Raw genomic sequence first — 57,671 nt, 5'->3', positions numbered from 1 at the left:
ACTGCATTCCTTCGTAAGCTTGGCGAACTCTGTGAGATTGATGTGGAAGGCTTTATTGAAAAAGAAAAGCACACCACACTCAAGCCAGCATGGGATTTATGGCGCTCTGTGACTCAAGACTTCTTTGGTACAGCCAGTTTTGCCATCGTTGCTAACGAAACCTATACCCGTGGTGTGCGCAATTTCTTGGAAGATGAGATGGGTCTTCCTTGTAACTTTGCCGTCTCTAGATTGCCAGGCAATAAAACGAATAACGTCGAAGTGAGAGATCTGGTGCAGAAGAAAACACCATTAGTTATGTTTGGTAGCTATAACGAGCGGATGTACGGAAGCGAAGTGAATGCACGTTTCTCTTATATTCCCGCATCCTTTCCTGGCGCAATTATTCGTCGGCACACCGGCACTCCGTTTATGGGTTATTCCGGAGCGGTCTATCTGATTCAAGAAGTATGTAACTCATTATTTGATGCGCTCTTTCACATCCTGCCCTTGGGTACAGAGATGGATAAGGTGGATCCAACCCCAGCAAGATTGCAAGGGCAGATTGCTTCTATTCCGTGGGAAGAGGAAGCCCAAGCATTAATGAACAAATTAATTAGTAATCAGCCTGTGCTGACGCAAATTTCAGCTGCAAAAAGAATCCGTGACGAATCTGAGTTTGAGGCTCGCAAACAGAACATTGAAAGAGTGACAGTCGATTGTGTTCAAAAGTCAACGCTATCCCAAATGAGTGGAGAGACAGTATGACTTTTGATAAAAGAAATTGCCTTATGAAAAGGCTAAACGTATATGGCGTAGTAAAGCTGTATCCCCAAATCTACAGGGGTGATGTAGAAAAGACCGAAAGGTCAGTCTCAAGGAGTAGTCATCATGAGTGAAAACAGATCTATATCTGGGCTTACCGATGCAGAAGCTCAAGAATTCCATGCATTTTATGTGCAAGGTTTGCTTGGTTTTACTGCTATCGCAGTCGTCGCGCACATACTTGTATGGGCATGGCGTCCATGGTTCTTTTGATGCAGCAGTAAGTACATAGTAAATAGATTCAACTAAAAGGAGTGTTTTATATGAAGACCAGTACGGATTTAATAAATAAGAATCATCTTCCCGACACGGTGTCGTTCAAGGTTATTTTTCTAATTAGCTATGTAGTGATCTTTATGGCGGCTCTCTTTTTGGTTGTATTGCCTGCCTCCCAGAAAGCGTGGTTATTTTCTGGATCTGATGGGGGATCATTCTTCAAATCAGTGGAGTCAGGTGTTTACGGTTTTATGTCTTACTTAAATTAGGAGAAATATTATGTGGAGAATTTGGAAGTTATACGACCCACTACGTGCAATGGTTGCCCAAGGAGTTTTTCTCTTTGCTTTGGCAGCGATGATTCATCTCATTTTATTGAGCACTGTTCAATACAAATGGTTGGATGGCATGAGTCAAGAGCAGTACAAAGCAGCAATTTCTGCAGCGAAGAAGTAAGTAGATGTACAAACCGTAGACGAATTTCTAGAGATAGTGATTCGTCTACGCAATATTAATTAATTATGAGAAAAATCTCATAGTGCAAGGAGCGCTAAATGGCCATGCTCAACTTTGAAAAGAAATACCGCGTACGCGGCGGAACGCTTATCGGTGGAGATCTATTTGATTTCTGGGTAGGCCCGTTTTACGTGGGATTTTTTGGTGTCACTACAGTCTTCTTTACGTTTCTCGGGACTGCAATGATTTTCTGGGGAACCTCTCAGGTAGGGGTCTTTAATCCCTGGCAAATCAATATTGCTCCGCCCGATCTGAAGTATGGTCTCGGGCCAGCCCCCATGATGGAGGGCGGACTTTGGCAGATCATTACAATTTGTGCCTTAGGCGCATTCGGATCATGGGCTTTGCGCGAAGTAGAAATTTCGAGAAAACTCGGCATGGGTCTTCATGTGCCACTGGCTTTTAGCATGGCAATTTTTGCGTACTTTACTTTAGTGGTCATTCGCCCGGTTCTGATGGGTGCATGGGGACATGGATTCCCGTATGGAATATTGAGTCACCTAGATTGGGTATCCAATACGGGTTATCAGTACCTACACTTTCATTACAACCCGGCTCACATGATTGCGGTGACCTTATTTTTTACCACAACGCTAGCGCTTGCTCTACACGGTGCCCTAGTTTTGTCTTCTACCAATCCTGCTGCCGGTCAGACTGTAAGAACCCCAGAGCACGAAGACACCTTCTTCAGAGACATTATTGGTTATTCAGTGGGAACCTTAGGAATTCACCGTCTCGGTTTATTCCTGGCATTAGCAGCTGTATTTTGGAGTGCAGTTTGTATCGTAATCAGCGGGCCTTTCTGGACAAAAGGATGGCCTGAGTGGTGGACGTGGTGGTTGAATTTGCCTATCTGGGGGTAGTTTTCAGCTGAATTAAATATGCGGAGAGCATCATGGAATATCAAAACTTATTTACTCAAACTCAAGTAACTGGACCTGCTAGTCATGGCGTGCCCATTAACGCATACGACATGCGTGAGCGAACTCGCTCAATTGGTATTAGCCATTTACTGGGTCGTCTAGGCAATGCTCAGATCGGACCAGTTTATCTGGGACGGCTTGGTGTCGCGTCACTCATGTTCGGCATGACAGCATTTTTCATCATCGGTATGAATATGTTGGCCCAAGTAGGGTGGAATCCACTTCAGTTTGTCAAAAAACTGTTCTGGCTTTCTCTGGATGCCCCTGCACCAAAATATGGCCTTAGCTTTCCGCCTTTAAATGAGGGTGGCTGGTGGCTTATTGTGGGCCTCTTTTCCACAATCTCCATTATGTTGTGGTGGTTTAGAACCTTCCGCCGAGCTCAAGCGCTTGGTATGGGAAATCATGTCCCTTGGGCATTTGCTTCCGCAATCTGGTTATTTTTAGTGCTCGGTCTCATTCGACCTGTATTAATGGGTAGCTGGAGTGAAGCGGTGCCATTCGGTATTTTTTCTCACTTGGACTGGACAGCTGCATTCTCGATTCGCTACGGAAATTTGTTTTATAACCCGTTCCACATGCTCTCCATCGTATTTCTATATGGCTCTGTACTACTCTTCGCCATGCACGGAGCAACCATTCTTGCGGTGAGCCGGTTTGGTGGCGAGCGAGAAATAGAACAAATTGTTGATCGTGGTACAGCTTCAGAGCGGGCCGCACTGTTTTGGAGATGGACTATGGGCTTCAATGCAACCATGGAATCCATTCACCGTTGGGCCTGGTGGTTTGCAATACTGACGCCGCTGACTGGTGGTATTGGCATCCTATTAACTGGAACAGTAGTTGATAACTGGTATTTATGGGGTGTGAAGCACGATATAGCACCTGCTTATCCAGCAATATATGGAACGGTGGCGGATCCGGCTCTTTCAGCGCCCGTTGCTCCAGTTGCTATGGGGGAGAAAAAATGAAGAACCTACGTCATAAATTAACAGTGGTATTGGGAATTCTGAGTGTCTTGATGCTGACCGCATGTGAGCGGCCGCCAATAGACTCAAAGCAAATGGGCTTCCGAGGAACTGGTATGGCCCAGATTAATAATCCAAGAACGGATGCTCAACTGGCAAAGCTGAACGAAATGCCAGCGGGAATTCCGGCATCGGCTGATGGACCTAAGGCTGGAGCTGTCTATAAGAACGTGAAGGTGCTGAATAACTTGAGTGCTGCTCAGTTCAGTGCTTTCATGGTGTCTATGACCGCTTGGGTTTCTCCAAAGGAAGGTTGCGCTTACTGCCATAACGTTCAAAACTTTGCTGATGATTCTTTGTATACCAAGACCGTCGCTAGAAAAATGATCTTGATGAATCAAGAGATTAATGGCACTTGGAGTAATCACGTTAAAACCACTGGAGTGACTTGCTATACCTGTCACCGTGGTAATAACATCCCACAAAACGTTTGGTTTAACCCTGAAGAAAAGCGTGGCGGCAATATGCTCGGCAATGCTAATGGGCAAAATGATCCTTCAAGCAATGTTGGGTATAGCTCCTTACCTAATCAACCATTTGGGACGTACTTTGTTGCAAATTCCGGCCCAGCCCGGGTGATTGGTGATACAGCACTTCCGACTGGTAATAAAGCTTCCATTCAAGCGACGGAGAGTGTGTATGGCGTCATGACCCATATGTCTACTTCGCTGAATGTGAACTGTACTTACTGTCACAACTCAAATAATTTCGGCAGTTGGGAGCAGAGTACTCCACAGCGTGTACAGGCATGGCACGGTATTCAGATGTTGAAGGACGTCAATACCAATTTCATTAGTTCCATAACGGATGTATTCCCAGCAAATCGTTTAGGGCCTACTGGCGATGTTGCTAAAGCCAATTGCGCAACATGTCACCAGGGAGTAAATAAGCCTTTATTAGGAAAAAGCATGCTGCAAGATTATCCCTATCTTGTACCTGCTAAAACTAAGCCGAACGATAGTATTCATAGCGCTAAAAACTGATGTAGACCCCCTCTTGTTCATCGGGAGCAAGAGGGGGATTTCACTAAAGGAAGTGTGATGGACCAAAAGGTCGATCTATTTAAGATTCCGGATCAAATCACAAGCTTCAATGATGGTGATCATGCTGAGCGTGTTTTAGTCATTGGCTCAGGATTTGGAGGTCTAGCTTCCGCCATTCGCATGGCAAAAAAAGGATATCAAGTACAAGTATTAGAGAGACTTGAAAGTCCCGGGGGTAGGGCATACGTTCATAAAAAAAATGGCTTTACCTTTGATGCTGGCCCGACCATCATTACCGCCCCATTTCTATTAGAAGAGTTGTGGGAGATGTGCGGTAAAAAAATGGCTGATGATGTTGATCTGCGCGCCATGGATCCCTTCTACCAAATACGATTTGCTGATGGACGAATCTTTAATTACACAGGTGATTTGGAGCAAATGAAGCGGGAAGTCAGTAAATTTAATCCTAAGGATTTACCGGGTTATTTACGCTTTCTGGAAGATGCCAAATACCGTTATAAGTTAGGGTTTGAAGAGTTAGGCGATGTCGCCTTTGATAGTTTGGCTGATCTTGCAAAGGCATTTCCCAGTCTGATCAAAATGCGGGCATGGGAAACTCTCTACAGCCTAGTAGCCAAGCATATGAAAGATCCTCAACTGCGAGAGGTCATGAGCTTTCATCCACTGCTGATTGGCGGAAATCCATTTTCAGTAACTGCTGTTTATGCCTTAATTAATTCTCTAGAGAGTAAATGGGGAGTGCATTCTGCGATGGGAGGCACTGGCGCTATTGTCAAGGGATTGGTGGGCTTGCTCGAAGGTCTTGGGGTTTCTATTCGTTATAACAGCACGGTCAAGAAAATCAATATCGTCGATCGCAAGGTCACCGGGGTCACCTTGGAAAGTGGGGAAGTGATCTACGCTGATAAGGTGGTGTCAAACGCAGATACTGCCTGGACTTATAAAAATCTGATTGATCCGCAGCATAGAAAAATTTGGACAGATAGAAAAATAAACAATGGAAAGTATTCCATGAGTTTATTTGTTTGGTATTTTGGAACTAAGAAACAGTATCCACAAATCCCTCATCATATGATGTTGCTTGGTAAGCGCTATAAAGAATTGCTAGAGGACATTTTTAAACGTCATCACTTGGCAAAAGATTTCAGCCTTTATCTGCATCGTCCAACTGCTACTGACCCCAGCTTGGCGCCAGAGGGCTGTGACACATTTTATGTTTTATCTCCTGTGCCCCATTTAGATAGTGGAACGGATTGGAAAAAAGAGGCTGAGCCCTATAGGCAGGCTATTGCAAAAATGTTAGAAGAGACGGTATTACCTGGCTTAGAGGAAAACCTCATGGAGTCCTTTGTGATGACTCCGGAAGATTTCAAAGACAGGCTCTTGTCTTTTAAGGGTGCAGCATTTGGATTGGAGCCTCTCCTAACCCAAAGCGCTTGGTTTAGGCCACACAATCGCAGTGAAGATATTGAAGGTCTTTATATGGTTGGGGCAAGCACCCATCCTGGTGCTGGCATACCTGGAGTACTGTCGTCAGCCAAAGCCCTAGATTCATTAATCGAGCCTGTTAAGGTTGTAGATAGCCGTGCACGATAGAGCGATTACCGCTGAATTTGGTTTTCAGCAAGATCTGCAGACTTGCGAAAGTCTGATGAAGGAGGGCTCTAAGTCGTTCTTTTCTGCCTCACGTATATTGCCCAGCAAAATACGGGATTCTGCAATTGCCCTTTATGCATTCTGCCGTCTATTAGATGACATGGTAGATGATCCTGATGCGCCAGATGATGTCATCAAGCAAATTGAGTATCGACTCGATTGTATTTATGCGCAGACTCCTGCTGATATCCCTGCAGATAGAGCACTTGCTTTAGTCGTTGAACGATTCTTGATTCCTAGGGAGCTGTTAGATGCTCTTGTTGAGGGGTTTAGGTGGGATCGCCATGGCAGGCAATACGACACGATAGAGGAACTCTGTGATTATTCAGCAAGAGTGGCCTCTACCGTAGGTGTCATGATGACTTTAATTATGGGAGTCAGAGATCGTACGGTTTTAGAGAGAGCATGCGAGCTCGGACTAGCAATGCAGTTAAGTAATATCGCCAGAGATGTTGGTGAGGATGCAAAAAATCAACGACTCTATTTGCCAAAGCAGTGGCTTGAGGAGGAGGGTATTGATCCGGATCAGTGGTTAATCAATCCCCAATTTAGTCCCGCATTGTCCAGAGTGGTTAAAAGACTCATTACTTACGCAGATCATCTTTACAGCCGTTCTTCCTTTGGATTTTCTGGCTTACCGCGTAACTGCAGGTCAGCAATTGCCGCTGCTAGCTTTATTTACTCAGAAATCAGTCGCCAGGTAGAACGACAAGCCTATGATTCGGTCTCTCGACGTGCCGTAGTCTCTAAAAAGAGAAAGCTACTCCTACTCGTGAAGGCATTTAGAACTGCAATCTTTACTGTTAAGCCGGACCGCAGCTTTAGTCAGATTGCTTCTATTCAGTTTTTAGTTGATGTCGTCAGGCCAGAAGAGCCCTATGCTCATTACACTGGAAGCGTTGAGGAAAGATTAATTTGGGTTGTAGGACTACTTGAAAAAGTAGAACTCCGAAAAACAGCAAGCTTTTACGCTAAGGCTCAGCAACAAGCCTAAAACTCTATTAAGTTAAAAAATCATTGTTGGGTTTCTAGGCATTCTCCAGGGCAACATGAGTTGCACAATATTGGACTTTAAACGATTGACGTTGAGAGTCTCATGCATCGAAATGACCCCTTCCCCAAGTAGGTGAGATTGGATTCGGGAGCGTGCATAAAACGGAGTATCTTCGTATGTATTTAACAGCTCAACCGTGCCAGTTTTTTCTGAGCGCATATTTCTTTTGATGCCCCAACCAGTTTTTCGTAGAGAGACTCTCTCTGGAGCTGCAAAGGGTTCAACTGTGCCATCGACATTAAATTTAGAGGCAATGATGCGCTCGGCACCATTGCTTTGGCGGACATCATAAATAACGGCTGTACTGCCATCCTTAAGATGTGCTCTGGACCAGTCCCATTCGCTAAACGATTGGCTAACTGCCTCATCACCTTCATTCGAATCAAAATAGGCGCTTCCTTTCCAATGCAAATTGGGCTTGGTAAAGGATACTTCAACCCTTGCTGATGGGGAGATCGGCCCCCAGCGATGCTTTTCCTGATCATCTAAGGCGATAACATGGTTAAAGAGTTGATCTGGATAAACCTTGATAGTGCCCTCTACCTTATTTCCTAGTAAAGGGACACGCTCTTTAATCTCGATGGTTAAAACATCATTCTCCCAATGTAAATGACTAGGGCCAATCGTGAAAGTATGTTCTGTTCTATTGATCGCGTTCTGAGCCCGCTCAGTCATAGTCCAGTATTTTGAATTTGGTGTGTAAAGCGCAACATTGATAGCGCAGTAGTCATTTGCATTGGCAGGTTGCTTTTTATTGGCCCAAGCGTAATAGGGTGAGAACACGCTGCCAACAAAAGCAATGATGCTAAAGCCATAAAGACCATCGTCACTCAGACCATCGACATACCACCAGAGATAATTGCCTGGATCTACCGCTTGGTCAAACCGAGGTGTTCCATTAGGGTTGCGGCCACCAATCGACCGGACATAGCTGCCATAGGAACTCCCGGACCCGGATGAGTGCTTCCCCCCGTGAGTAGTAGATTGCTGATTTGAGATTGAGAGCCGAGCCTCTGGAACGAGCTCATCCATCCATGAGTTGCTTGACCATAAAGAGCTCCTCCGCGACCCGGAAAGAGTTTGGCGAATTCTTGAGGGCTCGTTCGAGTCACTTCCAGATTTTGAAGCTGCAGACCATATTGGCTCATAAGTGAAAATATTTTTTGCTCGCATCGATCTACTTCCTTTACGTCATAGGATGAAGTACCACCTTTTGCTGGCGCATTTACCAGACACAGCAGTCGTTCATGTGAGTTGCTCTCAATCGCATGACCTGTTCTATCTTGAGCACATATATACACCGTTGGATTTTCTGGAATTTTTCCCTTAGTAAAAATATCCGAAAATTCATCGCGGTAAGGTTGATTAAAGAAAACGTTATGTCTGACTAAGGGGAAGCCGGATGCTTTAACTTGCATTGACCAAGTGACTGCAGATAGGGAGTTTACCTGTTGAAGATTTTTAGGAATCGCTTCACTGGCTGGCTCACCCAGTAAGCCGTGCTTTAAGGCGTTAATGTCGCCATTGAAAATCAGGTAATCACATTCAAGATATTCGCCTGAGGTGAGTAACGCACCTTTTACTTTATCTCCGGCGATATCCAGAGACTGGACTTCCGAGTTGTATCTAAAGTTGCATTGTTTCTTTTGGGCTAAGCGTGCAATGACTTCGGGGATCTTAATCATTCCGCCCTTGATAGACCAAACACCTTCCATTTCTACTTGGGCAATCAACATCAGGGTTGCTGGAGCCAAATAGGGTGATGAGCCACAGTAGGTCGCATAACGTCCAAATAGCTGGTGTAGACGAGGATCAGGAAAGTAGCGGTCCAATGCTGACCATAAGCTACTAAAAGGGCCGATGTCCCATAGCACTTTACTTTTTGCTAGCCCTAAAGAAGACATCATTCCCATCATGCTAGGGCGAGGGGACTCAATAAAGGGCGTTTTAAGTGCTTGATATACTTTTTTTGCTGTTTTGCAAAACTCTAAAAACTGTTTTGCTTGTTGTGGCCCGCTAAATTGACCGATAGCGTCAGCGCTTTTTTGACTATCGGCGTAGAGGTCTAGATAGGTATCGCCCCAACTATGCCTCGCAAGAATATCTAATGCTTCAAGTTCGAATTCTGAATCAAAATGTTCACCGCAATTTGCAAAGAGCTCATCAAAGATCCATTTCATCGTAAAGACTGTGGGGCCAGAATCAATAAAAGAATTACCCGCTTGTACTTGGCGAATCTTTCCGCCCGGCCCTGCATTCTTTTCGATTACCGTGACATCCAGGCCTTGATGGGATAACCCCAAAGCAGCGCTAAGACCGCCAATGCCTGCTCCAACAATGAGAACTTTAGGCGATTTCAACATACTTACCTTGCCATACACCTTGAGCTGAATTGACTACAAAGCGCGTAAACATGGATTCTGAAAAATAGTCTTTACCGTATGCAGCTTTAATGGCTGCGAGATGAGCCCCTTCCTGCGCATAACGATCTAGAGACTGCTCATCGTTCCAGATAGTAAAGGTTGCCTGGCGAAGGTAGGGTGCCTCACCAAGTCCAGCCGTCAGTATTTTTCCAGATGCCTGATTAATGGAGACTTCAGCAGGCTTTGCCTTGCTCCAAAACTGCATCGCTTTAGTAGGTCTGATTGAAGCTCGAGTCAGAGATGCAATGGGACCTCTTATCGGTTTTGCTGCCAAGTCTTGCATTGGAAATGAAGACCACGAACCACGGCTAGAGTAGGCTTGGAGTGTAGCGGTAAACATTTCGCTGGAGTGATCTTTGTATGCACGCAAGATAGCAGCATGTTTTAAGAAAGCGGCTGCATTTTCAGGCTCATCAAATACACAAAAGAAGCCTTGTTTTGTGAGGCTGGGTTTTGTACTAAATCCCCCGTTAAATCCAGAGCCTAGCACTTTGCAAAATTGCAGGCCTTGCAGCCCAGCGAAGGGGTATTTACCCAGAACATAGCGTGATAGCCCCCATCCACTGGAACCAGCAGCAATATTGATTAAAGCTAATACTGCTGTCTGATTAGTCATGAGAAATTAGGCATCAATATCTTCGGCAGCATTACCATCAACAATGCCAAAACGCCTCATTTTGATATAAAGACCTTGTCGAGATAAGCCAAGTAATTCTGCTGCTGATGCTCTGTTAGACATAGTGAGTTCTAAGGCGGCCAAAATACATAACTTTTCAATAATGTCGGTAGTCTCTGTAACGATTTGCTTCAAAGGAACTTTGCCAACCAATTGGGTGAGTTCTTTCGCATTCTTTCCTAAGTTCTCAGATTTAGCGCTAGGTTGCTGTACAGATTTCGAGATCAGATGAATACTGATGCCAACCGCTGAAAGTTTTCCACTAATAAAGCTGACTGCTGAAATTTGAGCCTCTCTAGGTGAGCTGCCATCATCAGCTGTAATTGTTGTTGAATAGTCTTTAATTGAGCCGTATTCACGGACGGTACCGAGAATAATTTTTAAATCAATGCCTGCTCTACCAAGCCATACCTCTAAAGACTTGCCGAGAATATTTTCTTTTTGGGCAGATTGAGACATGGAAACAAAGGTGCTGTTGGCAGTCAAAATGATACCGCTAGTACTACAAACAATAAAACCATCTTGAAAGTCTTCAATGGCTTGTGTGAGTAAAGTGGTTTGCTCATTCAGATTATTAATCTGGGTACTCTTTGATCTTGGCTTGATAGATACAAGGCAAATATTTTGATTGCCTTCGCGTAACAAGACGCTCGAGATTTCTACATTCTCTTTGAGATTCTCCAGTGTTGATTGGATTGGAGATTGCAAAATTCCAGATTTTGATTCTGCTAAGTAAGTTTGAATAGCCTCATAATCTTTTACAGGAAATAAATTGGTAAATAGTTTTCCCTGAATCTTCTTTAGATCACCTACTAAAAAACCCGCAGATTTATTCACCTCAAGAATCTTTAACGTTTGACTATCTACTATTAAATAGGCCTGATCAATATTATTAAAGAGTTGAACGTAACGATTTTGTATTGCATGAAGATTGGCATAGTCACGCTCAATTTCTTGTTGCGACTCTACAAGCTTTTGCTGCAATACAGAGATGCTGCTGAGATCTTTGCCAATGGCAACTAGCTTATTTTCTTTTGGAAAAAAAATCGTACTAAATTGAATTGGTAAGGAGGGGGATCCTTCAATCCATTGATTTACCTGACGCCACTTTTGCTCGGACTCATCCTCGCTTGTTTTCAGTAGTGCGTTGACTTTAGGCTGACTATCAATGGCAACAGTATCGAGCCAATTTTTCCCAATCAAAGACTGTGTATTGGTGGCTATTGGCTTTGATCCGTTTAATACATTCTCTATTAAGCCTGAGCTATTCATCACAAGAACAAGATCAACTGAAAGCGACAGCATGGCAGCTGCTTGATTCACATCTAAGGCATTGATTGCTTCGGGATCTAGATTGAAGATTTTGGTCACTATGTTCTTATCGATTTTCTAATAATTATTTTTATATTTGGCTGAGAACAAGCTCTAATCTTTCGACAGATTCTTCAGGGGTAAATGCTTTTATATCTGCCTGAATATGAGTAAATTTTTCAGGCGCCTTATTATAAAGCGGACCCCCAATCAGAACCTTGATTTTTGGGTTCTTGGATTTTTCCCTCAAGACGCTAATGGTATTTGGTAGCTGCTCTAATTGCTCGTTGCAAGATATTGAAATAGCAATAGCATCATGGTTGTTCGATTCAAGCTCTCGACTGATGGATCTCAGGCTGTTATTTTCTGGGCGATAAACACGCCAACCAGAATGAATAAAATAATTTGAAAGTATGAGTGTGCCTAAAGAGTGCTGCGATTCTGGAAAAACTGAGATCAGAATCGAATGATCACCACGTTTTTCTAGTTGAGTTACTTGAAAAAGATAGTCAAGTTTATGTATCACTCGCTCTAGCTTATTGGTCCCAATCGACACCTCAGCAAAACTCAGGGTGTCATCTTCCCATTGTTTACCTAGCCTTCTGGCAATAGTTGGTATGAGATCTAACACGATGTAATTGATCGATACTCCATGAGTCTTGAGTACTGTGATTGCCAACTCAAAGGCTCCATCTTCAGTAGAGAGTAGTAATTGGGTGATCCGATCAATCTCTTCATCACCTAATACTTCCCCTTGTTGACTTAGGGTGGGCGCTGGAGCCTCAATCCAACCATCTTCGTTGGAGGCTTTAGGCTTATTTGCCCCCTCAACTTTGCGTTCAATTTCCTCAACTAAGCGGGGTAGTTGAGTGCTGAACACTTCCATGATGAGTTCTTTTTTAAAAGATGGGTTCACCAAATGGCCCTTGATCTAAAGTATTGTATTGTTTGCAAACATATGTAAAATAATTATTACACTAGAGATCCAATAATGGCAATTATTTTCCATTAATAAGGGTAAATACTAGTATAAATTAGGGAAAGTACCAGTATTAGTAAGTTCTAATAAGCGTAAAGTTTTGTTTACACATAGCCAAATACATAACGCCCAAAAATGAAGATCAATAAGCCTCTATACAGTCAGGAACAACGCGCAAAACGCGATGCAACTGTGTGGACCCTGGTTCAGGGGATTTTGGCGCCTGTTCAATTTTTAGTCTGCCTCATTAGCCTGTATTTGGTCTTGCAATACCTCATTTCTGGCCACCACTATGAATTAGCCACCATCTCAGTAGTGGTTAAAACCTTCTTCTTGTATCTGATCATGCTTACTGGAAGTATTTGGGAGAAAGTTGTTTTCGGAAAGTACTTATTTGCCGATAGTTTCTTCTGGGAAGACGTATTTAGTATGTTGGTCATTTCCCTACATACGATTTATCTCTACTTCCTCATAGCTGGTGGCATGAGCGATCGTAGTCTGATGTATCTCGCTCTCGCAGCGTATGCATCCTATTTTATTAATGCAGGCCAGTTTATTTACAAGCTTCGGATGGCTCGCCTGCAGTTTAACGATCAGGTTACAGCATGAACGCTATCGTCGATCTGCCAAAAGAAGCTCAGTCCCATGTTGGGAAAAATATTCCAATCTACAAAGAGCGTGGTCAAAGGGAAGTATTTTGCGGGCTCACGGGGATTATTTGGCTGCACCGAAAAATTCAGGATGCTTTCTTCTTGGTAGTTGGTTCAAGAACCTGTGCGCATTTAATTCAGTCAGCTGCTGGAGTCATGATTTTTGCAGAGCCAAGGTTTGCGACGGCGATTATTGATGATCGTGATCTTGCTGGAATTGCGGATGCGCACGATGAGCTAGATCGGGTTGTAAAGGCCTTACTGACAAGACGTCCCGACATCAAGATGCTATTTTTAGTGGGTTCTTGCCCGTCAGAAGTGATTAAATTGGATCTGTCTCGTGCCGCGCAAAGATTGAATAAAGAGATGATCAATCAATGCCGCATATTGAGTTACTCGGGTAGTGGGATTGAGACAACCTTTACTCAAGGCGAGGATGCCTGCTTGGCATCCTTAATATCTGACACACCAAAACAAGCTCCTGAAGCCGAGCAAAATTTACTCATCGTTGGTTGCTTGCCAGATATCGTTGAAGATCAATTTCAACGCATTTTTAATGAGTTGGGAATTACGAATGTATCGTTCTTCCCGCCAAAGAGTTCAAAGCAAGTAGTTGAGATCAACAGCAATACTCAATACCTACTTGCCCAGCCCTTCTTAGCTGAAACTGCCAGACTCATTGAGGAGCGGGGCGCAAAGAGACTATCTGCACCATTCCCATTTGGAGTTGAAGGTACTACCGCATGGCTTAAAGCTGCAGCCAAGGCTTGGAATATTGATGATGGCAAATTTGATCAAGTAACCCAAGTCAGAATTGATCGGGCTAAAAAGAGTCTCGCACGTTACCTGCCAGCTTTGGAAAATAAAAGTATTTCTTTCTTCCCAGATTCACAGCTAGAAATTCCTTTAGCGCGCTTCTTGTCCAAAGAATGTGGCATGAAAGTTCTGGAGATAGGCACACCTTATATTCATAAGCAACATTTGGAATGTGAGTTTGATTTACTGCCAGAAAATATTCGCATCGTTGAAGGTCAAGATGTCGAGAAGCAATTAGATCGCTGTCGAAGTGATAAGCCCGACATCGTAGTTTGTGGACTTGGCTTAGCCAATCCCCTTGAATCTGAGGGCATTACGACTAAGTGGTCAATTGAGTTGGTATTTAGCCCCGTGCATGGATATGAGCAGGCTGCTGATTTAGCAGAACTGTTTGCACGACCATTAAATCGCAGTCTAAAACTAGCGGCATAAAGAGCTCATATGCAACTGACACTCTGGACATATGAAGGCCCACCACACATTGGTGCAATGCGCATTGCTACCTCGATGACCGATTTGCATTATGTCTTGCATTCGCCACAGGGTGATACATACGCTGATCTCTTGTTTACGATGATTGGTCGCGCTAAAACCCGTCCTCCAGTCACCTATACGACATTTCAGGCAAGAGACTTAGGCGGGGATACAGCGCAGTTATTCCAGGATTCTGTCAATTCTGCATATGAACGTTTCCAGCCTAAGGCGATGATCGTAGGCGCTTCCTGTACTGCAGAATTAATTCAGGACGATCCAGGTGGCTTGGCAAGAGCACTCACTTTACCGATTCCTGTGATTGCACTCGAACTTCCTTCGTATCAGAAAAAAGAAAACTGGGGCGCTTCAGAAACTTTTTATCATATTGCTCGTGGATTAGTGGCATTCGATAAATCCATTAGTGCCCAGCAGTATCAAGAGATGCGGGCAACTAATGCAAAACAAGATCAAAAGCCTAGTTGCAATATTCTCGGACCCACTGCCTTAGGATTTAGAAATCGCGACGACATTCAAGAAATTAAGTCTCTATTAGAGGCGATGGGCATTGAGGTGAAAGTAGTTGCACCTCTGAATGCTTCGGTTGCAGATATCACCCAATTACCTCAGGCAGACTTTAATGTCATGCTGTATCCAGAAATTGCTCAGCTGACTTGTACATGGCTGCAGAAGACATTTGGACAGCCTTTCACAAAGACAATTCCGATTGGTACGAAAGCTACGAGAGCCTTTGTTCAAGAAGTCGCCGCATTAGCGAATATCAATCCGGAGTCTTTTTTACAGTCTCAAGATGAACGGGCTCATTGGTACGCAAAATCGGTCGATTCTACTTATCTAACCGATAAGCGTGTATTTATATTTGGCGATGCAAGTCATGTCATTGCTGCTGCCAAAGTCGCATCAGAAGAAATTGGCTTTAAGGTAGTTGGCTTAGGAACTTACAGCCGCGAATTTGCCCGCGAAGTCCGTGAAGCTGCAAAGCTCTATGAAGTAGAAGCTTTAATTACCGATGACTATTTAGAAGTTGAGGAAAAAGTTGCTGAGCTCACCCCAGACTTAGTTTTGGGTACACAAATGGAACGCCATATCGCTAAACGATTAGGCATTCCTTGTGCTGTGATTTCTGCGCCAGTCCATGTTCAGGACTTTCCAGCACGCTACTCACCACAGATGGGATTTGAGGGTGCTAATGTATTGTTTGACACCTGGATTCATCCACTCATGATGGGTCTTGAAGAGCACCTGATTATGATGTTCCGCGATGATTTTGAATTTAGTGCTAAGGCAGCACCTTCTCATCTAGGTCATTCATCAGCTGTTAAAGAGAATCTACACTCATCAGAGCCACAATCAATCGCTCCAGTAGTCAGCCACACACAGGTAAATGCTGAAATATTTAGCGGTACAGAGCCAGCGAATTTATGGGATGCAGAAGCAGAAAAAGAATTGGGAAAGATTCCATTCTTTGTTAGAGGCAAAGCACGACGCAATACCGAGAAGTTCGCAGTTGAGCATGGCATTAGCCATATCACTATTGAAACGCTCTACGATGCAAAGGCTCACTATGGCAGATAAGAAAATCCCCATGAGAGTCTCCATCATTACGATGGACACGCACTTGAGTAGTGCGACAGAGAGAGCTCGTTATGCCCTCAAGAAAAAGCTACCTAGTCTTGAGCTCAGCATTCATGCTGCTTCTGCTTGGACCGTAGATGCTAAAGCTCTAGAAAACTGCATTACCGACATTGAGTCAGCAGACATTCTGATTGTGACAATGCTCTTTATGGAAGATCACTATAAGCCAGTGATTGAGGCCTTAAAAGCTCGGCGCAATCAATGTGATGCCATGATTTGCGCAATGTCGGCAGGTGAAGTAGTTTCTCTTACCCGTATGGGTGGGTTTGATATGGGCAAGCCAGCAACTGGCTTGATGGCCTTATTAAAGCGTTTGCGTGGGAATAAAGAGAAAGCCCAAACTGGTGGTGCAGCGCAAATGCGAATGCTGCGTCGCCTACCAAAAATTCTTCGATTTATTCCAGGCAATGCACAAGATGTCAGAGCCTATTTCTTAACTCTGCAATATTGGTTGGGTGGCTCCGAAGAGAATCTCTTCCATATGGTGACTAACTTAGTCAATCGCTATGCCGCTGGTGAGAGAGAAGTTTTAAAGACTAAAGAAAAGCTAGTTGAGCCAGTCATCTACCCCGATAACGGTATTTATCACCCACGGCTCAAAGGCCGTATGAGTGAGTCTATTAACGATTTGCCTAAATTGGTTTCTGATAAGAAATCCAAAGGTCGCGTTGGATTACTGTTGCTCAGATCCTATATTTTGGCTGGCAATACTTTGCATTACGATTCGGTCATTGCTGCAATTGAGGCGCAAGGACTGCAAGTTCTCCCTATATTTGCAGTAGGTTTGGATGCAAGACCAGCTATCGACCAATTCTTTTACCAAAATGGTGAGAAAGTAGTTGATGCGGTTGTATCGCTTACCGGATTTTCCTTGGTTGGTGGTCCTGCCTATAACGATGCAAAAGCAGCTGAAGAGGTGCTCGCTTCTTTAGATGTGCCTTACCTCGCAGCACAACCTTTAGAGTTTCAGACCCTCAATGATTGGGGTAGCTCTGACCGAGGACTGTTGCCAGTAGAAAACACGCTCATGATTGCCATACCAGAGCTTGATGGTGCGATTGTTCCGATGGTATTTGGTGGTAGAGCAGGTGATGTAGGTGTGCAATGCAAGGGTTGCCATAAGGGCTGCGTATTTGAAGCCAGCATTAATCGTCATGACATGCATACCTGTATAGAGCGTACTGCAATGCTAGCGGCACGCGTATCTAAATTAATTGCCTTGCGCAAAGCTGAGCGTGCAGATCGCAAAGTAGCCCTGGTGATGTTTAACTTCCCGCCAAATGCCGGAAGAGTTGGTACGGCTGCCCATTTAAGTGTTTTTGAATCCGTATTTAATACCTTAAAAAGCCTCAAAGCAGAGGGTTATAGCGTTGATGTTCCTGCATCCATCGATGAATTCCGGGACATGATTCTGATTGGTAATTCAAAAGAGCATGGCACAGATGCCAATGTGCATACTCTCATTAGTGCTGCGGATCACATTCGTCGTGAACCTTGGTTAAAAGAGATTGAAGCGCAGTGGGGCCCAGCACCTGGAAATCTACTGAGTAATGGCTCATCACTATTTGTATTAGGTAAACAGTTTGGAAATGTATTTGTAGCGCTTCAGCCTGGGTTTGGTTACGAGGGCGATCCCATGCGCTTGTTGTATGAGAAAGGCTTTGCACCAACTCATGCCTTCTCTGCCTTTTATCGTTACATTCGTGAAGATTTTGCAGCTTCAGCAGTATTGCATTTTGGTACTCATGGTGCCCTCGAATTTATGCCAGGCAAGCAATCGGGAATGTCTGGCGCATGCTGGCCAGATCGCCTGATTAATGATTTACCAAATCTCTATATTTATGCCTCAAATAATCCATCAGAAGGTGCGATTGCTAAACGCCGTGCTGGCGCAACCTTAATTAGTTATCTGACACCACCGGTTTCACAAGCAGGCCTATATCAGGGCTTGCTGGAGTTTAAGGAAGCGGTTGAGCATTGGCGGAAGCTGGTTCCAAATGAAGCAGCGCAATCTTGGAGCGAAACTGAGCAAGAGTTACTTAACTCAATGCAAGCACAAGCAGTCGAACTTGAATTTTCTTCGCCAGAACCTCTATGGAAGAATTTAAGTTCAAGTGAAGTCAACCAGATTGTGATGCATTTGAGTGAGCAGATTTTGGAGTTAGAGTACACGCTCATTCCTTATGGCCTTCATGTTCTCGGTAGTCCGTTAAGCATGGAGCAGAGCTTAGATATGTTGGTGAGCTTTTTATCTGTTCAAGAGGGTGAACTCAAAAACTTTGAACGAGCTAGTATTGAAAAGCTGATCAATAGCGACAGTTTGGAGCAGTTTGTTAAAGCCCAAAAAATGAATCTAACTCCCACGCTCCGTGCCGAGTTAGAAGAATTGCTTGCGGTATACAGCGAGTTACAGGCTGATAGCGAAATGCAGGGAGTAATGAAGGCCTTAGAGGGGCGCTATATTCGTCCTGCACCTGGAGGCGATGTTCTTCGCAACCCACAGGTGCTGCCAACTGGTCGGAATATTCACGGTTTCGACCCTTTCCGTATCCCGAGTAAATTTGCAATGAAAGATGGCCTAGCTCAAGCGAATATGCTCTTAGAGCGTTATAAAGCCGACGGTAATCCGTTGCCAGAATCCATCGCCATGGTGTTGTGGGGTACAGATAACTTAAAAACAGAAGGTGGACCAATTGCGCAGATTTTGGCGCTGATGGGTGCGCTGCCGCGTTTTGATAGCTTTGGTAGATTAGCTGGCGCTCAACTAGTTTCTTTAGAAGAGTTGGGCAGACCCAGAATTGATGTCATGGTGTCGATTTCTGGGATCTTCAGAGATCTGATGCCCTTGCAAATCCGCATACTTGCAGAGGCAGCCTACTTAGCAGCTAGCGCGGATGAGCCGCTTGATCAAAACTTTATTAAAAAACATACCCTAGCTTATCAAGCTCAAAATGGCTGCGATCTTGAGACTGCTGCATTGCGGGTCTTTGGTAATGCCGAGAGCGCCTATGGTGCCAATGTCAATATGATGATTGATAACGGCTTATGGAAAGATGAAAACGAGTTAGCTGAAACCTATACTCGTCGTAAAAGCTTTGCATACGGAAGAACTGGCGTCCCCATGCTACAAAGCGAGCTTCTGAACAATATCCTGGCGGATGTTGAGCTCACTTATCAAAATCTGGACTCCATTGAACTTGGTGTCACAACCATCGATACTTATTTCGATACTTTAGGTGGTGTTAGCAGGGCCGTCAGAAGAGCCAAGGGTGGAAAAGCGGCGCCCGTGTATATCGGCGATCAAACTCGCGGTACTGCCGTAGTCAGAACTCTCAATGAGCAGGTATCACTAGAAACCCGTTCACGCATGCTCAATCCAAAGTGGTACGAAGGCATGCTCAAGCATGGTTACGAGGGCGTTCGCCAGCTAGAGAGTCACTTAACTAATACTGTTGGCTGGTCTGCTACGACCGGTCAAGTAGAGCCCTGGGTTTATCAACATCTAACACAAACATTCATATTAGACCCAGAGATGCGGGAGCGATTGATGAAGCTCAATCCAGCTTCATCAGCAAAAGTTGCAAGTCGACTATTGGAAGCATCAGAAAGAAATTATTGGAAGCCAGAGCCATCAGTATTAGAGACCTTGCGTCGCGTTGCTAATGACTTTGAAGATCGACTTGAAGGCGTTTATGAGGGAGTACCTATTTAATGAATACAGTTAGTGTGCCAGTTTCTTCGATTAACACTCGAAGTAAGCCAACCGATGGCGAGGGGAGCTTACAGGTTCACCTGGACCCCAATGAAAAAATTGGGAATGCCAAAGTATTCGCAATTTATGGCAAAGGAGGGATTGGTAAGAGTACAACCTCTTCTAATCTGTCTGCAGCGTTTTCACTACTGGGTAAGCGAGTCATTCAGATCGGTTGCGATCCAAAGCATGACTCTACCTTTACGCTGACTAAAAAACTAGTCCCTACCGTAATTGACATTCTAGAGTCAGTAGATTTTCACTCGGAAGAACTCAGGGTAGAAGACTTTGTCTACGAAGGCTTTAACGGTGTGATGTGTGTAGAAGCTGGTGGCCCTCCTGCAGGAACTGGGTGCGGTGGCTACGTTGTTGGTCAAACTGTCAAGCTCTTGAAAGAGCATCACTTACTTGAAGATACCGACATCGTTATTTTTGACGTCTTGGGTGACGTGGTATGTGGAGGCTTTGCAGCTCCATTGCAGCATGCTGATAGGGCCTTAATTGTTGCGGCAAATGATTTTGATTCTATTTTTGCCATGAACCGGATTGTTCAGGCTATCAGCGCTAAAGCCAAAAACTATAACGTGCGTTTAGGTGGCGTGATTGCTAATCGAAGCGCGGATACAGACCAGATTGATAAATTCAATACGCGGGTCGGTTTAAAAACAATGGCGCACTTTCCGGATCTCGATGCGATTCGTAAAAGCCGTCTCAAAAAATGTACTGTTTTTGAAATGGAATCGACCCCAGAGATTGAAAAGGTCAAAGACGAATATATGCGTTTAGCTGCCAGCCTACTTTTAGATGACGATCCTATCCTTACAGAGTCGCTCAAAGACCGTGAAATATTTGACTTACTTGGATTTGACTAATTATGAGCGCTATTTCTTATTTAAATAGACGTAGTAAGTTGCAGGACTATTTTGATCGGACTGCAAATGATGCTTGGGCAAAATTAACTTCTGATGCTCCGGTTAGTGGAATTAGAGCAACAGTCAGAGCAGGGCGCGATCAAATGCGCTCAAATCTGATTGCTCGCCTACCAGAGTCATTAGCTGGAAGGCGAATTTTGGATGCGGGCTGCGGCACTGGTGCTTTGGCTCTTGAGTTAGCCCAAAAAGGAGCGAGTGTTGTTGCGATTGATTTATCACCCAATCTAATTGAATTGGCTAAAGAAAGAATTGCTCCTGCCGATCGTCAAAATATTGACTTCAGGTCCGGCGATATGCTCGATGACAGCTTAGGTGAATTTGATTACGTTGTTGGTATGGATTCCATGATCCATTACTGCGCTGCTGATATGTTGGTTGTATTAGAGAAGCTAGCGCCCCGGGTTTCTAAAAAGATTGTATTTACTTTTGCACCAAGTACCTTGCCTTTGGAAGTGATGATTCGTGTTGGCCGTCTGTTTCCGAGAAAAGATCGGGCGCCGTTCATCGAGCCCATTAGTCAAGTGAAGTTAAGTAAGTTGATTAATCAATCACCCTGGTTTGTGGATTGGAAAATTCCCCACACCCAATTAGTTTCTAGTGGTTTTTATAAGTCACAACTCATGGAGATTGAAAAAGTATCATGATCAATTTGTCAAAGATGGCTAAGACATGGACGAGGATTGATCCTCGCTTTCTGCCTTTTGCTGACGTGGCGACCCCAGATTTACCTCTGAGCCGCCTCTTAAGACTATCTTTGTTTCAAGTTTCGGTAGGTATGGCTACTGCCTTATTGGTTGGCACCTTAAACCGAGTCATGATTGTTGAGTTACACATGGATGCTTGGATGGTAGCCTTAATGGTTGCCCTCCCACTCATCTTTGCTCCATTTAGGGCCTTGATTGGCCATAAGTCAGATACCCATCGATCCATATTGGGCTGGAGAAGAGTTCCTTATATTTGGATCGGGACTTGGTTGCAGTTTGGTGGCTTGGCCATCATGCCTTTTGCGCTCATCATTCTGTCTGGAGATACCCATTGGCCAGCTTGGTTTAGCTACCTTGGCAGTGCATTAGCATTTTTACTAGTCGGCGCGGGTATGCAAACTACTCAAACTGCTGGCTTAGCTCTCGCAACAGATTTAGCAGACGCAAAGAATCGTCCCCGTGTTGTAGCAATGATGTATGTCATGTTGCTATTCGGCATGGTCTTAAGTGGCGTGATGTTCAGCGTCTTCTTGGACCCATTTAGCCCGATTCAGCTAATTAAGGTGATTCAGGGAGTTGCACTCATTACCTTATTACTCAATTTATTTGCCTTGTGGAAGCAAGAAGCAAGGCAGCCTAAAAATACTGCGCCATCTATTGTTCAGCCCAAATTCTCACAAAGTTGGAGCGAGTTCATTAAGGCGCCACAGGTTCGTCGTTTTCTGATCATGCTGGGACTTGGTACCACTGCCTTTAGCATGCAAGACATTATCTTGGAGCCCTATGGTGGAGAAATACTCTTATTAGATGTATCTGCTACTAGCTTTTTAACTGCGCTGATTGCCTGCGGATCTTTACTGGCATTTACCTTATCAGCGCGCTGGCTAAGCAAGGGTTATAACGCCTACAGAATTGCTGCATCTGGTCTCCTGCTTGGGCTGATTGCCTTCTCCATGGTGATATTTTCAGAGCCATTAGGTTCACCCAATCTCTTTAGATTAGGTGCACTTCTGATCGGATTTGGTGGAGGATTATTTGCAGTGAGTACGCTCACTATTGCCATGAGTATGGATCAGGAGAATAAAACTGGGATGGTCATTGGTGCGTGGGGAGCGGTAACAGCAACCTGCTCTGGAATTGGTATGTCACTGGGAGGAGTTATTCGTGATCTCGTCTCCGATTTAGCGATGGGCGGAGTGATCGGCACCACATTAATGAATCCCGCTACAGGGTATAGCTTTGTTTATCACATTGAGATTTATTTGTTGTTTATTACTTTGATTGCGTTGGGTCCACTAGTAGCCAAAAAGCGAAACCTGGATATTTCAAAAATGAGTAAGTTTGGCCTAGCGGATTTTCCAAGCTAGTTTATTAAAGAGGGAGAGAAAAATGGGTACTGGTGCAATTACACAATATATAGATGTCGCTCAATTAGCGTTTTATCTATTTCTACTTTTTTTTGTTGGTCTAGTGATATACCTAACATTAGAAGGGAAGAGAGAGGGTTTCCCACTTGAAACCGAACGCTTTGGCAAGGTTCGACGCGAGGGTGGCATTTTAGGTATGCCAAAGACGAAAAAATATGTCACTGAATTCGGCAAAACTTATTACGCCCCCTTAGAAACTCCGCCGGATACAGAGCAGCTTTCAGCAGAGCCAATTCATCCGTGGAATGGCGCTCCTATTGCCCCAATTGGCAATCCATTATTGGCAGGAGTAGGGCCAGGCTCTTATGCACCCCGTGCTGATCATGTTGATTACGATCTAGAGGGTCACGCACGCATTCGTCCGCTGAGGAAGTTAAACGATTTTGCAATTGCAAAGCAAGACACTAATCCGATTGGCCTGAGCGTTATCGGTGCTGATGGTAATAAAGCAGGCGTTGTGAAAGACGTCTGGGTTGACCATATGGAAATGCTGATTCGTTATCTAGAGGTTGATGCAAAGGGTACGACAGTCTTATTGCCAATCAATTTCTCACGTATTGGCAAGCAAGACATTCAAGTGAAATCAATCCTTGCGGATCAGTTTGCAGCTGTGCCAAAAACAAAAAATCCAGAGGAAATTACCTTGCTGGAAGAAGATAAGATCATGGCCTACTATGGTGCCGGCACTCTGTATGCAACACCTGAACGCCAAGAGCCACTATTATGAGCCTGAACATTCCTAGTAGTCCAGAGCATGAGTTTGAGCCAGAGCTGGGACTTCCAGAAAAGTTACCTGCGGGTGAGCGTATTTTGTGGCAGGGCTCACCTGATGTAAAGGCGATGCTTCTGCGAGTGTTTCATTTCAGAGGGCTATTGATTTATTTTGGCTTGATTTTGCTCTATCAGATTGTTACAGGTGTTACTGATGGTGAAGCCTTCAGTGCGATATTTTTCTCCTCCTTGAGGATTGCGATTTTTTCAGCCATTGGCTTATCTCTTGTTGCCTTGCTTGCTTATCTCATGGCATCCACTGCGGTCTACACCATTACTAATAAGCGCGTAGTGATGCGGATTGGGATTGTGTTGAATATGACTTTCAATTTCCCCCTCAAGATGATTGAGTCGGCTGATTGCGGTGTCACTAAGCAGGGTACGGGAGATATTTCTCTGAAGTTAGGTAAAGAAACAAAAATTGCGATATTTCATTTATGGCCGCATTCAAGACCATCTCACTGGGCCAGCCCTCAGCCTACTCTCCGGTGCATTAAAAATTGTTCCGAAGTAGCCAAAATTTTGGTTGATGCTTGGGCTACCCAGAATAATGTCATTGCTCGATCAGTTCAAGCTGCTCAACGCAATCCAGCCATGATGAATACGCCTTACTCAGGGGTAGAAGCAGCATGATTTTGCGTATGAATACTATCCGCATCCAAAACTATATTGCACTATTCGTAGTCATCGTTTTGGTGGGGGTAGTTTTCGTGGTTGCCAATGTCGTTCAGTCAGGTAAGTCGGAAATTCAGGTAGATGCCAGTGTGATCGCGAAAAAAACACTGTTTTTTAGGGATCTCCCTGATGGATCGGTAGGTGTTATATCGGCTTCAAGTGGGAAAATGATTGCACAAGTCGAAGGTCAGGCTGGTTTTGTACGGGGCATTTTGCGGGCTTTGGCTCGTGAACGTCGCATTCAGCAAATTACTAGCGATGATGCATTTGAATTAATGAGTCGATCTGATGGTAGGTTGACTTTAGTAGATCTAGCAACGGGCAATCGGATTGATTTGGAATCATTTGGTCGAGATAACGCAGCGCAATTTGCTGCATTTTTAAATAGCGCGGGGCAATAATGTCTAAACAGCTGGTCAAATGTTCTGTAGATATGTCCAATACTTCAGAGTACCTATACGCCCATGTGGATCTTGACGGCATTCAAGTCGGTCCAGGAGATCAGGTGCTAGTCCATGATCCGATTACAGAAATCCCGTTTGGTGAGGTCTTGAGTTACCAAAGAACGGCAACAGTTTCTAAGGCTGGCTGGTTATCGCGTTTTTGGGTATATCTCACCGCAAGACTTGAAATTACCTTGTTATACGAAGTGAGCTTTTCCACGACTCGATTCAGTCAAGCAAAAAAATATCCAAGAGTGCGCGCAGTAGTGCACACCCAACCCCTTATTGTGACCAAAGGTATTGAAGTATGAGCGCTAATGCCCCCACCATGGAAGCGGTTCGCCCCATTAATGAATCAACCGATCGCGCGCTAGAAAGTACGATCTTAAGTCCTCGCTTCTACACCACTGATTTTGATGAGATGGATCGTTTTGATATCAGCTCAGTAAAACCTGAGTGGGATAAGCTCATGCAAGAATTTGAGTCAGATATTAATCAGACTCACTTTCAGCGTCCCGACGATATGTCTAAAGACTACTCCCACTTGCCAGAGGGCCTGTACCAAGAGTTTTTAGATTTCTTAATCAGTTCAATTACTTCAGAGTTCTCAGGTTGTGTTCTCTATTCTGAGATTAAAAAGTCGATTAAGAATCCCGACTTAAAAGACTTGTTCTCTTACATGGCTCGTGATGAGAGTAGGCATGCCGGTTTTATTAATCAATGGCTCAAAGATTTTGGTATTGGAGTTGATCTAGGATTTTTAGCTAGGACTAAAAAATATACTTTCTTTAAGCCAAAGTTTATTTTTTATGCAACTTACTTATCTGAAAAAATTGGCTACGCACGCTACATCACGATTTATCGAATTATTCAAAATAAACCTGAATTGCGCTTTCATCCTATTTTTCTCTGGTTTGAGAAATGGTGTAATGATGAATTCCGTCATGGCGAAGCCTTTGCCTTATTAATGCGCTCCACTCCGAAGTTGCTCAATGGCGGCAATCGACTGTGGATTCGTTTCTTCTTATTGGCGGTATACGCAACGATGTATGTGCGCGACCATTCCAGACCTGAGTTTCATAAAGCACTTGGGGTATCACCAACAGACTATGACCGTAAGGTATTAGAAATTACTTCTGACATTACTAAGCAGGTTTTCCCTTTCACTATCAATCTGGATGACCCTCGGATGTGGGAAGGCTTTGAAAATCTCAGAAAGATATCCGATGAAGTGGATCGCCTAAAGCAGGTTGGGGGTGTTTTATCATTTATGAAGCGAGGCGCTCTTGCAATTGCAGCAACTGCTACCTTCCTGCGCATCTACACCTTGCCAGTAGTTCCAAATGAATTACCGAGCGATATTCGCATGGCACCCGTTTGGTAATTCAATATGTATTTCTGGATAAGCCCGCTGATATTCACCATCTTTATATGGTGGTTTAGTACAGGGCTTATTCTGAAGGTGCATAGCCTTCCAAAGCGCTTTTTTAAATCTATATTTGTAGCCTCGGTTGGAGTTTTATTACTAGCCTTTTGGGGTTTATCTATCTCCAGTCAGCAGGCAACGATCGCTGGTGCTTATTGTTCATTTACTTGCGCAATCATTATTTGGGGTTGGCAAGAGCTGGCCTTTCTCTTGGGCTACATCACTGGATCACGGCGCTCAGAATGTCCTAGCGGACTAAGTCCCATGACAAGAGCTTGGTACGCATTTCAGACAATTAATTATCACGAGCTGGCATTACTCAGCTTGGGAGCGATTCTATTTTTCATTAACTTAGATTCCGTGAATCAAACCGGATTTTGGACCTTTATCATTCTATGGGGTATGCGCCAAAGCACGAAGATCAATATCTTCTTGGGCGTCCTTAATTTTAATGAATCGTTCTTGCCGCAACACTTGCAGTACTTGGTGACCTATTTCAGACGCAGGGCAATGAATTGTCTAATGCCATTTTCTATCTTAGTTTCTGTGATGATATTGATTCCGATTTGGTCTAGTGCTGGAGTGGATTCTTCTCCCTTTGATAGGGCCTCATATGCTTTGCTAGGAACCCTACTGGCTCTTGGTTTATTAGAGCATCTCTTTTTAATTCTGCCGTTTCCAAGTGAGCTGCTTTGGAAGTGGGGTTACAAAAAAAATCACTAATTTGATTCGAATATGCCTTCAACTAAAACTATTTTCTTAGCTCAACCCCGCGGTTTTTGTGCCGGAGTTGAAAGGGCTATTCTGATAGTTGAGGAGGCTCTCAGAATTTATGGTGCTCCCATATATGTTCGACATGAAATCATTCACAATGCCTATGTTGTTAAAGATTTCGAATCTCGTGGCGTAGTCTTCATTAACCAATTGGAGCATGTTCCTCAGGGCGCCATTCTGATTTTTAGTGCACATGGAGTTTCGCAGGCTGTCAGAATGGAAGCGAATAATCGTCAATTCAAGGTATTTGATGCCACCTGTCCTTTGGTTGCTAAGGTGCATGCCGAAGTAGTCCGCTTAAAAGAGCGTGGATATCAAATCATCATGATTGGACATCGTGGTCACCCAGAGGTTGAGGGTACGATGGGCCAGATAGATTCTTCAATCTATTTGATTGAGTGCGTGCAAGATGTCGCCCAGCTTCACTTTGAAGAAGATGAGCTGATAGCTTACGTCACTCAAACGACTTTATCGGTTGATGAAACGCAAGAAATCACCAATGCATTAGTGGAAAAGTTCCCCAATATTCATGCACCAAAACGCCAGGATATTTGCTATGCCACTCAGAATCGTCAGGATGCAGTCAAAGCAATGGTTCCCCAAGTCGATTTAGTGGTAGTAGTAGGTAGTCCAAACAGCTCTAACTCAAAGCGTCTTCAAGAGTTGGCTGAAAGCATGAATGTGCCCGCCTATTTAGTGGATGACCCCTCGCAACTTCAAAGGCAGTGGTTTGACGGGGTTCGTAATATTGGGGTAACAGCAGGGGCCTCCGCCCCAGAGGCATTAACAGCCCAAATCGTTGAGGCTATTGGCCTATTTTCTAGTGGAACTGTTTCACCACTCCAGGGAATTGAAGAAACGGTGAATTTTTCCCTCCCCAAAGAGCTTCTCAGGGCAGCCTAAACCCCTCTTTTTTCTCCTAAGTGCTGTTCTATAAGGGTTTTCACTTGTAAAAACAGGCGATAAAAGTGTCAAATTTAATTGACACTTTTAAATGTCAATGACAAAATCATTTACATGAATCTGCCTGATCCTAAAGCAATTTTGACGCTTTTAAAGCCTATCACTTGGTTTCCGCCAATGTGGGCTTTTGCTTGTGGATCCATCACTGGCAGTGAAAAAATTGCTGACAATTTACCCATTTTTCTTGTTGGATTAGCTCTCACTGGTCCGCTGGTTTGCGCTTCAAGCCAGGCAGTCAATGATTGGTTTGATCGACACGTCGATGCGATTAATGAACCTATGCGTCCAATACCTTCAGGTCGGATACCTGGTCGTTGGGGTTTATACATTGCGATTATTTGGTCTTTAATTTCGATCTGGGTTGGAACTTATCTAGGTCCGATTGGATTCGCAGCAACCTTATTAGCTTTAGTGCTGGCATGGCTCTACAGCATGCCGCCAATCCGCTTTAAAAATAATGGCTGGTTTGGAAATCTAGCCTGCGGGATTAGCTACGAAGGTTTGGCGTGGGTTACTGGCGCTACCTTAATCTCAGGTGGCGTAATGCCAAGCAAACCATCACTCATACTTGCCGGCCTTTACAGCGCAAGTGCTCACGGCATTATGACTCTAAACGACTTTAAGGCGATTGAGGGTGATCGGCAAATGGGAGTGCGCTCCTTACCCGTACAACTCGGAGCTAAAAGAGCAGCGCAAGTTGCAGCAGCATTCATGTTGATACCGCAGGTAGTTGTACTGTGCCTGCTCTTAGCTTGGAATAAAGAAATGTACGCCTTAGTCATTGGTCTACTGATCGTAGCCCAAGTTATTTTATTAAAAGATTTTTTAAAGCGACCTATAGAAAAAGCGCTTTTCTATAGTGGCTTTGGAGTGCCTATATTGGTCGCTGGAATGATGGTTTCTGCTTTTGCAGTGACGGGGATGGATAACTCATGAGTATCGCAATCAGTCGACCACTATTAAATCTCTCGACATTCGGGTGGCTAAGTATCGTTCGCATTGGACTTGTACAGGCTTGTATTGGCGCTATTGTGGTGATGACGACATCCACCTTGAATCGAATCATGGTGGTCGAGTTAGCCTTGCCAGCGAGTCTCCCTGGCTTTTTAGTAGCGATTCATTATTTTGTACAAGTCATTCGCCCCAGAATGGGTTTTGAGTCCGATAGTGGAGCTAAGAAAACACCTTGGATATTGGGCGGAATTACTTTATTAGCTATTGGTGGGTTTGGTGCTGCTATCGCGACAACGTTAATGGGAGTGCATCTTCTCTTAGGCATTGCCTCAGCCATTGTTGCTTTCTTCTTTATTGGTGTTGGTGTCAGTATGAGTGGTACATCTTTGCTGGCACTGCTAGCGAAGGGTGTCAGTGATGAGCGCAGGGCAGCTGCCGCTACGACTGTATGGCTCATGATGATTTTTGGTTTTGCAATGACAAGCGGGATTGCCGGAAAATTTTTAGATCCCTATGAGCCACAAAAAGTGATCTTGATATCCGGAATCATCTCTCTGTCGGCTATGACACTTTCTTTTGCAGCTCTATTCAAGTTAGAGAGTCATGACCTGCAAAACAGTAGAACTCATGCAGATAAAAAAGTCCCATTTAAAAAAGCTCTGAGCGATATCTTGGCTGATCCGGATACCAAAAGATTTACGATTTTTATCTTTTTGTCGATGCTGGCATTTAGTGCTCAAGATTTAATTCTAGAGCCATTTGCAGGAATGATTTTTAAATACACATTGGGCGAGACAACCAGCCTATCAGGCATTCAGCATGCTGGTGTCTTGACCGGAATGTTATTGGTTGCCATATGTGGATCGAGCAGCTTGCGCAAATATTTTGGCTCACTACGCTCATGGATGATTTATGGCTGTCTTGCATCCGCATTAGCGATGTTTGGATTAGTTCTAGCTGGCTTATTAGAAGGTGATTGGCCATTAAAGCCGAACGTATTTTTGCTGGGCTTAGCAAATGGCGCATTCTCAATTGCGGCGATTGCCTCCATGATGAGGCTAGCGGTGGTGGGCGGAGCAGGCAAAGAGGGTGTACGAATTGGGCTTTGGGGCGGTGCGCAAGCCATTGCCTTTGGCATGGGTGGACTTATTGGGGCAGGGGCTAGTGATTTAGCCAGATCCATTTTTAACAATCCTGCTTATGCATACTCCAGCGTCTTTTTTATCGAAGCATTGTTGTTTGTCGTTTCAGCATATATGGCCTCTCTAGTTGAGAGAAAAAATAGCACTACGAGTCAAGCGAGGTAAAGCGAATGGGAACAGAATTTATTTATGATGCGGTTGTGATTGGTGGCGGTCCAGCAGGAGCTACTGCAGCCCAAACACTGGCTAAAAAAGGTAAGCAAGTTTTATTGCTGGATAAGCGAGGCAGGGTGAAGCCCTGCGGTGGCGCCATTCCTCCGCGCTTGATTAAAGACTTTGAGATTCCGGATGAGCTATTGGTTGCCAAGGCAAAATCAGCGCGCATGGTTTCACCGGTCGGAAAAACGGTTGATATTCCGATTGAGAATGGTTTTGTTGGGATGGTTGATCGAGCTCAATTTGATGAATGGTTACGCGTGCGCGCGGTTGCTGCTGGAGCAACTCGAGAAGATGGCCTGTTTGAAACTCTGACACGTGAGGGTCCACTCGCCAGAATTCACTATCGAACAAGAGGTGCTCGTGATGGCGATTCAGGTGCTATCAAAAGCGTTCTTACCAGAGCGGTAATTGGTGCTGATGGCGCCAAATCTCAAGTTGGAAGAAGTGCTGGTGTTCAGGGATGTGCAGAAGCCAATTACGTCTTTGCGTATCACGAAATCATTAAAACTCCGCCAAACACGCCACATCATTTTGATTCTACGCGTTGTGATGTTGTGTATCAAAAACCGATTTCACCTGATTTTTACGGTTGGGTATTTCCTCACGGCGATACGATCAGTATTGGCACTGGCAGTGCTGATAAAGGCTTCTCCTTAAGAAATGCAGTAGCTAAGTTGCGCGCAGATGTTGGTCTTGAGGGTGCAGAGCTCATCAGGCATGAGGGCGCACCTTTGCCAATGAAGCCCCTGAAAAAATGGGATGATGGACAGCAAGTGGTACTAGCTGGTGATGCAGCCGGTGTTGTTGCTCCAGCCTCGGGCGAGGGAATTTATTACGCCATGCTAGGTGGTCAATTGGCTGGTGAGGCTGTGTATGAATTTGTAGAGAGCAATGATCCTGCAAAGTTACAGTTAGCCAGAAAGCGCTTTATGAAAGAACATCGTATGACTTTCTGGGTATTGGGAATCATGCAGTATTTCTGGTACTCAACTGACAAGCGACGCGAGAGTTTTGTCAAGATGTGCGAAGACAAAGATGTTCAGAAGCTGACCTTCGAGTCTTATATGAATAAAAAACTAGTGCGCAAAAAACCTTTAGCTCATATCAAGATCTTCTTCAAAGATATGGGGCATTTATTGGGTCTAGCTAAGGCATGATGATTTTCATCAAACACAAGTACCTGTTAATGATCGCCGCATGGATGATCATTACTTCTGTCGCCGGTGGCTTAGCGACAGAAATCGGGCCTTGGTATTTCTCCTTGAAACAGCCAGATTGGAAACCACCAGATTGGGCCTTCGGTTTAATCTGGACAATTATTTTCATACTATCGGCAGCGGCCTGGATGATTGCTTTTAACAATCGTCCAACAAGGTCTCAGAAAATTTCTTTGGTTAGCCTATTTGTCCTCAATAGCGTCTTAAATATTCTCTGGAGCATCTTTTACTTTCGCTTGCACCACCCGGATTGGTCTCTGATAGAGGCGGGCTTTCTGTGGCTTTCAGTCTTAGGAATTATGGTGGTCATGTGGCCTATTCGTAAATTGGCTGCTTTTTTAATGTTGCCCTATTTGATTTGGGTCACGATCGCGATGTGTTTGAACTGGGAGACCCTGGTTCTCAATCCAGGGGCTTATTAAACAATGGCTAGCATGAAACTACTGAACCTTGGTGTAAATCACCATACTGCCCCGATAGATATTCGGGAAAGTGTTGCTGTAGCTCCTGAGATTTTGCAAGACTCATTAATTGACTTGCGTAAGTACTTGCGGGGCGGAAATTCAAGTAGTAGTCCTGAGGTGGCAATTCTATCGACTTGTAATCGAATGGAAATATACTGCGCCGCAAATGATGTCGAGTATGCAGATAATGATTTTGAAAAAAGAGCTTTTGATTGGTTAGCGGCGCAAAATAATGTTCAAGGTAATGAGCTGCGTCCCTATATTTACTCTGCAACATCAGCAGATGCTGTCAAGCATGCCTTTAGGGTGGGTAGTGGACTAGATTCTATGGTGCTCGGAGAGACCCAAATTCTCGGACAAATGAAGAAGGCAATTGACTGCGCTAATCAAGTAGGAACTGTTGGCGCATATTTGAAGCCATTATTTGATAAAACTTTCTCAGTTGCCAAGGTGGTTCGTGGCAGCACTCAAATTGGCGCTCATTCAGTATCGATGGCTGGCGCCTCGATCAAATTAGTTCAGCGTATTTTTGGCGATATCAATGGATGCAATGTGCTGTTTATTGGCGCAGGAGAAATGATCGGCCTTTGCGCAAGTCATTTCGCCGGTAAGAAGCCAAAAAAGATTTCGATCTCTAATCGTACGGTAGATAGGGGTAGCGACTTGATCAAAGCCTTTAATGATCAAAATTTAGTCACTGAAGTATTTCCCTTGCACGAGTTAGCCCAGCATCTGCACGAATATGACGTCGTCGTATCTTGTACTGCGAGTTCATTGCCGATTATTGGTCTAGGAATGGTAAAAACTGCCCTCAAGGCGAGACAGTTTCGACCAATGGTCTTAATTGATCTGGCGGTTCCAAGAGACTTTGAGTCTGAGATTAAGAGTGTGAAGGATGCCTACTTATATTCAATCGATGACCTTGGCGAGATTGTGAGTGCGGGCAAAGCAAATCGCACAGAGTCTGTTCACGAGGCAGAGAAGATTATCGAAAAAGGTGTGATTGAGTTCTATCAGACCTTGGAAAAACGCGCAGTGGTACCCATCATCAAATCCATTCAGGATGTGGGTGAGCGGTATCAAAAAATTGAGCTGGAAAAAGCAGGTAGAAGAATTGCAAAAGGAGAGGATCCGATGATTGTTCTTTCTCAAATGGCTAGCGCACTAGCCAACAAATTTATGCACGCTCCAATTTGCGCGCTCCAGAATTCTAGCCATGAAAATCTTGAAGATTTTAAGAAGATTATTTCGACAATCTATACGTCAAAGTAAATTACCATGTTAAAAGTCACTAATCTTCTCGAGACGATTACTAGCCCTGCTGACTTGAGGGCTTATGAATCTAATCAGCTCCCTCAAATAGCCCAAGAATTACGCAGCTTTATTCTCAACTCAGTCTCTAGTACTGGGGGACATTTATCCTCCAATCTAGGAACTGTAGAGCTGGCTATTGCCCTACATTACGTATTTGATACCCCCCATGACCGAATGATTTGGGACGTAGGCCATCAAAGTTATGCTCATAAAGTACTGACGGGGCGACGTGAGGGAATGTCCACTCTGCGTCAATATGGCGGCATTTCAGGATTTCCAAAGCGAAGCGAAAGTGAATACGACGCTTTTGGTACCGCACATTCTTCAACAAGTATTTCGGCTGCTTTAGGGATGGCAGTAGCAGCAAAGACTAAAAATGAAAAACGCAGCGTAGTTGCCATAATTGGTGATGGCGCTATGAGTGCTGGCATGGCATTCGAAGCCATGAATAATGCTGGCGTAAATAAAAAGGTGCCTTTGATAGTGATACTCAATGACAACGAGATGTCGATTTCACCGGCAGTTGGTGCGCTCAATCGCTATTTAGTCAAACTCATATCGGGCTCGATGTATGCCGCGACCAAACGAGGTATCGATAAGGTCTTATCTGTTGCTCCGCCAATACGCGAGTTCGCAAAAAGGCTTGAGGGTCATGCGAAGGGAATGGTTGGCCCAGCTACGATTTTTGAAGAGTTTGGATTCGATTACTATGGCCCGATTGATGGACATAATTTAGATGTATTAATTCCTACTCTAGAAAACATCAAACACCTTGCTCAAACTGAGGGTCCCCAGTTTCTGCACATTATTACGAAAAAAGGTAAGGGCTATTCTCGGGCAGAAGAGGATCCCATTCTTTATCACGGTCCAGGTAAATTTGATGCGAGCATCGGAATTCAAGCCGGCAAAGCCAGCAAGAAAACCTTTACCCAAGTATTTGGTGAATGGTTGTGCGACATGGGGGTTGCGGATGAGCGACTAATTGCGATTACGCCAGCCATGCGTGAGGGCTCCGGATTAAACGAGTTTGAAGCTCGCTTCCCAGATCGCTACTATGACGTTGGAATTGCAGAGCAGCATGCCGTTACCTTTGCCGCTGGAATTGCCTGTGAGGGCTTAAAGCCAGTGGTTGCGATTTACTCTACCTTTTTACAACGTGGCTACGATCAGCTGATTCACGATGTCACCTTGCAGAATCTCCCGATTGTTTTCGCGATTGATCGTGCTGGTATCGTGGGTGCGGATGGGGCAACGCATGCTGGTGCATTTGACATTGCCTTCTTACGTTGCCTGCCTAATTTGGTATTGATGACCCCATCGAATGAGCAAGAATGCCGCGCTATGTTGAGCACTGCTTTTAGATATGATGGCCCGGCAGCTGTCCGCTACCCGCGCGGTTCTGGTGTAGGAACCCCACTTGAGTCTTCATTAGATACGCTGCCGATTGGTAAGGGCCGAATAGTGCGCGCCATAAATAATGAAGCACCACCAAAGAAAAAAATTGCTTTTATCTGCTTTGGGCCCATTTTATATAGTGCATTAGCTGTAGCGGAAGAAATCAATGCGACTGTAGTAGATATGCGCTTTGTTAAGCCACTCGATGAAGAGTTGCTATTGACTATTGCCCGCTCTCACGACGGGCTTGTATTGATTGAAGATAGCGCAATTCAGGGTGGTGCTGGAAGTGCTTGCCTTGAGGTGCTATCTAACAAAAATATACAAATTGAGACTCTCCAACTTGGATTGCCGGATGAGTATGTAGAGCATGGCGATGTCAATTTACTCTTAGATCATTACGGACTCTCTGCTCAGAAGATACAGCAGAGTGTTGTTTCACGATTTGGATAAAGCATTGGTAGGGCAGGATTTAATTCAAGACCTTCCATATCGGGACTTATGTACTGATTGTGGTGTGTCACGTACATCAGCTCCCAAGCGCTGCGCTACTGCTTGCCAATTTATTCAGCCGGATTATCCAAAATACGAACTATCAGTTCATGGTAGAGAGCGTAAGCTAGAAAACTCGGATGAAGTATTTTTTGGAGCCTATCTTCACATGTTTAGGGCTCGATTAATCAATCCATTGCCTGGTGCGCAATGGACAGGAATTATCAGCAGATTATGTGAAGTGCTACTTGAGAAAGGGGAGGTAGACGCTGTTATTACCATGCGCTCTGATCCCGATGATCGCTGGAAGCCTAGCCCAATGATCGTTACTAAAGCAGAGGATATGGCCGAGTGCCGGGGAATGAAGATGGGTTATGCACCCATTATTCAGTATCTTGAGCAAGCAAGAGAGCTAGGATATAAAAAAGTAGCGATGGTGGGAATACCTTGCCAAGTCTATGCTGCAAGAGCATTAGAAAAAGAGCTTGGATTTGAGAAGTTACTCATCATTGGATCTCCTTGCTCAGACAACACCACAACCGAAAATTTTCATCAGTTTTTAGGCTTGCTGAGTCCCAATCCCGAAGATATAACGTATTTAGAATTTAGAGCCGATTACCATGTTGAATTGAGATTTAAAAATGGTGAAGTGCAAGAGATCCCCTTTTTAAAGTTACCTCTCAGCACTTTGCCCGCAGATTTTTTCCCAACGACTTGTAAAACCTGCGTTGATTACGTCAACTCCCTATCGGATATCACGGTGGGGTATATGGCAGGGACAGGGGAGCAATGGATTATTATTCGCAACCCAAAAGGTCAAGAGCTTGTAAACCTCCTTTCTAAGGAGTTATCGCTTGAGCCGGTGAGTTCCGCCGGTAATCGTTTAGGCCCCGTTAAAGGCTTTATGAAAAATGTGGAGCTTGCTGCAGGTGGCTTGCCATTGCAGCGAATGCCCAACTTCATGCGCAGTATTTTTGCCTGGGTAATGCCGAGATTTGGGCCTCGCGGGCTAGAGTTTGCTAAAGCGAGGGTAGAGATGAAGGCAATCGAATCGGTGATTCATTTACGCAGTATTGCACCGCACAAAATAAAAAATATGGTGCCTAAAGCCACCTGGGTTTTGCTTGAAAAATATGAAATACGGCCTTCTAATGATGAAATAAAGGGGTCTAGGGAAAGTACTTAAGATAATTCATTTGAGTATCTTCAAAAATGAGCCTATAAAGTAAACATTCCCATTTATAGGCTCTTAGGCAGTCATAGCGATCTCAAGTAGTGATTTGAGACTGTGATCTGATCAGGTGATGTTCATGAATTTATCCAGACTACAGAGCATCGCTGAATCTAAAAAGAGATCTAGCCAAGACGACTCCAAACTTAATCAAAATTCCCCCGCAAACAAGCCCAATAGTATTTGGGAGGATTGTCTGGTTGCAAATGAACCTTTTAAGGAAACATTTAAGGGAAACGAGACTCCGCATCCATTAGAAAAAGCCTGTACGGAAGAGGAATATCTTCAGTCGCTAGTTAAGACGATTGAAAATAATATATTGCCTTTAATCGTTGAGAGGCATCTCGAAACATCGATTTCCTCAGTTTTAAAGGCTTCTCCAGTCGACCTCATTACGCAACAATCGATTACTGAGTTAACGCAATTGGTATTGCAAGAGGATGCGAGAACCTCTGTTAAGTACGTTAAAGAAATTCATGCCTCTGGCGTCAGTCTCGAAAATATTTATCTGCTCTTATTGACCCCTGTTGCCAGAAAACTAGGTGAAATGTGGGATGAGGATCAGTCAAGCTTTACCGATGTCACGATTGCACTGTGGCGTATTAAGCAGCTTATGTATGACTTAAGCCCTATCTTTCAGCAGTATGCAGAGCAAAATAAAACTGGGTCTAGCATCATGCTCGTTCCTTTGCCAGGCTCACAACATAACTTAGGCCTATTTATGGTTTCTGAGTTCTTCGCTAAAGCTGGCTGGAGAATCTGGGGTGAGTTGGCTGCTACACAAGAGGATATTGTTTCCATGGCGCAGACAGAGTGGTTTGACGTCATTGGCCTATCCGCAAGCCTTCGAGAGCAGTTCCCACAATTAAAAGACTTGATTCAAGAGATCAAACTCAAATCAAAAAACCCGCGTGTTGGTGTGATTGTTGGTAGCCCTGTTTTCAATCAATATCCTGAGTTAGTAGATGAATTGGGTGCTGATATGGTTGGATTTGATGCAGCAGATGCCTTAGAAAAGGCAACTTACTATGTTGAGCGTTTGCGCTAACTGTAATTTAGTGTAGATAAATTTTTCCGATATCGATGACTCAAGTCCACATAGTATGAAAATTTACGAATGGATTACAGCAGCCGAAAAAGGAATTTTGATTCTCATTGCATTCTTTACTATTTTTAGTGTCGGCATAGAGATGTATAACGTTCTTCTCAATGGAAAAATTACCTTAACTGATCTGTTGCTCATGTTCATTTATGCCGAGGTGCTAGGCATGGTGGCAGCCTTTTACAAGTACAACAAGATCCCAATTACCATCCCCATCTTTATTGCTATTACAGCACTTTGTAGGCTGATTATTTTGCAGGGTAAGGGAATTAGTACGATTGACTTGATATATGAGAGTGGGGCGGTATTGTTGTTAGCTCTCTCAGCGATCATCATCAAAAAAGCTATGAGCACTTCGGATTCAGAGGCATAAAACCCCTTAATTGATGATGACTAGAAGCCTTGATCAGCTCCGCTCAGGCCTCAAAACTCTTTAACAAAAATGAAGCGCCGCCATCTTGTCCCAGCGCCTTAACCAGAATGGGTAAGCTTTCAGATAGCTGCTTTTCTAGAGTCCATGGCGGATTAAGGATGAACATCCCACTAGCCTGCAGACGAGGCTCTTTGGGAGCATTCTCAACCCGAAGCTCAACTTGTAACCAAGAGCGTTTATGGGCTGCCGCAATCTTTTTCATGTGATCCGGTAGGGAAGCGGATTCTCTTCTAGAGAGGCAGGGGTACCAAATCGCGTAGCAACCGGTAACAAAGCGATGCAAAGCCTCTTCGATCGCAGTTTCGAGATAGCGATAGTCCTGCTTATCTTCATAAGATGGGTCAATCAATACTAGGCCACGCCTACTAGGTGGCGGCATTAAGCCTTTCAGTCTTGCAAAGCTATCTTCTGCATAAATGTCGACTTGCTTTGATTGCTTAAGCTGGCTGATATTGTGGCGCAAGATATCAATCTCTTTGGGATGTAACTCAAAGAGCTTGAGACGATCTTGTGTTCTCAGTAAATGCGCCAAGATAAATGGAGAGCCAGGATAGACGTTAATCTCATTAGCAGCATTCTCAGAACGAATGCATTCAAGGTAGTTGGCGATGCCTGGACTTACGGCATTACTCTCTGCAAATTGAGCCAAGCGATAAATGCCTTGATCAGCCTCTTTGCTGACGGTGGCAAAGCCATCAATCAGACTATAGATGCCAGCACCAGCATGCGTATCGACAATAGTCAAAGCGCCAGGCTTTTCTTGTAGATATTCAACTAAATGAATCATCACCAAATGCTTCAGAATATCGGCATGACTGCCCGCATGAAAAGCATGACGATAACTAAACATCTTTATATGGCCTTGGGTTTTTGCGCTTTAATAAATAAAGCTAAGGTAATGCTAATTAATGCTACGCACGCGTATTGCAAAGACTGATTGAGTTCTGAGTCTAGGGTTTGGGTAAGGAGAACATAGATAGTTGCCAGTCCGCCGAGCGCAAGTAAGCGAGGCCCGATCTGATTGGTTGCCATCTGCTTTTCTGGAATGAGCCCAGCCAATATCGCTCCCAGCATGCCAGACCACACTCCAATAGCGCAGCCCGCCAACACATCAGTAAGCCAATGGGCGCCAAGCGCATTACGAGAGATGCCGGAAAAACCTGCAATGATAAAGATCCACCACAAAGAGGCTCTTTTGTCTCGATCGATAGCAAAGTAAATTCCGGAAATCACAGCAAAAGCAGTCAGCGTATGGCCAGAGGGCATCGCTTTATGCAATAGAGGCTCGCCGATACGATAAAAATCTTCTAAAGCCAATACTCCAGCAGGCCGCGGAAGATCTAATAGAGGCTTGATGATTTGACTGATGGCGCCGCCAATCAAAGATGCTATCAGTCCTGCGCTCAGTAATCTAGGCGATAGAAGCAAAAGGGGAAAGCACAATGCAAAGATACCCCAGCCATTGCCAATAAAAGTAAGCCAGGTCCAGAAGGTATCTGGCAATAACTGGGTATAACGATTTATAAATAGAAACGTTGGAGTTTGTAATTCACCAAAGTAAATGACGATTGTTAGACTCAGCGGCAGAAGAGGAGCGCACCAAACCCAAATTGATGCAATCGCTAAAGCCGATTTGCGCTGCTCAGTCATGCGACTTAATGTGCCCGCTCTTGATCGGCTTCATTTAATTGGTGTGACATCTTTTCTAGTACCTGAGCAACCGTAATGGCCTGCATGCAGACATTGTCATGGCATGGTGTTTTACGATGATTGGCAGCACTTACGCAAGGTGAACATGCCAGATTGGCAGTAATGGCAATCGATTTACCAATAGAGCCATACAGTGCTGGCGTTTCTGGTCCGAAGAGAACGACTGTCCGCAATGGAGTCACGGCGGAGAAGTGGCCAGGCCCAGAATCGTTAGTTACCATCACATCAGACAGGGTGTAAAGCGGTGGTAATTCTGCAAAGCTCACTTGGCCTGCAAAGTTCAGAGCATTTTTAACATTAGCAACTGCGCGAACCTTTTCAACATAGGCAAATTCAGCTGGGGAGCCAGTAATCAGAATGAGATCATTTGGGTAACGTTGATTTAATCCCTGAATCAGTTCAGAAAAACGCTGTTGAGCCCAACGCCTTTGTGGCAATAGATCGCTAGCATTGGGGTTGACCAAAATGAGGCGTTGCTCACCTTGCTTAAATGAAATGCCAAAAGTCGCGCTCAGTTTCTCAATGCGCTCACGAACTTTACTTAATACTGCTGGATCAATTACTGCCTGTTCTAGACGAACTTCTGAATCTGCAATCTGTATTTTGCTAAACGGCACTTCAATCTCTTTAGCAAATGCCGCATGAATCAGAGAGAGAAAATTCTTCGTAATGTGAATATGCGGGTTGTAATGGACTTTGCGTGTCAGCATAAAGCCGCGCCATAAACCTTCACCATGAAAGATGTGATAGCCCACACGACGACGTGCGCCACATAAGCCGGTCAGTAGAGCGGTAAAGCGAGAAAACAACTCCAAATCAATTACGGTGTCGATACGGTGCTTGCGAGCGACTAGCAAAAATTTAAGCGTGTCTTTAATTAAGCCGCCTAAGCTTGAAGAGTCAATTGTGAAAATATTCTCAGGCTTCACCGTGTTTAACAAAGTTAGGCTGGCACGATTGCTTTTAAAGATCAGGAAAAATAATTCAGCGCCACGAGCTTGTGCATTGCGCATGGCAGGATCAACCAAGATTGCGCTGCCCATTTCAGATAGTTCAATAAAAAGTAATTTGCGGGGTGCCTCTGGACTGCGAGCAAAGATATTCTTCACGCCATCCATTAGAGCAACGACAGGGCTTGCTAATGCGCAAAGTGGTACGCCGACCCAGTGGTCAATTGCACGCATGGTGTTGACGCTAATACTCATAGTGGGGCTCTAAATGAATTATTTCCGTTTTAATAAAAAGTAAGCGCCTGGCAATACCGATAAGACGGTGATGGCGCCATAACTAATGGATGCTAATACTGTCATGGAGGGGCTAACGCCCCACAATGCCAGTACAGAAGAGAGTGTAGCTTCACGCAAGCCCCAGCCGGAGATGCTGATTGGCAGCATTAATAATAGACTTAATGCAGGCAAGCCAATCATGAGGGCTTCAATCGGCGCATCGACTCCATAGGCCTTAAGACAGAAGAGTAGCGTCAAAATAGTCAGGGAGTGAATGCCAATCGCAAATGCGGCTTGAGCTATATTCATGGGCCAAGAAAAGGCGAGCTTGATACCAGGCAGGGCGTGATTCATTTGTACGCGCTCTAGTAATTTTTGCAATAAATTGCAGCTAGGGCCCCATGCCAAAATAGCAGCGAGCAATAAACCTGCTGCCACCATAATCCCAGTGACTGCATATCCGAGATCAGTACCCCAAGCGGCTAAGGTCGCACCACCCAAAATGAGGCCAAGTCCACCTAGCAAATTATTTCCAGCCAAGCCAAGCAAGCGATCTACCAACACCATGGAAAAGCTCAGGCGAAGTTTAGGAGTAGAGTGCTCTAGGTCAACAGAGTGATGTAGCTCTTCATCGAGCTTCTTCGCCTCAGTCAAACTGCCGCTACTATTTAAATGAGTAGCAGTAATGGCGCGATAGCTATCGCCACCTAAGGTACTTGGCAATCCCTGATTAATGAGTCCACCGGCAAAGTAGAGCGCAACAAAACTAATCAGACTGCCTTGAAAGCCAACCTTACGCATCAAAAATCCCCAGCGCAGTCCACCACAAATAAACGCTGAGATCATGGTTAATCCTGCTGCTAAAAACCACCAGGGCTGCATCTGAATATCAGAATCTAATATGGCGTGCCAATCAATACCGCTAGTAGCTTTCCAGAGAAGGGCGATCGATAACAAAATACGAATCGTGGGCCATGCCCGCTTCAGGATTACTTTCCACCCAGATGTGGCTTTGGGGGTGGCTTGGGGTTGTGAACTCATAGGCATAAGGATAATGCCTACGGCTCCTAAGGTCTTGAATTTGGGGAATTAACGCGCTGCGCCAGCACCCTGCCAGTTTCGGCAAAGGCTGTACTCAAATTTGGATAAGAACCGCCCAAATCGAATAATTTCTAGGCTATCCAAGGGCTCACAGACTTCAAAGGCCAGATTTCCGCCCACGGGTGACCTGAAAGTCATTCCCGACCAGTTAATGAGTAAGACGTTTGCGCCAGCGGGTAATTGCCCAAACCACAGGTCAAACTGATCCTGTCTTTGGTCCAGCACAAAGACTGGAAGAGGTTGAGCATACCAAGCAGCACGACTACCTAAAGTCCAGTTTTGTACTGCAATCCCATTGGCCTTGTTGGCTTGCGCTAATTGAGCTGCTTTCTGACCAGCAAGCTTCCAGCCATAGAGATCAGCAATGGGGTTGGATTTCACTGCCGAGCCAGTAAAGCCTCCAGCCAAAACAAAACCAAAACCGAGCAAGCAAATCAATAACTGCCCAATAAGCAATATTCGAATTACCAAGCGGTGCTGCATGGCCCATGCTTTAGCTAGACCGATGCCGGCAAATGGCGCAAGACAAAACCAGGCAGGCGTAGTCCAGTGGGGCAGGCTACCTCCACCAGACAGCGTAGCAAAGATCACAAAGGGAATTGCGAAGAAACTCAATAGAGCAATCAGAATCAGCTTTTGCGAGTGGAGGCAATGCCTTAAAAAAGTATAAGTACCCAAAAGCAACAGGAGCCCAAAGCAGGCGATCTGAATACCTACAAAGGCGCCGACTCTTCGCCACGCCCAAGCACCACCACTACCATGGGCAATTTGATATTTGAATGAGATCCAATCATTGATCCAGTTCCAATAGAGCACTGGGCTAATCACGATCAAGGCAATTGCGACTGCTAGCCAAAAGCCGACTTTAGTAATCCAAACTTTTTTGGGCGAAGCTAACAATACGAAGAGCAAAGCAAATGCAGTAAACGCAGCGGTGTACTTGCTTAGACCTGCCAAGCCTAGTAATAAGCCGGTAATGATCCAGTCCGCAATGGTGAACTGATCTTTGCGAGTCCAACGTAATGCCATCAACATCAAGCCAAGGCTTAATGGCGCAAGCAGGGTGTCAGGTAAAAGACCAATTGCTAAGACGTGGGGCAACGGCGCTGCAATGATCGCTAATACTGCCATCAATCCACACAGGTTTGCGGAAGGAAGGGAGGTAGTTAAGTAACCCGCATTACGCACTTGTATCAAGCGATGAATTTCTACTGTCACTCGATACACTAAGAGAGCGGAGAGCACCCAGAGTAATTCCGGAATCAAGCGAATGATTCCCTCAGATGAAGTCAGGCTCACTAGCGGCCATTGGATCCAGCCCACCAGTGGCGGGTGATCAAAATAACTCCAGGCAAGATGCTTTGCATATAGAGCGTAGTGCGCTTCATCGACAGAAAACTCAATCGAGAAACCCAGGGCAAGATGGACCAGTGCAGCAATGCAGATGCTGATGACAGCCCAGCTCGAGGGTGATTGATGGCGCATGTAATGATTTTAGACTTAAGCAAGCCATTCTTTGGGACAATAAAGCAGATGCCTATAAAACCCCCTTTTCGATCCCTGCTGCTTTTGACCACGATTGTCATCTCCTTAGCTGGTTGTGCGGGTTTGACTGGAAACTCGATTGAGAATGAGGCGGGGCAGCCATTCAATGCGGATCAATTGCCAGCTCAAGAGGATTTACCCAAGTTCTCTGCGGAGAAGCCACGCGCTGGCATGCCAGATGGTTGGCATTTCTATCGCATTGCACCCTATAAAAAGAATACGCTTTATCGCCTTGAGAATTATCAAGGTCGCACAGTGCTTGCTGCTAATTCCAAAACCTCAGCATCTGGCCTTGCAGTAAAACTTCGACCGCGCTCGGCTCAGAACTTATGGCTGCAATGGGAGTGGAAGGCGGTAGGTGCAATACCGCAGGCAGACAATGCAGATAGTCAGCATGATGATGCACCACTACGTATCTTGGTAGCCTTTGATGGCAACAAATCTAAACTGCCCCTCAAAGAAAAGCTCACCTTTGAGATGGCTAGTCTAATTAGTGGCCAAGAAATGCCTTACGCCACAGTGATGTACATCTGGTCGGGTAAGAATTCAGTCAATACCGTCCTGAACAACGCTCATACTTCTCGTGTGAAGATGATTGTGGTGGACTCTGGTTGGGATGGTTTGGGAGAGTGGCGTAAGCACGAACGGGATTTAGCCGCGGACTACAAGTCGGCTTATGGAGAGACACCAGGTAATGTCATTGGCATTGCACTACTGACGGATACAGACAATACAAAATCAGAGACTCGAGCCCTCTACGGCGATATCGAGTTACTGCGTAAGAATTCCAAATAGTCTATCGATTCTTCGGGTGCCAGCGCTTTAAGAGAAGAGCATTACTCAATACGCAAAAACTGGAGAGCGCCATTGCACTGCCAGCTAGCATGGGCGATAAATATCCCAAAGCTGCCATTGGTATGCCAATCGTATTAAATGCAAATGCCCAAAATAAATTTTGCGCAATCTTATTCCAAGTTTTTTTGGAGATATCGATTGCATCAGCCACCAAAGTAGGGTCGCCACGCATTAAGGTAATTCCGGCGGCTTGCATGGCTACATCAGTCCCAGTAGACATCGCCATACCCACATCTGCCATCGCCAATGCCGGCGCATCATTTACACCATCACCAATCATCGCGACATATTGCTTTTGTAGTGCGGGTGGGTTTTGTAATCGATGAATGTTTTGCGCTTTATCGCTCGGCATAATTTGTGCAAAGACTTCATCAATACCAATCATTTTTCCTACACGAGTAGCAGCAGATAAATTATCACCAGACAACATCACCGTTCGAATATGCAATGCATGCAATGCATCGACTGCTGATTTTGCATTGGGTTTCAGTTCATCCCCAAAGGCAATCACGGCTATTGGAGTTGGCGCTTCCCCATCTTTGCTAGCAGAATCCATCAATACAGAAACAGTTTGACCTTGTTCAAAACAAGCCTGTGCTTTTTGTAAAACGAGATCGTACTGACTGCTGCCCTTGAGGGAGGCTACGCTCTGCAAGCGCAGTGTTTTTCCTGCAAAGGGACCGCCACTTGGAATGCCCTCAATTCCAATGCCAGGCAAGCCCTTGCTAAATGAGGTGGCAATCGGAGCGATACCTTTTTCCTTGGATGAAACTAGTAGCGCTTTAGCTAAAGGATGTTCACTTCCCAACTGCAAGCCTGCAGCCGTAGCGAGGATCTGATCGGCATCGGTAAATGATGTATCAAAAGGTAGTAGAGCGAGCATGCGCGGCTTACCCATTGTTAATGTGCCCGTTTTATCAAAGGCAACGATATTGAGCTTATGAGCCAGCTCTAATACTTGCGGGTCCTTAATCAAAATGCCAAAGCGTGCGGCTATACCCGTGCCAGCCATAATTGCAGCTGGGGTAGCTAAGCCAAGCGCGCAAGGACAAGCGATCACCAAGACCGATACGGCGCGCAAGATAGCAATGGAGATGGAGTCTAAGTAAAGCCAGTTGCCTAGGCCTGTCATAAGCGCAAGCACAATGACGGTCGGTACAAATATGGCGCTCACCTGATCAACCAACTTTTGAATCGGCGCTTTTTGAGTTTGCGCCTCTTCTACTAAGTTAATAATTTGTGAGAGTACGCTTTCAACACCAACGGCTTGTGCCGTCACTATCAATACACCTTCACCGTTTAAGGCGCCCCCAATGACTTTAGACTCAACTGATTTCTTAACAGGTTCGCTTTCGCCGGTGAGTAGGGATTCATCAACGTGGCTGCTACCCAAAATAATGACGCCATCTACCGGAATACGTTCACCGGGAAGAATGAAAACTTTATCGCCAGGCAGCACTTGTTCTAAAGGTAAGTCGCGATAGTGGTCGGCGCCGATAGCCTTATTGCCCTGTAGATCAACATCGGCGTTTAAAACTTTGGCATGCTCTGGCCAGAGTTTTTGCAGGGCGCGAATCGCTTCACTGGTTTGTTGCTTGGCTCGTGCCTCCAACCATTTGCCTAATAAGAGCATGCAGATGATGACTGCAGATCCCTCGAAGTAAAGTTCATGTGCATGGTTTGAAGTGAGCAAGATATACAGACTGAGCCCATAAGCAGCGCTAGTACCTAAGGCAACCAATAAGTCCATATTGCCCGCGCCAGCCATTAAGGATTTATAGCCTGCGTCATAGAAACGCCATCCCAAAATGAATTGGACTGGTGTTGCCAAGGCGAGCTGCCACCATCCTGATAAAGACCAATGCACCCCAAAAGGCATGAAGAACATCGGCAAGAAGAGGGGGGCTGACAGAGCAAAACTCAGAATCACTCGGCCTAAGCCGTCGGCAGCCCAAAATGACTTACTAATTCTCTGATCTGAATTGCCCCGATTAGAACTTTCTTTGGCTTCGTAACCTGTCTTTTGAACTAGCGCAATGATCTCCGCCAAGCTGGATGAACCCCGTTGACTGCGAATTCTTGCTTGCTCGGTGGCTAAATTGACGCTGGCGGCCTCAACTCCAGGAATCTTATCTAAAGCTTTTTCTACTCGGCTAACACAGGAGGCGCAGGTCATTCCGCCAATGTCGAGGGTATAAAACTCTGAATTAGACGATTCTGTTGGACTCATGTGGAAGATAATCTACTGCAAGATGAAAAAAAGCCATTAACAACTGTATTTTGACTGTTTTAAAGGGGTAGCCATGTTTACGCTCAAGGTTTCAGGGATGACTTGTGGTGGTTGTATCAACGCAGTCACTCGGGCTGTGCAAGCCCAAGACCCCCAGGCTCAGGTTCAGGCGGACCTAGCGACTCAGCTGGTCACGCTAGAAACAAGCCTTTCTCCAGAGTTAGCCTCTGGGCTCATCACGGAGGCAGGATTTCCAGTTTCACCTTAGCCCTTAATTTTGGTTTTAGCAATTTTTTGCATGTGCGGTTAATCTACGCACTATTTGATTTTTCATCATCAGACTTAATAAAAGAGGTGGAGCCGGCTATACAAAAGCCCGTTCTACTAAATAGGAGAGAGTTTTGTCACTTACTGTAGAGACTGTGCAAGCTGCACTAAAGGGTCTGATTGACCCCAATACCCAAATTGATTTTGCAACATCTAAGAGCGTTAAAAATTTACGCGTTGATGGCGGTGATGTCAGTTTGGACATTGTTTTAGGTTATCCAGCAAAAAGTCAATTTGATGCTATTCGTAAATCGGTGATTGCTGTGCTCCGTGAATTACCTGAGGTTAAAAACGTCAGCGTCAATGTGAGCAGTCAAATCGTTGCGCATTCTGTTCAGCGTGGCGTCAAACTATTACCTAATGTAAAAAACATTATTGCTGTTGCCAGTGGTAAGGGTGGGGTCGGAAAGTCCACTACCGCCGTTAATCTCGCTTTAGCTTTAGCGGCTGAAGGTGCGCAAGTAGGTATGTTGGATGCGGACATTTACGGACCAAGTCAGCCGATGATGTTGGGTATTACCGGCAGACCAGAATCTATTGAAGAGAACACGATGGAGCCCATGGTAGGCCACGGCCTCCAAGCGAGTTCGATTGGTTTTTTGATTGATAACGATGCCCCTATGGTTTGGCGTGGCCCCATGGTGACCTCTGCCTTAGAACAACTACTGCGTCAAACCCGTTGGCGTGATCTCGATTATTTGATTGTAGATATGCCTCCTGGTACCGGCGATATTCAACTCACGCTTGCTCAGAAGGTGCCTGTTACAGGTGCGGTGATTGTGACTACGCCTCAAGACATTGCTTTGCTGGATGCACGTAAGGGCCTAAAGATGTTTGAAAAGGTTGGCGTACCCATTGTTGGCATCATCGAAAATATGAGTACGTATGTTTGTCCAAATTGCGGGCATGAAGAGCATGTGTTCGGTACTGGCGGTGGCCAAAAGATGTGCCAAGAATATGGCGCAGACTTTTTGGGCTCATTGCCCCTGAACTTATCGATACGCGAGCAGGCGGATGCGGGTCGCCCAACCGTAGTGGCCGATCCTGATGGCGCTATCAGCGAAATTTATAAAACAATTGCAAGACGAGTTGCTATCAAAGTAGCAGCGCTTTCTAAAGATATGAGCAATAAATTTCCAAATATTGTGGTTCAGAACACCTAAGGCCTTATGCGTTTTGCTGTGATCATGCGTAAGCAGTTTGTTGATAACCCGTGGATTTCATATCGGTGGGCGCCGCACGAGGTGTTGCCGGATTTTGGGCAATTCAACAGCACATCGATAGCAGGTAATAAGATCTCTGGACAGTTCCTTGGCCGCGATGAGCAGAGTGAGTCGTGGTTGTTTACTGGATTCGACTTGAATCTTTTCCCAGATGAGGCTGAAGGCTATTACCTCAACTTATCAGCAACTCTTCCTGCTTGGTTTGTGATGTGGCGTCTAGAGGAAGATGTTGAGAGATATATTGATGCACAGTCTATTGACTTGGCTAAATCAGAGCCTACGTTTGCTATTCCTCATCGGATCAGCGTAAGCTACAACGAAGCAGGACGTCTATTGGATGGCGGCGAGTCGGTCGATAGCGTACTCTTGTCTACAGAGCATGCTTCTTGGTTGCAAGAATATGTTAATGAACATTACCGTCCTGAACCAAAAAAACGTCATCGTCCTGAATCATTCAAGGGTGCAAATCGCCCAACGGAGGACTGATGGCTGATGGTTTTTTAAGTCGATGGTCGCGTCGTAAGTTAGGTGAGGATATTGAGCCTGAGAAAAAATCAGGCGAGCTAGTTAAGGAAAAATTAGCTGCCAGTCCTGAGCCTCAGCAGGAATCAACTAAGACCGAAGATATTCCGCAGCCTGTTTCCTTGGATGATGTTGAGAAGATGGATCGTTTTGCGCCAGATTTTTCAGCCTTCATGCAACCTGGCGTTGATCCAGTAGTACAGCAAGCGGCAATGAAGAAGATGTTTTCAGACCCGCACTTCAATATCATGGATGGTTTGGATATTTATATTGATGATTATTCAAAACCAGACCCGATTCCTTTGGAGATGCTCAAGCGTATGGTTCAGTCCGACATGCTGAACATCTTCCGCAAGGATGATGATGGAGAGTCTCAGACTGCTAACGTTGTCAGCATCGACAATCAGGAATCCAAAGACCCAGCTTTGCCCGCTCCTGACCGGACTGATTTAACATCCATACCAACATCTATTCCGGAAGTGGGAAATCAAACCCCCTTAACCGTGGATAAAAAAACCAGTTAAGAAGAAATCAATGAGTCAAAAATTAGTCTGCAACTGCAACGGAACTATGCCTTTGGATGCAAAGGCGTTGGGCGTAAAGATACACACCTCTTTGTGTAGGCAAGAGGTGGGTGTGGCTATTCAGGCAATGAATGGTAATGACTCACTCGTGATCGCTTGTACTCAAGAGGGCGCGTTATTTAAGGAGCTGGCAGAGCAATCCGAGAAGCCATTGATAGCGCCATTGCGGTTTGTCAATATTCGTGAGGTGGCTGGATGGACTCAGGAGGCTAAAACTTCTGGACCTAAGATTACGGCTTTACTTGCCTTAGCGGACATGCCGGAAGCCGAGCCCGTTCCAGTGGTGAATTACGAGAGCCAGGGGCGCTTACTCATTGTTGGTCCCGGTAAGCAAGCTTTGCCTTGGGCTGAAAAATTGAGCGACTCTCTTGATGTCTCAGTGCTGTGCACCGAGTCAGGAGCATTACCGATCGCCAGAAATTTTCCAACTTACACAGGCGAGGTGACTAAGTTAGATGGTTATCTTGGTCACTTTACAGTCGACTGGAATTTACAAAATCCCATTGATCCAGAGATGTGCACTCGTTGCGGCGCCTGTGTTGAAGTCTGCCCAGAAGGTGCAATTGATGACTCTTTCCAAATTGATCTAGACAAATGTAAGTCTCACCGTGATTGCATCACCGCCTGTGCCAGTATTGGTGCTATCAATTTTGATCGAGTGGAGCGTCAGCGCAGTTCTGAGTTTGACTTAATTATGGATCTTCGTGCTAATCCTCAAATGCGCATGAGTCAAACCCCGCAAGGCTACTTTGCCCCAGGACAGGATCCATTTGAGCAATCTTTAGTAGCAAATCAATTACTCGGATTAGTGGGTGAGTTTGAGAAGCCTAAATACTTTGCTTACAACGAGAAAGTTTGCGCCCATGGTCGCAATGGCAAAGTAGGGTGCAATGCTTGTATCGATGTCTGTTCGACCGGCGCTATATCTTCTTTATTTAAGAATGGACAAGGCACTGTTGAAGTAAATCCGAACCTTTGCATGGGTTGCGGGGCTTGCTCAACAGTCTGTCCATCTGGTGCAATGCGCTACAACTACCCAAGTGTGCCGCATCAAGGTAAAGAAATTAAAGCGCTGGCTACTGTATTCATTACTGAGAGTGTCAAAGCGAAGCAATCTTCTAGTCCAACCCTCTTACTACATACACTTCAGGCAGGAACGCAGGCCTTAGATTCTCTTGGGCGATCTGCGCACCTCAGACCAAAACAATTTGAAAGCTTGCCATCCTATGTATTGCCCTACGGGATTGAGCATATAGCCTCTACTGGTTTGGATTTATGGCTCGGTGCGCTCAGCTATGGTTTTGGTGAAGTAGTGTTGTTGTTAACGGGCGATGAAGACCCGAGCTATCGCGCTGCCTTAGAAACTCAAATTGAGTTGGGTAACGCCATTTTGGCTGCTTACGGATTTGATGCCAGACTGTCGCAAATACAGCTGGAATCCACCTCTGATCTTCAGCCAGCCTCGCTTGCAATGAGCAAACTTCGCCAGCGTGGAGCTTTATCAGCTATTTGCTCTCCCGCAAGTTTTGGTTTGTCCAATCAAAAGCGAGAAACGATTGAAACGGTCTTGGAGCATTTGCAAAAGCAAGCAAAAGTACCGTTACCAGCTGAGGGAGTAGTTTTGCCGAAGTCGTCTTTCTTGGGTGGTTTAAAAATTAACCAGGATGCTTGCACGCTATGCATGTCTTGTGTGGGTAGCTGTCCTGAAGGTGCTTTACTCGATAACTTAGACGAGCCCAAACTTTCCTTTATTGAAAAGCAGTGCGTCCAATGCGGCATTTGCGTTCAAACTTGCCCAGAGCAGGCTTTGGCTTTGGCCCCTCGTTTGCAGACGGTGGAGCAGCGCAAGCAAAAGGTAGAGCTCAACGAGACCAAGCCTTTTCATTGCATCGGTTGTGGAAAAGTATTTGGTACAGCAAAAATGGTCGATCTGATGCTGATGAAGCTGGGCGCTCACAGTGCCTTTGCTGGGGAGGCTTTAGAAAGACTCAAAATGTGTAGTGATTGTCGTGTTGTCGATATGGTGAAAAAAGAAACATGAGTGAACAGATAAAAGAAAGCTCCGTGACCGAGGTGGGTGATGTGGGTTTGCCAGAAGATTTGGCTAGAGCGGATTTGTACGGCTTGATTGCGAGACTTTTTCATGAGGCGCCCGATCAAGAGTTGTTGGATCAAATAGTGTCTTCCATTCCAGAGGGGCAGGAGGCTCAGTCTGAAGACGCCCCTTTAGCTAGGGTTTGGCAGAATTTGGTTGAAATGGCTAAAGCCAACCCCGCCAAAGCTTGGCAGGATGAGTTTGATCAGAATTTCATCAGCGTAGGAAGGCCTATCATTATTCTGAATGGTTCTTTTTATATGGCCGGTTATTTAAACGAGAGGCCATTAGTAGAAATCCGCCGCGCTTTAGATGCTTTTGGCTTGGAATCTGCCGAGGAGATCTCTGAGACTGAAGACCATATCTCTGCACTCTGTGAAGTGATGCGCTATCTGATTGCAGGTGATGATGTAGAGATCTCCAACCTCACTAATCAAAGGGTCTTTTTTAACGACCACATTCGACCATGGCATGACGACTTGTGCGATGCAATCGATAACGTTCCTGAGATGCGTCTTTATCACTCTGTTGCGGCTCTGACTCGTGAGTTCTTGGCTATTGAGGGCCAAGGCTTCGACATGATTTAATGTTGCATTGCATCAAACAGAAGGGTTAGTGTTTACCCCTCTTTTTTATAAATCTTATGTCGCTAATATGTCAGAAATGCAATTACCAATTACACTTGACGAATATCAAATAAGAACGAAATAGGAGCATCAGATGAGCGCCAAATCCACAGCGGTAGCAAACGAAGAAAACAAGCCTTCCCGTAGGAAGTTCTTCATCGGGGCGGGTGCCACTGTTGGTGCCGTAGCAATAGCCTCCCAAACGCCGATTGGCAAAGCAGTTATTCAAGAAATTGGCAGCACTGTGCAGGGTAAAGATGATGGCTATCAACTCACAGCACACATTCGTAAGTATTACGAAACGACCATGCTTTAAACCATTTGTTGATTTAGTCATTTCTAAATAGTTAATTAAAAATATTACTCAGGGACAAGATATGAGTCTGACTCGCAAATCTACTACTTCACAAAGCAGCCGCGCTACGCCTGCATCTCGCCTCATTGGTAGCCTTTCTCGTGGACTACAGTCTGCGGTACCAACGATGGATCGTCGAACCTTTTTGAAGCGCTCTGGCGTTGGTGTAGGCGCAGGTATTGCGGCTAGCCAGCTTAGCTTTGTTCAAAAAGCAGTTGCTGAGCCGAATAGAGCGATGTTAGATGGCAAGGGCAAGATTGAAGTGAAGAGAACGGTTTGTTCCCACTGCTCAGTAGGTTGCTCAACTGACGCTACTGTTGAGAACGGCGTTTGGGTTCGCCAAGATTCCAATTTTGATTCCCCAATCAACATGGGTGCTTATTGCGCCAAGGGTGCTTCACTACGTGAGCATGGTCACGGTGAATTCCGTCTCCGTTACCCAATGAAGCTCGTTGATGGCAAATATCAAAAGATTTCTTGGGATCAGGCTTTGACTGAAATCACTGCGCAGATGAAAGATCTCCGTACAAAATATAGTCCTGATTCTTTGTTCTTTATCGGCTCTTCCAAGCAGAGCAATGAGCAAGCCTATTTGTTGCGTAAGTGGGTTTCTTTCTTTGGAACAAACAATACAGACCACCAAGCTCGTATTTGTCACTCAACCACAGTTGCCGGTGTTGCAAACACCTGGGGCTATGGTGCAATGACCAATAGCTACAACGACATGATGAACTCCAAGGCTGCCATGTACATTGGCTCCAACGCAGCGGAGGCTCACCCAGTATCGATGTTAAGCCTCCTCAATGCGAAGGAAAACGGCTGTAAGGTTGTTGTAGTTGATCCACGCTACACAAGAACAGCTGCTAAGTCTGATCAATATGTTCGCATTCGTTCAGGTACAGATATTCCGTTCTTGTTCGGCGTTCTGTATCACATCTTCAACAATGGCTGGGAAGATAAGAAATACATCAACGACCGCGTATACGGCATGGATGAGATCCGCAAAGAAGTGATGGAAAAGTGGTCTCCTAAGAACGTTGAAGAAGCTTGCGGTGTTCCTGAGGCCGAAGTTTATAAAGTGGCTGAGACATTAGCAAAGAATCGTCCAAGTACAGTTGTTTGGTGTATGGGTCAAACTCAGCACACCATCGGTAATGCCATGGTGCGTGCCTCCTGTATTTTGCAGTTGGCATTAGGTAACGTTGGTAAGTCTGGTGGCGGAACCAATATTTTCCGTGGTCACTGTAACGTTCAAGGCGCTACAGACGTCGGTCCTAACCCAGATTCTTTACCTGGCTACTACGGCCTTGCTGCCGGCTCATGGAAACACTTTGCCACCGTTTGGGATGTTGACTACGAGTGGATTAAAGGCCGCTACGCACCAGACATGATGGAGAAATCAGGTACTACCGTTTCTCGTTGGGTCGATGCTGTGCTAGAAAAGAATGACATGATTGACCAGCAAACAGCCGTTAAAGGTTTGTTCTTCTGGGGTCATGCAGCAAACTCTCAAACTCGCGGCTTAGATATGAAGCGCGCGATGGACAAGTTAGATTTGCTCGTTGTAGTTGATCCATACCCAACAGCAGTAGCTGCGATGGCTGCAATGCCGCCTGCGGAAGGTAACTCAGTTAACAAGAACCGTAACGTATACCTCTTGCCAGCTACAACCCAATTTGAAACTTGTGGATCAGCAACTGCATCGAATCGTTCGGTTCAGTGGCGCGAGAAAGTTATCGATCCATTGTTCGAATCTGTACCTGACCACGTCATCATGCAAGCCTTTGCTGATCGCCTTGGTTTCGGCCAAGAGCTTTCCAAGAATTTCAAGATGCAGAGCTCCAAGTTTGCTGGTAAGCAATGGAAAGAGCCGCTGATTGAAGATATCCTCAGAGAAATTAACCGCTCTGTTTGGACGATTGGTTATACCGGTCAAACACCTGAGCGCATTAAGGCGCACATGAGAATGGCAGGCGTATTTGATCCAAAGACATTGAAGTCCCGTGGTGGTGTTGATCCTGTCACTGGTTACGATACAACTGGTGACTACTATTGCTTGCCTTGGCCTTGCTATGGCACTGCCGCTATCAAGCATCCAGGCTCACCGAACCTTTATGACACCAGTAAGTCTGTGATGGAGGGTGGTGGTAACTTCCGCGCTAACTTTGGCGTTGAGAAGGATGGCAAGACTTTGTTGGCTGAAGATGGCTCTTACTCTAAGGGTTCTGCAATCAAGACGGGTTATCCAGAGTTTGACCATGTGCTGGTGAAGAAACTCGGTTGGTGGAATCAGTTAACCGAAGATGAGCAAAAAGCTGCTGAAGGTAAAAACTGGAAGACAGACTTGTCAGGTGGTATTCAGCGCGTTGTGATGAAAAACGGCTGTCATCCATTCGGCAATGCCAAGGCGCGTGCTGTAGTTTGGAACTTCCCTGATCCGATTCCAGTCCATCGCGAGGCTTTATATAGCACTAACGAGCCAATGATGCGTAAATACCCAACATCTGCGGATAAGAAGAATTTCTGGCGCTTGCCAACCCTGTACAAAACGCTGCAAGACAAAAACTTGAGCGATAAGTTGTACGAGAAATTCCCAATCATCTTGACCTCAGGTCGCTTGGTTGAGTATGAGGGCGGCGGTGAGGAAACTCGTTCTAACCCTTGGTTGGCAGAGTTGCAGCAAGAGAACTTTGTAGAAATTAATCCAAAAGCTGCTGAAGCCCGCGGTATTAAGAACTGGGACTATGTTTGGGTTAAATCACCAACAGGTGCCAAAATCAAAGTTCGTGCGATGGTTACGGAGCGCGTCGATCAAGGAACTGCTTTTGTACCGTTCCACTTCTCTGGTTGGTGGGAGGGCAAAGACTTGCGTAAATACTACCCAGAAGGTGCTTCACCAATCATTCTCGGTGAATCGGTTAACACTGCAACTACCTACGGTTATGACCAGGTGACGATGATGCAAGAGACCAAAACCACCATGTGCCAAATCGAAAAATTTGCCTAAGTTAAAAAATAAAGTCAGGAGAACACAATGGCAAGAATGAAATTTATTTGTGATACAGAACGTTGCATTGAATGTAACGGTTGCGTCACTGCTTGTAAGAACGATAACGAAGTACCCTGGGGCGTTAATCGTCGCCGTGTTGTAACGGTGAATGACGGCATCATTGGAAAAGAAAAATCAATTTCAGTGGCATGTATGCACTGTTCTGATGCACCTTGCATGGCTGTTTGCCCAGTTGACTGTTTCTACCGTACTGATGAAGGTGTTGTTTTACATGACAAAGACATCTGTATCGGTTGTGGCTACTGCTCGTTTGCTTGCCCATTTGGTGCACCTCAGTTCTTGAGTTCTGGTGCTTTTGGTGTGCGTAGCAAGATGGACAAGTGCACATTCTGCAGCGGCGGTCCTGAAGCCAATGGAAGCGTTGCTGAATTTGAGAAGTATGGTCGCAATCGTTTAGCAGAAGGTAAGTTGCCCTTGTGCGCGGAGATGTGCTCAACCAAGGCATTGATCGGTGGTGATGGCGAAGTGATCTCTTCCATTTACGCCAAGCGTGTTTCTGTGCGCGAAGCAAATGGTAAGTATCCAAGTAAAGAGGTTTTCGGTTGGTCTACTGCTTACGGCCCAATGGATGCTCCTGCGCCAAAACCAACGCCTGCTGCCAAAATTCCAGGAGCCAAATCATGAGATTCAATCTGAAAACCATGGGTTTATGTCTCGTTGCAGGCGCCATGTTGGCTGCTTGCTCCGAGCCTCCTGAAATTGCAGCTAAAGCTGCCAAGCGTCCAGACGTTGCTCCGTATATGGGAGCTGATAACGGCTTCATGACAAAGGGCTGGGCTCCAAAGGATGAAAAAAGTTGGACGGAGTCGGTTGATAAGCGCAATCAGAATCAGACTGAGTACTCACGCTTTAAGTGATCAGTTAAACAACAATAAATAAAACGAAAACGTTTAAGGATATTTGTATGAATCGATCATTCTCTAGTGTCAGTCGCTCCTGGGTGCTAGCCCTTGGCGTATCGCTAAGTTTGCTTAGCGGTGTATCTATGGCAGAGCGTGCGCCAATGCCGCCGCTGCCATCCCCAAGCGGTATTGACTTCCCAAAGAATCTTGGCGCCGTTTCTGATGGCACCCAGGCTCAATCACAACCTGCGAACTCTCCTCAGGTGGGTGAGAAATTTCTTTGGAATTCTGCTAATAGTGACCCTTACAACACTATTAGTATTCCAGATAAAGAAGCTAGTGTGTTGATTCAACGCGCCGGAGAGCAATGGCGCGTTATCCGTAATGGCGTAATCACTGTTTACGGTGCTTGGCTCCTTGCTATTGCTTTCTTTGGTATTTCCGCTCTCTTTATTATTAAAGGCCCAATCAAGCTGCATGCTCCGCTTTCTGGTCAAAAGATTAAGCGGTTTAATGGCTTTGAGCGCTTTACTCATTGGGTCATGGCCGCCAGTTTTATTGGACTTGCTGTTACTGGTAGCTTGATTTTGTGGGGTAAGTATTTTGCAATGCCTTTGATGGGCGGCGTTGCTTATGGCACATTCCTCAATATCTGCAAAAATATTCACAATTACTCAGGCCCATTATTTACTCTGAGCGTAGTGATTTTCTTCTTGTTATTTGCCACCAGAAATATCCCGGGGCAAGGCGACCTTACTTGGATAAAGTCATTTGGCGGAATGTTCGGTGGTAAGCATCCTCCTGCTGGCTTCTTCAACTTTGGTGAAAAAATTTGGTTCTGGTTTGGTATGACTTTCTTAGGCTTGGTCATCTCAGGATCTGGTTTTGTACTAGACATGATTGTCCCTTTCATGGAAGTTCAATACATCCGTGGAACCATGCAGTTAGCTAACATCATTCATAGTTCAGCATCTATCCTCATGACTGCAATGGCTATGGGCCACATGTATATAGGATCTATCGGTATGCAAGGCTCATCAGATGGCATGATGACTGGCTACGTTGATGCAACCTGGGCTAAAGAGCACCATGAGCTCTGGTATGACAAAGTTAATAAATAAGGACATGGCCATGAAAAAACTCATCGCTTTTATGATCTGTACATTTGCAACAGCTTCAGCGTTTGCTACTCTGCCGCCGCTCACTCCTGAAGCCAAAGCGGCTGATGATCTCGCGAAGGCTAAAACAGCTTATGCAGGTCGGGTCGGCGCTTTTCAGTTATGCCAAGCAATCAATAAGGTAGCTGATCAATACCGTGTCCCTGGTACTCCGGCGCCTGCAGCTTGTG

56 protein-coding genes (2 of these 56 running past the window's edge) are annotated in these 57,671 nt (G+C 45.2%); 45 read left to right on the top strand and 11 right to left on the bottom strand.

All coding sequences use genetic code 11. The features are described 5' to 3' along the window. The 9 genes from bchZ to CL55_RS06840 form a co-directional block, all read left to right on the top strand. Positions 1 to 747: the 3' portion of a chlorophyllide a reductase subunit Z gene (gene bchZ, locus CL55_RS06875; protein WP_046330419.1), read on the top strand. The gene continues 711 nt to the left of window position 1, outside the view; the window shows 747 of its 1,458 coding nt (coding positions 712-1,458); the start codon falls outside the window, past its left edge; it ends in the stop codon at positions 745 to 747. A gap of 123 nt (positions 748 to 870) precedes the next feature. Further along, entirely contained in the window at positions 871 to 1,017 is a 147-nt protein-coding gene (pufB, locus tag CL55_RS06870; RefSeq protein WP_046330418.1) for a light-harvesting antenna LH1, beta subunit, read from the top strand. 50 nt (positions 1,018 to 1,067) lie between these two features. Further along, positions 1,068 to 1,289 (top strand): hypothetical protein, encoded by a 222-nt coding sequence (locus CL55_RS10730; RefSeq protein ID WP_046330417.1) that lies wholly within the window; start codon positions 1,068 to 1,070, stop codon positions 1,287 to 1,289. Between the two features lie 10 nt (positions 1,290 to 1,299). After that, the gene (gene pufA, locus CL55_RS10550) at positions 1,300 to 1,476 is read left to right on the top strand and encodes a light-harvesting antenna LH1, alpha subunit (RefSeq protein WP_071608677.1); all 177 of its coding nucleotides are present in this window, start codon (positions 1,300 to 1,302) and stop codon (positions 1,474 to 1,476) included. 98 nt (positions 1,477 to 1,574) lie between these two features. Continuing rightward, positions 1,575 to 2,399, top strand: a complete 825-nt coding sequence (pufL, locus tag CL55_RS06860; RefSeq protein WP_046330416.1) for a photosynthetic reaction center subunit L — start codon at positions 1,575 to 1,577, stop codon at positions 2,397 to 2,399. A 32-nt stretch (positions 2,400 to 2,431) separates the two neighbouring features. Then, entirely contained in the window at positions 2,432 to 3,430 is a 999-nt protein-coding gene (pufM, locus tag CL55_RS06855) for a photosynthetic reaction center subunit M (protein ID WP_237150479.1), read from the top strand. Continuing rightward, positions 3,427 to 4,470 (top strand): photosynthetic reaction center cytochrome PufC, encoded by a 1,044-nt coding sequence (gene pufC, locus CL55_RS06850; protein ID WP_046330414.1) that lies wholly within the window; start codon positions 3,427 to 3,429, stop codon positions 4,468 to 4,470. Before pufM ends, pufC begins: the two co-directional genes overlap by 4 nt. A gap of 57 nt (positions 4,471 to 4,527) precedes the next feature. Continuing rightward, on the top strand, positions 4,528 to 6,087 hold the full coding sequence (locus CL55_RS06845) for a phytoene desaturase (RefSeq protein ID WP_082091909.1): 1,560 nt from the start codon (positions 4,528 to 4,530) through the stop codon (positions 6,085 to 6,087). After that, complete coding sequence (locus CL55_RS06840; protein WP_046330413.1) at positions 6,077 to 7,141, top strand: phytoene/squalene synthase family protein; 1,065 nt, start codon at positions 6,077 to 6,079, stop codon at positions 7,139 to 7,141. Before CL55_RS06845 ends, CL55_RS06840 begins: the two co-directional genes overlap by 11 nt. Positions 7,142 to 7,153: 12 nt before the next feature. Here CL55_RS06840 and CL55_RS06835 read toward each other — a convergent pair whose 3' ends face one another. From CL55_RS06835 to CL55_RS06815, 5 genes are all read right to left on the bottom strand, one after another. Next, complete coding sequence (locus CL55_RS06835) at positions 7,154 to 7,984, bottom strand: carotenoid 1,2-hydratase (RefSeq protein WP_237150478.1); 831 nt, start codon at positions 7,982 to 7,984, stop codon at positions 7,154 to 7,156. A gap of 86 nt (positions 7,985 to 8,070) precedes the next feature. Beyond that, a complete protein-coding gene (gene crtD / locus CL55_RS06830; RefSeq protein WP_046330412.1) occupies positions 8,071 to 9,564 on the bottom strand; it encodes a 1-hydroxycarotenoid 3,4-desaturase CrtD in 1,494 nt (497 codons plus the stop codon). After that, positions 9,548 to 10,240, bottom strand: coding sequence for a hypothetical protein (locus tag CL55_RS06825; RefSeq protein WP_046330411.1), 693 nt, complete (start codon positions 10,238 to 10,240; stop codon positions 9,548 to 9,550). The genes crtD and CL55_RS06825 overlap by 17 nt, the downstream gene beginning before the upstream one ends. A gap of 6 nt (positions 10,241 to 10,246) precedes the next feature. Continuing rightward, entirely contained in the window at positions 10,247 to 11,671 is a 1,425-nt protein-coding gene (gene ppsR / locus CL55_RS06820) for a transcriptional regulator PpsR (protein ID WP_046330410.1), read from the bottom strand. Positions 11,672 to 11,702: 31 nt separating this feature from the next. Next, the gene (locus CL55_RS06815; protein ID WP_156156279.1) at positions 11,703 to 12,527 is read right to left on the bottom strand and encodes a cobalamin B12-binding domain-containing protein; all 825 of its coding nucleotides are present in this window, start codon (positions 12,525 to 12,527) and stop codon (positions 11,703 to 11,705) included. Positions 12,528 to 12,725: 198 nt separating this feature from the next. On the opposite strand from CL55_RS06815, the gene bchF reads away from it, so the two are divergent. From bchF to CL55_RS06700, 23 genes are all read left to right on the top strand, one after another. Next, a complete protein-coding gene (bchF, locus tag CL55_RS06810; RefSeq protein WP_046330408.1) occupies positions 12,726 to 13,199 on the top strand; it encodes a 2-vinyl bacteriochlorophyllide hydratase in 474 nt (157 codons plus the stop codon). Beyond that, positions 13,196 to 14,488, top strand: a complete 1,293-nt coding sequence (locus CL55_RS06805; RefSeq protein WP_046330407.1) for a ferredoxin:protochlorophyllide reductase (ATP-dependent) subunit N — start codon at positions 13,196 to 13,198, stop codon at positions 14,486 to 14,488. Before bchF ends, CL55_RS06805 begins: the two co-directional genes overlap by 4 nt. Before the next feature lie 9 nt (positions 14,489 to 14,497). Beyond that, on the top strand, positions 14,498 to 16,123 hold the full coding sequence (gene bchB, locus CL55_RS06800) for a ferredoxin:protochlorophyllide reductase (ATP-dependent) subunit B (RefSeq protein WP_046330406.1): 1,626 nt from the start codon (positions 14,498 to 14,500) through the stop codon (positions 16,121 to 16,123). Beyond that, a complete protein-coding gene (locus CL55_RS06795; protein ID WP_205621265.1) occupies positions 16,113 to 19,895 on the top strand; it encodes a magnesium chelatase subunit H in 3,783 nt (1,260 codons plus the stop codon). Before bchB ends, CL55_RS06795 begins: the two co-directional genes overlap by 11 nt. Further along, positions 19,895 to 20,806, top strand: coding sequence for a ferredoxin:protochlorophyllide reductase (ATP-dependent) iron-sulfur ATP-binding protein (gene bchL, locus CL55_RS06790; RefSeq protein WP_046330404.1), 912 nt, complete (start codon positions 19,895 to 19,897; stop codon positions 20,804 to 20,806). Before CL55_RS06795 ends, bchL begins: the two co-directional genes overlap by 1 nt. A gap of 2 nt (positions 20,807 to 20,808) precedes the next feature. Continuing rightward, positions 20,809 to 21,510 (top strand): magnesium protoporphyrin IX methyltransferase, encoded by a 702-nt coding sequence (gene bchM, locus CL55_RS06785; RefSeq protein WP_046330403.1) that lies wholly within the window; start codon positions 20,809 to 20,811, stop codon positions 21,508 to 21,510. Beyond that, positions 21,507 to 22,937, top strand: coding sequence for a BCD family MFS transporter (locus CL55_RS06780; RefSeq protein WP_046330402.1), 1,431 nt, complete (start codon positions 21,507 to 21,509; stop codon positions 22,935 to 22,937). Before bchM ends, CL55_RS06780 begins: the two co-directional genes overlap by 4 nt. Before the next feature lie 22 nt (positions 22,938 to 22,959). Next, the gene (gene puhA / locus CL55_RS06775) at positions 22,960 to 23,724 is read left to right on the top strand and encodes a photosynthetic reaction center subunit H (RefSeq protein ID WP_046330401.1); all 765 of its coding nucleotides are present in this window, start codon (positions 22,960 to 22,962) and stop codon (positions 23,722 to 23,724) included. Next, positions 23,721 to 24,401, top strand: coding sequence for a photosynthetic complex putative assembly protein PuhB (gene puhB, locus CL55_RS06770; protein WP_046330400.1), 681 nt, complete (start codon positions 23,721 to 23,723; stop codon positions 24,399 to 24,401). Before puhA ends, puhB begins: the two co-directional genes overlap by 4 nt. Before the next feature lie 8 nt (positions 24,402 to 24,409). Then, on the top strand, positions 24,410 to 24,844 hold the full coding sequence (gene puhC, locus CL55_RS06765) for a photosynthetic complex assembly protein PuhC (RefSeq protein ID WP_052728850.1): 435 nt from the start codon (positions 24,410 to 24,412) through the stop codon (positions 24,842 to 24,844). Beyond that, complete coding sequence (locus CL55_RS06760; protein ID WP_066024298.1) at positions 24,844 to 25,197, top strand: hypothetical protein; 354 nt, start codon at positions 24,844 to 24,846, stop codon at positions 25,195 to 25,197. The genes puhC and CL55_RS06760 overlap by 1 nt, the downstream gene beginning before the upstream one ends. Then, on the top strand, positions 25,194 to 26,270 hold the full coding sequence (gene acsF / locus CL55_RS06755) for a magnesium-protoporphyrin IX monomethyl ester (oxidative) cyclase (RefSeq protein WP_205621264.1): 1,077 nt from the start codon (positions 25,194 to 25,196) through the stop codon (positions 26,268 to 26,270). Before CL55_RS06760 ends, acsF begins: the two co-directional genes overlap by 4 nt. A 6-nt stretch (positions 26,271 to 26,276) precedes the next feature. Beyond that, positions 26,277 to 27,035, top strand: coding sequence for a putative photosynthetic complex assembly protein PuhE (puhE, locus tag CL55_RS06750; RefSeq protein ID WP_082091908.1), 759 nt, complete (start codon positions 26,277 to 26,279; stop codon positions 27,033 to 27,035). Between the two features lie 12 nt (positions 27,036 to 27,047). Beyond that, positions 27,048 to 27,989, top strand: a complete 942-nt coding sequence (gene ispH / locus CL55_RS06745; RefSeq protein WP_046330398.1) for a 4-hydroxy-3-methylbut-2-enyl diphosphate reductase — start codon at positions 27,048 to 27,050, stop codon at positions 27,987 to 27,989. A 114-nt stretch (positions 27,990 to 28,103) separates the two neighbouring features. Further along, a complete protein-coding gene (gene chlG / locus CL55_RS06740) occupies positions 28,104 to 28,985 on the top strand; it encodes a chlorophyll synthase ChlG (protein ID WP_046331232.1) in 882 nt (293 codons plus the stop codon). Continuing rightward, complete coding sequence (locus CL55_RS06735; RefSeq protein WP_046330397.1) at positions 28,982 to 30,310, top strand: BCD family MFS transporter; 1,329 nt, start codon at positions 28,982 to 28,984, stop codon at positions 30,308 to 30,310. The genes chlG and CL55_RS06735 overlap by 4 nt, the downstream gene beginning before the upstream one ends. Before the next feature lie 5 nt (positions 30,311 to 30,315). Beyond that, positions 30,316 to 31,521, top strand: a complete 1,206-nt coding sequence (locus CL55_RS06730; RefSeq protein ID WP_046330396.1) for a geranylgeranyl diphosphate reductase — start codon at positions 30,316 to 30,318, stop codon at positions 31,519 to 31,521. Beyond that, complete coding sequence (locus CL55_RS06725; RefSeq protein WP_052728792.1) at positions 31,518 to 32,003, top strand: TspO/MBR family protein; 486 nt, start codon at positions 31,518 to 31,520, stop codon at positions 32,001 to 32,003. The genes CL55_RS06730 and CL55_RS06725 overlap by 4 nt, the downstream gene beginning before the upstream one ends. 12 nt (positions 32,004 to 32,015) lie before the next feature. Next, complete coding sequence (gene hemA, locus CL55_RS06720) at positions 32,016 to 33,317, top strand: glutamyl-tRNA reductase (RefSeq protein ID WP_046331230.1); 1,302 nt, start codon at positions 32,016 to 32,018, stop codon at positions 33,315 to 33,317. Positions 33,318 to 33,323: 6 nt separating this feature from the next. Beyond that, complete coding sequence (dxs, locus tag CL55_RS06715) at positions 33,324 to 35,207, top strand: 1-deoxy-D-xylulose-5-phosphate synthase (protein ID WP_046330395.1); 1,884 nt, start codon at positions 33,324 to 33,326, stop codon at positions 35,205 to 35,207. After that, on the top strand, positions 35,185 to 36,432 hold the full coding sequence (locus CL55_RS06710) for a Coenzyme F420 hydrogenase/dehydrogenase, beta subunit C-terminal domain (protein WP_237150477.1): 1,248 nt from the start codon (positions 35,185 to 35,187) through the stop codon (positions 36,430 to 36,432). The genes dxs and CL55_RS06710 overlap by 23 nt, the downstream gene beginning before the upstream one ends. A 124-nt stretch (positions 36,433 to 36,556) precedes the next feature. Further along, entirely contained in the window at positions 36,557 to 37,525 is a 969-nt protein-coding gene (locus CL55_RS10475) for a cobalamin B12-binding domain-containing protein (RefSeq protein WP_170217001.1), read from the top strand. 55 nt (positions 37,526 to 37,580) lie between these two features. Continuing rightward, positions 37,581 to 37,952 carry a phosphate-starvation-inducible protein PsiE gene (locus tag CL55_RS06700; RefSeq protein WP_046330394.1) on the top strand — a complete coding sequence of 124 codons (372 nt, stop codon included), beginning with the start codon at positions 37,581 to 37,583 and terminating at the stop codon, positions 37,950 to 37,952. A 43-nt stretch (positions 37,953 to 37,995) separates the two neighbouring features. Here CL55_RS06700 and CL55_RS06695 read toward each other — a convergent pair whose 3' ends face one another. Genes CL55_RS06695 through CL55_RS06675 form a run of 5 tightly spaced genes read right to left on the bottom strand, consistent with a single transcriptional unit; the run spans position 37,996 to position 43,534 of the window. Continuing rightward, positions 37,996 to 38,862, bottom strand: a complete 867-nt coding sequence (locus CL55_RS06695) for a 23S rRNA (adenine(2030)-N(6))-methyltransferase RlmJ (protein WP_046330393.1) — start codon at positions 38,860 to 38,862, stop codon at positions 37,996 to 37,998. A 2-nt stretch (positions 38,863 to 38,864) separates the two neighbouring features. Beyond that, entirely contained in the window at positions 38,865 to 39,662 is a 798-nt protein-coding gene (locus tag CL55_RS06690) for a phosphatase PAP2 family protein (protein WP_046330392.1), read from the bottom strand. A gap of 5 nt (positions 39,663 to 39,667) precedes the next feature. Continuing rightward, positions 39,668 to 40,927 carry a glycosyltransferase family 9 protein gene (locus tag CL55_RS06685; RefSeq protein WP_052728790.1) on the bottom strand — a complete coding sequence of 420 codons (1,260 nt, stop codon included), beginning with the start codon at positions 40,925 to 40,927 and terminating at the stop codon, positions 39,668 to 39,670. Between the two features lie 18 nt (positions 40,928 to 40,945). Further along, on the bottom strand, positions 40,946 to 41,989 hold the full coding sequence (locus CL55_RS06680) for a lysylphosphatidylglycerol synthase transmembrane domain-containing protein (protein WP_046330391.1): 1,044 nt from the start codon (positions 41,987 to 41,989) through the stop codon (positions 40,946 to 40,948). 48 nt (positions 41,990 to 42,037) lie between these two features. Beyond that, positions 42,038 to 43,534 (bottom strand): glycosyltransferase family 39 protein, encoded by a 1,497-nt coding sequence (locus CL55_RS06675; protein WP_046330390.1) that lies wholly within the window; start codon positions 43,532 to 43,534, stop codon positions 42,038 to 42,040. Positions 43,535 to 43,582: 48 nt separating this feature from the next. Between CL55_RS06675 and CL55_RS06670 the strand changes: the two genes are divergently transcribed. Further along, a complete protein-coding gene (locus CL55_RS06670; protein ID WP_046331226.1) occupies positions 43,583 to 44,389 on the top strand; it encodes a DUF3047 domain-containing protein in 807 nt (268 codons plus the stop codon). A 1-nt stretch (position 44,390) separates the two neighbouring features. Here CL55_RS06670 and CL55_RS06665 read toward each other — a convergent pair whose 3' ends face one another. Beyond that, on the bottom strand, positions 44,391 to 46,679 hold the full coding sequence (locus CL55_RS06665; RefSeq protein ID WP_046330389.1) for a heavy metal translocating P-type ATPase: 2,289 nt from the start codon (positions 46,677 to 46,679) through the stop codon (positions 44,391 to 44,393). 73 nt (positions 46,680 to 46,752) lie between these two features. Between CL55_RS06665 and CL55_RS06660 the strand changes: the two genes are divergently transcribed. The 12 genes from CL55_RS06660 to CL55_RS06605 form a co-directional block, all read left to right on the top strand. After that, the gene (locus CL55_RS06660) at positions 46,753 to 46,947 is read left to right on the top strand and encodes a heavy-metal-associated domain-containing protein (protein ID WP_046330388.1); all 195 of its coding nucleotides are present in this window, start codon (positions 46,753 to 46,755) and stop codon (positions 46,945 to 46,947) included. 133 nt (positions 46,948 to 47,080) lie between these two features. Next, entirely contained in the window at positions 47,081 to 48,169 is a 1,089-nt protein-coding gene (gene apbC / locus CL55_RS06655) for an iron-sulfur cluster carrier protein ApbC (protein WP_046330387.1), read from the top strand. A gap of 6 nt (positions 48,170 to 48,175) precedes the next feature. Continuing rightward, on the top strand, positions 48,176 to 48,715 hold the full coding sequence (locus tag CL55_RS06650) for a DUF3305 domain-containing protein (protein ID WP_046330386.1): 540 nt from the start codon (positions 48,176 to 48,178) through the stop codon (positions 48,713 to 48,715). After that, entirely contained in the window at positions 48,715 to 49,275 is a 561-nt protein-coding gene (locus CL55_RS06645; protein ID WP_052728789.1) for a DUF3306 domain-containing protein, read from the top strand. Before CL55_RS06650 ends, CL55_RS06645 begins: the two co-directional genes overlap by 1 nt. Before the next feature lie 10 nt (positions 49,276 to 49,285). Next, positions 49,286 to 51,376, top strand: coding sequence for a 4Fe-4S binding protein (locus CL55_RS06640; protein ID WP_046330385.1), 2,091 nt, complete (start codon positions 49,286 to 49,288; stop codon positions 51,374 to 51,376). Further along, positions 51,373 to 52,017, top strand: a complete 645-nt coding sequence (locus CL55_RS06635) for a TorD/DmsD family molecular chaperone (protein ID WP_046330384.1) — start codon at positions 51,373 to 51,375, stop codon at positions 52,015 to 52,017. Before CL55_RS06640 ends, CL55_RS06635 begins: the two co-directional genes overlap by 4 nt. A gap of 133 nt (positions 52,018 to 52,150) precedes the next feature. Beyond that, a complete protein-coding gene (locus CL55_RS06630) occupies positions 52,151 to 52,372 on the top strand; it encodes a hypothetical protein (protein WP_046330383.1) in 222 nt (73 codons plus the stop codon). Between the two features lie 61 nt (positions 52,373 to 52,433). Beyond that, positions 52,434 to 55,418, top strand: a complete 2,985-nt coding sequence (locus CL55_RS06625) for a formate dehydrogenase subunit alpha (protein ID WP_046330382.1) — start codon at positions 52,434 to 52,436, stop codon at positions 55,416 to 55,418. A gap of 27 nt (positions 55,419 to 55,445) precedes the next feature. Continuing rightward, positions 55,446 to 56,105 (top strand): formate dehydrogenase FDH3 subunit beta, encoded by a 660-nt coding sequence (gene fdh3B / locus CL55_RS06620; protein WP_046330381.1) that lies wholly within the window; start codon positions 55,446 to 55,448, stop codon positions 56,103 to 56,105. Further along, positions 56,102 to 56,338, top strand: coding sequence for a hypothetical protein (locus tag CL55_RS06615; protein ID WP_046330380.1), 237 nt, complete (start codon positions 56,102 to 56,104; stop codon positions 56,336 to 56,338). The genes fdh3B and CL55_RS06615 overlap by 4 nt, the downstream gene beginning before the upstream one ends. A 47-nt stretch (positions 56,339 to 56,385) precedes the next feature. After that, entirely contained in the window at positions 56,386 to 57,444 is a 1,059-nt protein-coding gene (locus CL55_RS06610) for a formate dehydrogenase subunit gamma (RefSeq protein WP_046330379.1), read from the top strand. 10 nt (positions 57,445 to 57,454) lie between these two features. Further along, a protein-coding gene (locus CL55_RS06605) for a hypothetical protein (RefSeq protein WP_205621263.1) crosses the window boundary here: on the top strand, positions 57,455 to 57,671 show its 5' portion. 74 nt of this gene lie beyond the right edge of the window; only the first 217 of its 291 coding nucleotides appear in the window; the start codon lies at positions 57,455 to 57,457; its stop codon lies off the right edge, out of view.

It is taken from the genome of Polynucleobacter duraquae, from assembly GCF_000973625.1.
Taxonomy (GTDB): Bacteria; Pseudomonadota; Gammaproteobacteria; order Burkholderiales; family Burkholderiaceae; genus Polynucleobacter; species Polynucleobacter duraquae.
Note: the sequence above shows the minus strand (reverse complement) of the source record. Positions and strands in the feature narration are given on the sequence as shown.

Excerpts from the sequence above, each read along its gene's own strand:
- CL55_RS06635 (WP_046330384.1), top strand. The coding sequence starts at position 51,373 with ATGAGTGAACAGATAAAAGAAAGCTCCGTGACCGAGGTGGGTGATGTG.
- acsF (WP_205621264.1), top strand. The coding sequence starts at position 25,194 with ATGAGCGCTAATGCCCCCACCATGGAAGCGGTTCGCCCCATTAATGAA.
- fdh3B (WP_046330381.1), top strand. The coding sequence starts at position 55,446 with ATGGCAAGAATGAAATTTATTTGTGATACAGAACGTTGCATTGAATGT.
- CL55_RS06680 (WP_046330391.1), bottom strand. The coding sequence starts at position 41,989 with ATGAGTTCACAACCCCAAGCCACCCCCAAAGCCACATCTGGGTGGAAA.
- CL55_RS06700 (WP_046330394.1), top strand. The coding sequence starts at position 37,581 with ATGAAAATTTACGAATGGATTACAGCAGCCGAAAAAGGAATTTTGATT.
- CL55_RS06730 (WP_046330396.1), top strand. The coding sequence starts at position 30,316 with ATGGGAACAGAATTTATTTATGATGCGGTTGTGATTGGTGGCGGTCCA.
- pufM (WP_237150479.1), top strand. The coding sequence starts at position 2,432 with ATGGAATATCAAAACTTATTTACTCAAACTCAAGTAACTGGACCTGCT.
- crtD (WP_046330412.1), bottom strand. The coding sequence starts at position 9,564 with ATGTTGAAATCGCCTAAAGTTCTCATTGTTGGAGCAGGCATTGGCGGT.
- CL55_RS06665 (WP_046330389.1), bottom strand. The coding sequence starts at position 46,679 with ATGAGTCCAACAGAATCGTCTAATTCAGAGTTTTATACCCTCGACATT.
- CL55_RS06650 (WP_046330386.1), top strand. The coding sequence starts at position 48,176 with ATGCGTTTTGCTGTGATCATGCGTAAGCAGTTTGTTGATAACCCGTGG.
- CL55_RS06780 (WP_046330402.1), top strand. The coding sequence starts at position 21,507 with ATGATCAATTTGTCAAAGATGGCTAAGACATGGACGAGGATTGATCCT.
- CL55_RS06725 (WP_052728792.1), top strand. The coding sequence starts at position 31,518 with ATGATGATTTTCATCAAACACAAGTACCTGTTAATGATCGCCGCATGG.
- pufA (WP_071608677.1), top strand. The coding sequence starts at position 1,300 with ATGTGGAGAATTTGGAAGTTATACGACCCACTACGTGCAATGGTTGCC.
- CL55_RS06735 (WP_046330397.1), top strand. The coding sequence starts at position 28,982 with ATGAGTATCGCAATCAGTCGACCACTATTAAATCTCTCGACATTCGGG.
- dxs (WP_046330395.1), top strand. The coding sequence starts at position 33,324 with ATGTTAAAAGTCACTAATCTTCTCGAGACGATTACTAGCCCTGCTGAC.
- bchM (WP_046330403.1), top strand. The coding sequence starts at position 20,809 with ATGAGCGCTATTTCTTATTTAAATAGACGTAGTAAGTTGCAGGACTAT.
- CL55_RS06805 (WP_046330407.1), top strand. The coding sequence starts at position 13,196 with ATGAACGCTATCGTCGATCTGCCAAAAGAAGCTCAGTCCCATGTTGGG.
- CL55_RS06690 (WP_046330392.1), bottom strand. The coding sequence starts at position 39,662 with ATGACTGAGCAGCGCAAATCGGCTTTAGCGATTGCATCAATTTGGGTT.
- CL55_RS06660 (WP_046330388.1), top strand. The coding sequence starts at position 46,753 with ATGTTTACGCTCAAGGTTTCAGGGATGACTTGTGGTGGTTGTATCAAC.
- bchF (WP_046330408.1), top strand. The coding sequence starts at position 12,726 with ATGAAGATCAATAAGCCTCTATACAGTCAGGAACAACGCGCAAAACGC.
- CL55_RS06640 (WP_046330385.1), top strand. The coding sequence starts at position 49,286 with ATGAGTCAAAAATTAGTCTGCAACTGCAACGGAACTATGCCTTTGGAT.
- CL55_RS06795 (WP_205621265.1), top strand. The coding sequence starts at position 16,113 with ATGGCAGATAAGAAAATCCCCATGAGAGTCTCCATCATTACGATGGAC.
- puhE (WP_082091908.1), top strand. The coding sequence starts at position 26,277 with ATGTATTTCTGGATAAGCCCGCTGATATTCACCATCTTTATATGGTGG.
- CL55_RS06695 (WP_046330393.1), bottom strand. The coding sequence starts at position 38,862 with ATGTTTAGTTATCGTCATGCTTTTCATGCGGGCAGTCATGCCGATATT.
- CL55_RS06845 (WP_082091909.1), top strand. The coding sequence starts at position 4,528 with ATGGACCAAAAGGTCGATCTATTTAAGATTCCGGATCAAATCACAAGC.
- CL55_RS10475 (WP_170217001.1), top strand. The coding sequence starts at position 36,557 with ATGAATTTATCCAGACTACAGAGCATCGCTGAATCTAAAAAGAGATCT.
- puhA (WP_046330401.1), top strand. The coding sequence starts at position 22,960 with ATGGGTACTGGTGCAATTACACAATATATAGATGTCGCTCAATTAGCG.
- CL55_RS06630 (WP_046330383.1), top strand. The coding sequence starts at position 52,151 with ATGAGCGCCAAATCCACAGCGGTAGCAAACGAAGAAAACAAGCCTTCC.
- chlG (WP_046331232.1), top strand. The coding sequence starts at position 28,104 with ATGAATCTGCCTGATCCTAAAGCAATTTTGACGCTTTTAAAGCCTATC.
- pufC (WP_046330414.1), top strand. The coding sequence starts at position 3,427 with ATGAAGAACCTACGTCATAAATTAACAGTGGTATTGGGAATTCTGAGT.
- CL55_RS06670 (WP_046331226.1), top strand. The coding sequence starts at position 43,583 with ATGCCTATAAAACCCCCTTTTCGATCCCTGCTGCTTTTGACCACGATT.
- bchB (WP_046330406.1), top strand. The coding sequence starts at position 14,498 with ATGCAACTGACACTCTGGACATATGAAGGCCCACCACACATTGGTGCA.
- CL55_RS06685 (WP_052728790.1), bottom strand. The coding sequence starts at position 40,927 with ATGAGTATTAGCGTCAACACCATGCGTGCAATTGACCACTGGGTCGGC.
- puhC (WP_052728850.1), top strand. The coding sequence starts at position 24,410 with ATGAATACTATCCGCATCCAAAACTATATTGCACTATTCGTAGTCATC.
- pufL (WP_046330416.1), top strand. The coding sequence starts at position 1,575 with ATGGCCATGCTCAACTTTGAAAAGAAATACCGCGTACGCGGCGGAACG.
- bchL (WP_046330404.1), top strand. The coding sequence starts at position 19,895 with ATGAATACAGTTAGTGTGCCAGTTTCTTCGATTAACACTCGAAGTAAG.
- hemA (WP_046331230.1), top strand. The coding sequence starts at position 32,016 with ATGAAACTACTGAACCTTGGTGTAAATCACCATACTGCCCCGATAGAT.
- CL55_RS06615 (WP_046330380.1), top strand. The coding sequence starts at position 56,102 with ATGAGATTCAATCTGAAAACCATGGGTTTATGTCTCGTTGCAGGCGCC.
- CL55_RS06825 (WP_046330411.1), bottom strand. The coding sequence starts at position 10,240 with ATGACTAATCAGACAGCAGTATTAGCTTTAATCAATATTGCTGCTGGT.
- CL55_RS06625 (WP_046330382.1), top strand. The coding sequence starts at position 52,434 with ATGAGTCTGACTCGCAAATCTACTACTTCACAAAGCAGCCGCGCTACG.
- CL55_RS06760 (WP_066024298.1), top strand. The coding sequence starts at position 24,844 with ATGTCTAAACAGCTGGTCAAATGTTCTGTAGATATGTCCAATACTTCA.
- ispH (WP_046330398.1), top strand. The coding sequence starts at position 27,048 with ATGCCTTCAACTAAAACTATTTTCTTAGCTCAACCCCGCGGTTTTTGT.
- CL55_RS06645 (WP_052728789.1), top strand. The coding sequence starts at position 48,715 with ATGGCTGATGGTTTTTTAAGTCGATGGTCGCGTCGTAAGTTAGGTGAG.
- CL55_RS06610 (WP_046330379.1), top strand. The coding sequence starts at position 56,386 with ATGAATCGATCATTCTCTAGTGTCAGTCGCTCCTGGGTGCTAGCCCTT.
- puhB (WP_046330400.1), top strand. The coding sequence starts at position 23,721 with ATGAGCCTGAACATTCCTAGTAGTCCAGAGCATGAGTTTGAGCCAGAG.
- pufB (WP_046330418.1), top strand. The coding sequence starts at position 871 with ATGAGTGAAAACAGATCTATATCTGGGCTTACCGATGCAGAAGCTCAA.
- CL55_RS10730 (WP_046330417.1), top strand. The coding sequence starts at position 1,068 with ATGAAGACCAGTACGGATTTAATAAATAAGAATCATCTTCCCGACACG.
- CL55_RS06675 (WP_046330390.1), bottom strand. The coding sequence starts at position 43,534 with ATGCGCCATCAATCACCCTCGAGCTGGGCTGTCATCAGCATCTGCATT.